This window comes from Streptomyces sp. NPDC050418 (genome assembly GCF_044458745.1).
Lineage (GTDB): Bacteria > Actinomycetota > Actinomycetes > Streptomycetales > Streptomycetaceae > Streptomyces.
The window spans coordinates 514,273-560,292 of sequence record NZ_JBITIG010000004.1 but is presented as its reverse complement, the minus strand read 5'-3'; the positions used below and the strand labels follow the sequence as shown (position 1 = coordinate 560,292).

Annotated in this window: 35 protein-coding genes (1 of these 35 only partly in view); 20 read left to right on the top strand and 15 right to left on the bottom strand. The window is 71.9% G+C overall.

All coding sequences use genetic code 11. From position 1 onward, the window contains the following. The first annotated feature begins 544 nt into the window (after positions 1 to 544). Both ACIBI4_RS12805 and ptsP read left to right on the top strand, forming a co-directional pair. Complete coding sequence (locus tag ACIBI4_RS12805) at positions 545 to 994, top strand: PTS glucose transporter subunit IIA (RefSeq protein WP_399203758.1); 450 nt, start codon at positions 545 to 547, stop codon at positions 992 to 994. 77 nt (positions 995 to 1,071) lie between these two features. Continuing rightward, positions 1,072 to 2,742: a phosphoenolpyruvate--protein phosphotransferase gene (gene ptsP / locus ACIBI4_RS12800; RefSeq protein WP_399203757.1), complete on the top strand. Its 1,671-nt coding sequence runs from the start codon at positions 1,072 to 1,074 to the stop codon at positions 2,740 to 2,742. Positions 2,743 to 2,807: 65 nt separating this feature from the next. Here the strand turns inward: ptsP and ACIBI4_RS12795 are convergent, their stop codons facing one another. Continuing rightward, positions 2,808 to 3,689, bottom strand: coding sequence for a hypothetical protein (locus ACIBI4_RS12795; RefSeq protein ID WP_399203756.1), 882 nt, complete (start codon positions 3,687 to 3,689; stop codon positions 2,808 to 2,810). A gap of 85 nt (positions 3,690 to 3,774) precedes the next feature. After that, positions 3,775 to 5,742, bottom strand: coding sequence for an acetoacetate--CoA ligase (locus ACIBI4_RS12790; protein ID WP_399203755.1), 1,968 nt, complete (start codon positions 5,740 to 5,742; stop codon positions 3,775 to 3,777). A 281-nt stretch (positions 5,743 to 6,023) separates the two neighbouring features. Here ACIBI4_RS12790 and ACIBI4_RS12785 point away from each other — a divergent pair, with 281 nt between their 5' ends. Then, the gene (locus ACIBI4_RS12785) at positions 6,024 to 8,381 is read left to right on the top strand and encodes a glycoside hydrolase family 31 protein (protein ID WP_399203754.1); all 2,358 of its coding nucleotides are present in this window, start codon (positions 6,024 to 6,026) and stop codon (positions 8,379 to 8,381) included. Positions 8,382 to 8,415: 34 nt separating this feature from the next. Here ACIBI4_RS12785 and ACIBI4_RS12780 read toward each other — a convergent pair whose 3' ends face one another. Next, the gene (locus tag ACIBI4_RS12780) at positions 8,416 to 8,958 is read right to left on the bottom strand and encodes an NUDIX domain-containing protein (protein ID WP_399203753.1); all 543 of its coding nucleotides are present in this window, start codon (positions 8,956 to 8,958) and stop codon (positions 8,416 to 8,418) included. A gap of 151 nt (positions 8,959 to 9,109) precedes the next feature. On the opposite strand from ACIBI4_RS12780, the gene ACIBI4_RS12775 reads away from it, so the two are divergent. Beyond that, positions 9,110 to 9,925 (top strand): M15 family metallopeptidase, encoded by an 816-nt coding sequence (locus ACIBI4_RS12775; RefSeq protein ID WP_399203752.1) that lies wholly within the window; start codon positions 9,110 to 9,112, stop codon positions 9,923 to 9,925. 66 nt (positions 9,926 to 9,991) lie between these two features. Here ACIBI4_RS12775 and ACIBI4_RS12770 read toward each other — a convergent pair whose 3' ends face one another. Continuing rightward, on the bottom strand, positions 9,992 to 10,819 hold the full coding sequence (locus ACIBI4_RS12770) for an arginase family protein (RefSeq protein WP_399203751.1): 828 nt from the start codon (positions 10,817 to 10,819) through the stop codon (positions 9,992 to 9,994). A 152-nt stretch (positions 10,820 to 10,971) separates the two neighbouring features. On the opposite strand from ACIBI4_RS12770, the gene ACIBI4_RS12765 reads away from it, so the two are divergent. Both ACIBI4_RS12765 and ACIBI4_RS12760 read left to right on the top strand, forming a co-directional pair. Next, complete coding sequence (locus ACIBI4_RS12765; protein ID WP_399203750.1) at positions 10,972 to 11,670, top strand: alpha/beta fold hydrolase; 699 nt, start codon at positions 10,972 to 10,974, stop codon at positions 11,668 to 11,670. A 99-nt stretch (positions 11,671 to 11,769) separates the two neighbouring features. Beyond that, positions 11,770 to 13,026, top strand: a complete 1,257-nt coding sequence (locus ACIBI4_RS12760) for a hypothetical protein (RefSeq protein WP_399203749.1) — start codon at positions 11,770 to 11,772, stop codon at positions 13,024 to 13,026. A gap of 3 nt (positions 13,027 to 13,029) precedes the next feature. Here the strand turns inward: ACIBI4_RS12760 and ACIBI4_RS12755 are convergent, their stop codons facing one another. Further along, positions 13,030 to 13,476, bottom strand: coding sequence for a hypothetical protein (locus ACIBI4_RS12755; RefSeq protein WP_399203748.1), 447 nt, complete (start codon positions 13,474 to 13,476; stop codon positions 13,030 to 13,032). Between the two features lie 244 nt (positions 13,477 to 13,720). Between ACIBI4_RS12755 and ACIBI4_RS12750 the strand changes: the two genes are divergently transcribed. The 4 genes from ACIBI4_RS12750 to glpK all read left to right on the top strand — a co-directional run bounded on the left by ACIBI4_RS12750 (position 13,721) and on the right by glpK (position 18,083). Further along, on the top strand, positions 13,721 to 14,164 hold the full coding sequence (locus ACIBI4_RS12750) for a Zn-ribbon domain-containing OB-fold protein (protein ID WP_399203747.1): 444 nt from the start codon (positions 13,721 to 13,723) through the stop codon (positions 14,162 to 14,164). Beyond that, the gene (locus ACIBI4_RS12745) at positions 14,161 to 15,351 is read left to right on the top strand and encodes a lipid-transfer protein (protein WP_399203790.1); all 1,191 of its coding nucleotides are present in this window, start codon (positions 14,161 to 14,163) and stop codon (positions 15,349 to 15,351) included. The genes ACIBI4_RS12750 and ACIBI4_RS12745 overlap by 4 nt, the downstream gene beginning before the upstream one ends. Positions 15,352 to 15,708: 357 nt before the next feature. Continuing rightward, positions 15,709 to 16,437, top strand: a complete 729-nt coding sequence (locus ACIBI4_RS12740) for an MIP/aquaporin family protein (RefSeq protein ID WP_399203746.1) — start codon at positions 15,709 to 15,711, stop codon at positions 16,435 to 16,437. 131 nt (positions 16,438 to 16,568) lie between these two features. Continuing rightward, positions 16,569 to 18,083 carry a glycerol kinase GlpK gene (glpK, locus tag ACIBI4_RS12735; protein ID WP_399203744.1) on the top strand — a complete coding sequence of 505 codons (1,515 nt, stop codon included), beginning with the start codon at positions 16,569 to 16,571 and terminating at the stop codon, positions 18,081 to 18,083. Positions 18,084 to 18,197: 114 nt separating this feature from the next. On the opposite strand, the gene ACIBI4_RS12730 is transcribed toward glpK, so the two are convergent. The 5 genes from ACIBI4_RS12730 to ACIBI4_RS12710 all read right to left on the bottom strand — a co-directional run bounded on the left by ACIBI4_RS12730 (position 18,198) and on the right by ACIBI4_RS12710 (position 26,368). Continuing rightward, positions 18,198 to 18,803, bottom strand: a complete 606-nt coding sequence (locus ACIBI4_RS12730; RefSeq protein WP_399203742.1) for a GTP-binding protein — start codon at positions 18,801 to 18,803, stop codon at positions 18,198 to 18,200. A 179-nt stretch (positions 18,804 to 18,982) separates the two neighbouring features. Then, positions 18,983 to 22,582, bottom strand: a complete 3,600-nt coding sequence (locus ACIBI4_RS12725) for a hydantoinase B/oxoprolinase family protein (RefSeq protein WP_399203741.1) — start codon at positions 22,580 to 22,582, stop codon at positions 18,983 to 18,985. A 64-nt stretch (positions 22,583 to 22,646) separates the two neighbouring features. Beyond that, positions 22,647 to 23,042 (bottom strand): DUF742 domain-containing protein, encoded by a 396-nt coding sequence (locus tag ACIBI4_RS12720; protein ID WP_399203739.1) that lies wholly within the window; start codon positions 23,040 to 23,042, stop codon positions 22,647 to 22,649. A gap of 9 nt (positions 23,043 to 23,051) precedes the next feature. Further along, positions 23,052 to 23,492 (bottom strand): roadblock/LC7 domain-containing protein, encoded by a 441-nt coding sequence (locus tag ACIBI4_RS12715; protein ID WP_399203738.1) that lies wholly within the window; start codon positions 23,490 to 23,492, stop codon positions 23,052 to 23,054. After that, complete coding sequence (locus ACIBI4_RS12710; RefSeq protein WP_399203737.1) at positions 23,489 to 26,368, bottom strand: nitrate- and nitrite sensing domain-containing protein; 2,880 nt, start codon at positions 26,366 to 26,368, stop codon at positions 23,489 to 23,491. The genes ACIBI4_RS12715 and ACIBI4_RS12710 overlap by 4 nt, the downstream gene beginning before the upstream one ends. A gap of 466 nt (positions 26,369 to 26,834) precedes the next feature. Between ACIBI4_RS12710 and ACIBI4_RS12705 the strand changes: the two genes are divergently transcribed. After that, complete coding sequence (locus ACIBI4_RS12705) at positions 26,835 to 27,284, top strand: hypothetical protein (RefSeq protein ID WP_399203736.1); 450 nt, start codon at positions 26,835 to 26,837, stop codon at positions 27,282 to 27,284. A gap of 79 nt (positions 27,285 to 27,363) precedes the next feature. Here the strand turns inward: ACIBI4_RS12705 and ACIBI4_RS12700 are convergent, their stop codons facing one another. After that, positions 27,364 to 27,684 carry a bifunctional 3-phenylpropionate/cinnamic acid dioxygenase ferredoxin subunit gene (locus ACIBI4_RS12700; protein WP_399203735.1) on the bottom strand — a complete coding sequence of 107 codons (321 nt, stop codon included), beginning with the start codon at positions 27,682 to 27,684 and terminating at the stop codon, positions 27,364 to 27,366. 319 nt (positions 27,685 to 28,003) lie between these two features. On the opposite strand from ACIBI4_RS12700, the gene ACIBI4_RS12695 reads away from it, so the two are divergent. From ACIBI4_RS12695 to ACIBI4_RS12670, 6 genes are all read left to right on the top strand, one after another. Beyond that, the gene (locus tag ACIBI4_RS12695) at positions 28,004 to 28,747 is read left to right on the top strand and encodes an IclR family transcriptional regulator (protein ID WP_399203734.1); all 744 of its coding nucleotides are present in this window, start codon (positions 28,004 to 28,006) and stop codon (positions 28,745 to 28,747) included. A gap of 182 nt (positions 28,748 to 28,929) precedes the next feature. After that, complete coding sequence (locus tag ACIBI4_RS12690; protein ID WP_399203733.1) at positions 28,930 to 30,015, top strand: S-(hydroxymethyl)mycothiol dehydrogenase; 1,086 nt, start codon at positions 28,930 to 28,932, stop codon at positions 30,013 to 30,015. Further along, positions 30,015 to 30,641 carry an MBL fold metallo-hydrolase gene (locus tag ACIBI4_RS12685; RefSeq protein ID WP_399203731.1) on the top strand — a complete coding sequence of 209 codons (627 nt, stop codon included), beginning with the start codon at positions 30,015 to 30,017 and terminating at the stop codon, positions 30,639 to 30,641. Before ACIBI4_RS12690 ends, ACIBI4_RS12685 begins: the two co-directional genes overlap by 1 nt. Before the next feature lie 95 nt (positions 30,642 to 30,736). Continuing rightward, on the top strand, positions 30,737 to 33,130 hold the full coding sequence (locus ACIBI4_RS12680) for an FAD-dependent oxidoreductase (RefSeq protein ID WP_399203730.1): 2,394 nt from the start codon (positions 30,737 to 30,739) through the stop codon (positions 33,128 to 33,130). A gap of 10 nt (positions 33,131 to 33,140) precedes the next feature. Continuing rightward, a complete protein-coding gene (gene solA / locus ACIBI4_RS12675; protein WP_399203729.1) occupies positions 33,141 to 34,298 on the top strand; it encodes an N-methyl-L-tryptophan oxidase in 1,158 nt (385 codons plus the stop codon). Between the two features lie 15 nt (positions 34,299 to 34,313). Further along, a complete protein-coding gene (locus ACIBI4_RS12670) occupies positions 34,314 to 35,429 on the top strand; it encodes an aromatic ring-hydroxylating dioxygenase subunit alpha (protein ID WP_399203728.1) in 1,116 nt (371 codons plus the stop codon). Between the two features lie 38 nt (positions 35,430 to 35,467). On the opposite strand, the gene ACIBI4_RS12665 is transcribed toward ACIBI4_RS12670, so the two are convergent. The 4 genes from ACIBI4_RS12665 to ACIBI4_RS12650 all read right to left on the bottom strand — a co-directional run bounded on the left by ACIBI4_RS12665 (position 35,468) and on the right by ACIBI4_RS12650 (position 43,530). Then, positions 35,468 to 40,180 (bottom strand): hypothetical protein, encoded by a 4,713-nt coding sequence (locus ACIBI4_RS12665; RefSeq protein ID WP_399203727.1) that lies wholly within the window; start codon positions 40,178 to 40,180, stop codon positions 35,468 to 35,470. 69 nt (positions 40,181 to 40,249) lie between these two features. Then, entirely contained in the window at positions 40,250 to 41,143 is an 894-nt protein-coding gene (locus ACIBI4_RS12660; protein ID WP_399203726.1) for a hypothetical protein, read from the bottom strand. Positions 41,144 to 41,249: 106 nt separating this feature from the next. After that, entirely contained in the window at positions 41,250 to 42,755 is a 1,506-nt protein-coding gene (locus ACIBI4_RS12655) for a hypothetical protein (protein WP_399203725.1), read from the bottom strand. Positions 42,756 to 42,831: 76 nt separating this feature from the next. Continuing rightward, positions 42,832 to 43,530, bottom strand: coding sequence for a GntR family transcriptional regulator (locus ACIBI4_RS12650; protein ID WP_399203724.1), 699 nt, complete (start codon positions 43,528 to 43,530; stop codon positions 42,832 to 42,834). A 165-nt stretch (positions 43,531 to 43,695) separates the two neighbouring features. On the opposite strand from ACIBI4_RS12650, the gene ACIBI4_RS12645 reads away from it, so the two are divergent. The 3 genes in view from ACIBI4_RS12645 to ACIBI4_RS12635 are tightly spaced (at most 44 nt apart) and all read left to right on the top strand, a layout consistent with a single transcriptional unit that may run on beyond the window. Continuing rightward, complete coding sequence (locus tag ACIBI4_RS12645) at positions 43,696 to 45,018, top strand: MFS transporter (RefSeq protein WP_399203723.1); 1,323 nt, start codon at positions 43,696 to 43,698, stop codon at positions 45,016 to 45,018. 11 nt (positions 45,019 to 45,029) lie between these two features. Beyond that, entirely contained in the window at positions 45,030 to 45,839 is an 810-nt protein-coding gene (locus ACIBI4_RS12640; protein WP_399203789.1) for a putative hydro-lyase, read from the top strand. Between the two features lie 44 nt (positions 45,840 to 45,883). Then, positions 45,884 to 46,020: the beginning of a LamB/YcsF family protein gene (locus ACIBI4_RS12635; RefSeq protein ID WP_399203722.1), read on the top strand. It continues 622 nt past the right edge of the window; 137 of the gene's 759 nt are visible here — the first part of the coding sequence; the start codon lies at positions 45,884 to 45,886; its stop codon lies beyond the right edge, outside the window.

Genomic DNA, 46,020 nt, shown 5'->3' with positions numbered 1-46,020 from the left:
TGAGCGGAACCGGAAGCGGAATAAGCTTCCAGTTCACAGCGTCCTCGCTGATGTGCCTTCCGTAGAAGGACTTTTCAAAGGAACCGCGTCCGACCATGACGGTCGAGACGGGGTTGTCAATCTGGCGTTGACTTTTGGCACGCTGTTGAGTTCTCAAGGAACGGACGCTTCCTTTGTACTCACCTCAGTATTCACTGAGGTTTTCCGCCGGGCGCTTCCCTTCGGTGTTCCAAACTCTATCAGGCATTTTCCGTCTCCCTGACCACCCCTCCTGCGAGCACGCAGGACTAGATGGAGAGATACGATCCAGCTTGATTGAGGCCGCCCGGTTCCGGCGCTTGAAGCGCGTCGTTGTCCCGGGCAGGAGTACGACAGTACATCTGGCTTCAGGCGGACGCAAATCGGCGCTGGTGGGCCCTAGGTCCTTTGAACCGGGACTAGTTGTGCGGAAGCGTGACTTCTTATGACTTACGCTTCTGAACAGTGCGCCGTCCAGGACAGGCAGTGACGGCGTGTACGACTCTCCACTCCTGGGAGGCTCCTCATGACGTCTGTGACGTCCCCCCTCGCCGGCCGGGCCATCGGGCTCGCTGCTGTCCCCGACCCGGTCTTCTCCGGTGCGATGGTCGGCCCCGGTACAGCCATCGACCCTGTGCGCGAAGCCGGTGCCGCCGTCGCGCCCGTCGACGGCGTTGTCGTATCTCTGCACCCGCACGCCTTCGTCGTCGTGGACAGCGAAGGACACGGTGTGCTGACGCACCTGGGCATCGACACCGTTCAGCTCAATGGCGAGGGCTTCGAACTCCTCGTGAACAAGGGCGACACCGTGCAGCGCGGCCAGGCGGTCGTGCGCTGGGACCCCGCGGCGGTCGAGGCCGCCGGGAAGTCGCCGATCTGTCCGATCGTGGCGCTCGAGGCCACGGCCGAGTCCCTGTCGAACGTCATCGAGGATGCTGACGTGAAGGCCGGCGACGCTCTCTTCAGCTGGAAGTGACGTCATCGCCGCCGAGGGCGGCAGGTACGACATCCACCGCGACGGCCCGTGCCGTCGCATCTATCGGAGACGGTGAAATGGAGACAACGCTGCGAGGCGTCGGCGTGAGCCACGGTGTGGCGATCGGCGAGGTTCGGCACATGGGCACGGCGGTACTCGAGCCGCCGGCCAAGCAGATTCCCGCGGAGGAGGCCGAGCGCGAACAGGGGCGCGCCCGGCAGGCGGTCGAGGCTGTGGCCGCCGATCTGAACGCGCGGGGCAATCTGGCCGGCGGCGAGGCGCAGGCGGTGCTCGAGGCGCAGGCCATGATCGCTCAGGACCCGGAGCTCATGGCCGACGTCGACCGTCGTATTGCTGTGGGCAGCACCGCCGAGCGCGGTATCTACGACGCGTTCTCGCACTATCGCGAGCTGCTCGCCGGTGCCGGTGAGTACATGGCCGGCCGGGTGGCCGACCTGGACGACGTGCGCAACCGCATCGTGGCGCGGCTGCTCGGTGTGCCGATGCCGGGTGTTCCGGACAGCGACAAGCCGTACGTGCTGATCGCCCGGGACCTGGCGCCGGCCGATACCGCGCTGCTCGACCCGGCCCTGGTGCTCGGGTTCGTGACCGAGGAAGGCGGGCCGACCAGCCACAGCGCCATCCTCGCCCGCGCGCTCGGTGTGCCCGCGGTCGTGGCGCTGCCCGGCGCGGGTGAGCTGGCCGAGGGCAAGGTCATCGCCGTCGACGGCAGCACCGGCGAGATCTTCGTCGAGCCGACCGCCGAGAAGCGTGCCGAGCTCGAGGCGTCCGCCGCGGAGCGCAAGGCCGCGCTGGCGGCTTCCTCGGGTCCGGGTGCCACGTCGGACGGGCACAAGGTGCCGCTGCTCGCCAACATCGGCGGTCCGGCCGATGTGCCGGCCGCGGTCGAGGCGGGCGCCGAGGGTGTGGGTCTGTTCCGCACCGAGTTCCTGTTCCTGGACGACAGCAAGAAGGCGCCGTCCGAGGAGAAGCAGGTCGAGTCGTACCGCAAGGTGCTCGAGGCCTTCCCCGAGGGCCGTGTGGTCGTGCGGGTCCTGGATGCCGGCGCCGACAAGCCGCTGGACTTCCTGACGCCGGCCGACGAGCCCAACCCGGCGCTCGGTGTGCGCGGTCTGCGCACGCTGCTCGAGCACCCCGAGGTGCTGCGCACGCAGCTGACCGCGCTGGCCAAGGCCTCCGAGGGCCTGCCCGTGTACCTCGAGGTCATGGCGCCGATGGTGGCCGACCGTGCGGACGCCAAGGCGTTCGCCGACGCGTGCCGTGAGGCCGGGCTGCAGGCGAAGTTCGGCGCGATGGTCGAGATTCCGTCGGCCGCGCTGCGGGCCCGTTCGGTGCTGCAGGAGGTCGAGTTCCTCTCGATCGGTACGAATGACCTCGCGCAGTACACGTTTGCCGCCGACCGTCAGGTCGGTGCGGTGTCGCGGCTGCAGGACCCGTGGCAGCCCGCGCTGCTCGACCTGGTGGCCCTGTCGGCCGAGTCCGCGAAGGCCGAGGGCAAGAGCTGTGGCGTGTGCGGTGAGGCGGCGTCGGATCCGCTGCTCGCCTGTGTGCTGACCGGTCTCGGTGTGACCTCCCTGTCCATGGGTGCGGCATCGATTCCTTACGTGCGCGCGACGCTCGCCAAGTACACGCTCGCCCAGTGCGAGCGGGCCGCGTCCGCCGCGCGGGCCGCGGAGTCCGCGGAGGAGGCCCGCGCCGCCGCGCAGGCCGTACTGTCCGGCGAGTGAGCCTCGGCTGAGTGCTGTTCCGAAGGGGCGTCCCACCGCCTGGTGGGGCGCCCCTTCGGCGTCCGTCAGTGCGGATGCCCCTCGAATGGCCCCAGGTCGGGCGCCGCGCAGTAGTCGACACCTGATTCCGGGGGCAGCGGGTCTCCGGAGAGGGCGTCGGTGCAGTACGCGTCGAAGACCTCGGAGGCGGTGAGCGGGACGAGCAACTCGCCCTGCAGGCGCCAGCCTTGGACCCGGTCGGGTACGGAGGACCGGCGGGTGCGCATGACCAGGCCGCCGGCCGATGCCGTGGCGATGGCGACCGCGAGGACCGAGGTGAATTCCATGGCTTCCTGCTCGTCCAGGTCGATACGGCCGTCCGGGTCGCCGGAGGTGTGCAGGGAGGCCGTGAGGTCGTGTGTGGGGAGCGGGGTGCTGCACACCAGGTGGTGGGCCCCGTGGGCGGCGGTTTCCAGGATGCGGGTCAGGAGCCGGGCGGCCTGGCCGAAAGCGGCGCGGCCGATGTCCTTGCCGCAGTCGGCGCAGTCGCCGATGCCTGCCAGGACGGAGCTCGCGTACTCCCATGTGGACTGGCGGACCGCTTCCTCGATGAGGGTGGGGACCAGGAGACCGAGTGGGCTGCCGTCATAGGGGACGGTGGCTCCCGTGGCGCCGAGCTCGGCGGTGAAGAGGGAGCGGCTTGCCGCACGGTCCGGGTCCAGGGCGGTGTCCGCGCAGAACTCCTCGTACTCCTCGGGGTCGAACAGGGCCAGTGTGGTGTGCCGGCCCTGCGCGGCCATGGATCTGAGCAGGCCCTCGACCTGCCGGAGATAGGTGTCGTGGTCGTCGAAGGCGAAGCTGCCGTAGTGGCGCATCGCCTCGAAGTCCTCTTCGTCGGCGAGCACCCCGATGGTGCCGGTGACCTCGCGGCGCAGTGCGCGCCGCATCGTGTCCTGTGTGTGCTGCATGCTTCCCCCTGAGCACAGTCGGTCAGTGCTTCATCACCGTATGTGGTGGCACTGACACTCCGGGCCGAGGGGGAAGCGGTGCAGGTCAGCGGCGTGTGCGGGCCAAGTCGGCGTAGAACTGGAGGAGTTCCAGGCTGTCGACCGAGCCGGGGTTGACCGCCTTGTCGAGCGGGGTGCCCTGCAGGAGGCGCTTGACGGGGACCTCGATGCGCTTGCCGGTGAGGGTGTGCGGGACGCCGGGGGCTTCGATGATCTCGTCGGGGACGTGGCGCGGGGAGCACTGTTCGCGGATGGTCCGCTTGATCGTCGTCCGCAGGTCGTCGTCGAGGACCGCGCCGGGGGCGAGATCGACGAAGAGGGGCATCCAGTAGCCGCCGTCGGGCTGTTCGATGCCGATGACCAGGGATTCGCGGATCTCCGGGAGGCGTTCGACGGCCTCGTAGATGTCGGCGGAGCCCATGCGGACTCCCCCGCGGTTGAGGGTGGAGTCGGAGCGGCCGTGGATGATCACCGAGCCGCGGTCGGTGAGGGTGATCCAGTCGCCGTGGCGCCAGACGCCGGGGTAGGTGTCGAAGTAGCTGTCGTGGTACCGGCTGCCGTCGGGGTCGTTCCAGAAGTGGATCGGCATGGACGGCATGGGGTTGGTGACGACGAGTTCGCCGACCTCGCCGGTCAGGGGCTTGCCCTGGGTGTCCCAGGACTGGAGGTCCGTACCCAGGCAGGGTGCCTGGAGTTCGCCGATGTGGACCGGGAGGGTCGGTACGGCGCCGGCGAAGCAGCTGCAGACGTCCGTGCCGCCGCTGACCGAGGCGATCCAGAGGTCGTCGCGTACTTCGTCGTGCAGCCAGCGGAAGCCGTCGGGCGGCAGCGGGGAGCCGGTGGTGGCGACGCACTGGACGCGTGAGAGGTCATGGTCGCGGCCGGGGTGGACGCCGGCCTTGCGGCAGGCCATGACGTACGCCGCGGAGGTGCCGAAGAGGGTGGCGCCGGTCTGTTCAGCGATGGCCCACTGGGCGCCCGTGTCGGGATAGCCGGGGCTGCCGTCGTAGAGGATCACGGTGGTGCCGGTGAGGAGGCCGGAGACGAGGAAGTTCCACATCATCCAGCCGGTGGAGGTGTACCAGAAGAAGCGGTCCTCGGGGCCGAGGTCGCAGTGCAGACCGAGCTGTTTGAAGTGCTCGACGAGGATGCCGCCCTGGGACTGGACGATGGCCTTGGGCAGGCCGGTCGTGCCGGAGGAGTAGAGCACCCACAGGGGGTGGTCGAAGGGAACCTGCTCGAAGACGGGCTCGGTGTCGGCGGAGGTCAGGGCCGACCATTCGAGGGCGCCTTCGGGTGCCTCGGTGCCGAGCAGCGGGATATGGACGACGGCGCGCAGGGTGGGCAGCTCGGCGCGGAGTTCGGCGACGGTGTCGCGGCGGTCGTGCTCCTTGCCGCCGTAGCGGTAGCCGTCGACGGTGAACAGGATGACGGGTTCGACCTGTTGGAAGCGGTCGAGGACGCTGCGGGCGCCGAAGTCAGGCGCGCAGGAGGTCCACACGGCGCCGACGGCGGCGCTCGCGAGGAGGGCGACGACGGCCTGCGGGATGTTGGGCAGATAGCCGCTGACGCGGTCGCCGGGCCGGACGCCGAGCGCGCGGAGCTCGGCGGCGAGGGAGCCGACCTGGCGGCGCAGCTCGGACCAGGACACCGGGCGCTGCTCGTGGGTCTCGTCCACGTAGAGGAGCGCCGGCTCGTCGGGGCGGTCCGCGGCGGTGCGCAGCGCGTGCTCCGCATAGTTGAGGGTGCCGCCGGGGAACCACTGGGCTCCGGGCATGGTGCGGTCGCCGAGGACGCGCTCGTACGGCGTGGAGAAGCGGATGTCGAACCACTCCACCACGGCGGTCCAGAACGCCTCCAGGTCGCGGACCGACCACTGGTGCAGGGCCTCGTAGCCGCCTTCGGCGGGTGCGCCGTGGTGGGCGGCGGCCCAGTTCTGGAACCGGGTGATCCGGGCGGCGGCGATCCGGGCCTCGTCGGGCTGCCAGAGAGGCTGCGGTGCGGCGGTGGACATGGTGCGGCTCCCAAGCGGTACGCGGTGTTGACGCGGTGGGCGTGGACCGTACCCGCACAGGGTCCCTGCGTGCGGAGTGCGGCTGACAGGGACGATGCCATGTGATCGACTTCCGCACCATAGTGGCCTCCCACACGTCCGGCAGGTATGGGGCGTGCGTGGGTGGTGGTGCGCCACAGCGGCCTTGGGGACGGCGCGGGCGTGAAGATGTGCTCCTGCCTCGGGTGAACGGCAGTTGAACGCACCTTGTGCGCTGCGCACGCGATGACAGGGTGAGCGGTATGAACAGTCACGATCTGGTGCGCTCCGTACGGGCGGTCGGCGTGGTCGGCACGGTGCAGGCGCTGCGCACGGTCCGGGCCGCCTGGCGCAGGCAGCGGGCCGACGCGGCCGGGCTGCCGCGGCGCGGCGAGGAGCGGGCCCGCGTCCCCGGTCCCGTCAGCGGCGTGGAGCCCGGGCCCGGCGGCGGTGTCGTGCGGTTCGCGCGGTCCGAGCTGCGGGTGTGTGTGACGGCGGGCGGGGCCGTGTTCTGGGGCTGGGACGGTGCGGAAGCGGAGTCCTCGTACGCGCTGTCGGGGCTGCGGCCCGAGCCGGATCCGCGGGCGTTCCTGGAGCCGGACAAGGACGGCGGCTGGCGGGTGGTCTCCGAACGGGTCACCGTCGTCGTGTCGCGGCACGGCACGGTCGAGGTGCAGACGCCGGGCGGTGTGGCGCTGCGCCGTGAGCTGCCGCCGCGCTGGTGGGAGCCGGTGGGCGGGGGTGGTGCGCGCTGGGTGCAGCGGTCCGAGGTGGCCGCCGACGCGCGGTTCTTCGGGCTCGGCGGGCGGTCGGCGGGGCCGCGGCTGCCGGACGGGACGTACCGGCTGTGGAACACGGATCCCGGCGGGTCGTTCGGGCCCGGGGACGATCCGCTGTATCTGACGATGCCCGTGCAGATGGTGGTGGCGGACGCGGGGACGCATCTCGTCTTCCATGACAACGCGTGGGACGGCACGGTCGCGCTGCGCGAGGGCGAGGAGGGTGCGGGCTCGGGGCACGACCGGCCGGGGACCAGCGAACTCCGGATGGAGGGCGGCCCGTTGCGGTGCTGGGTGGTCGTGGGACCGCCGTCCCGCGTGCTGCAGACCTGGGCCGCGCTGACCGGGGCGCCCGCGGTGCCGCCCACGTGGGCGCTGGGGTATCAGCACGCACGGTGGGGGTTCGGGTCGGCGGCCGAGGTGCGCCGCGTGGTGGCCGGGTACCGCGAACGGGGGCTTCCGCTCGACGCCGTACATCTGGACATCGATCATTACGACGGGCACCAGGTGTTCACCGTCGACCGTGAGCGCTTCCCCGATCTGCCGGGCCTGGCCGAGGAGTTGAGCGCCTCGGGGACGCGGCTCGTCTCGATCGTGGATCCGGCCGTGAAGGCCGAGGCCGGGAACGCGGTGTACGACTCCGGGGTGGCCGAGGACGCGTTCGTCGTGGACGGGAAGGGCCGGCCGGTCCGGGGCGTGGTGTGGCCCGGCGAGTCCGTGTATCCGGACTTCACGGCGGCCCGGGTGCGGGCGTGGTGGGGCCGGCAGTACGCGGAGCGGCTCGGGCAGGGCTTCGCCGGGTTCTGGCACGACATGAACGAGCCGGTGTCGTTCGTCGCGTTCGGCGATCCCTCGCTGCCGCGTTCCGCGCGGCATGATCTGGACGGGCAGAGCGGCGACCACCGCGCGGCGCACAACATCTACGGACTCTGCATGGCGCGCGCCGCGTACGAGGGGCTGTGCGAACTGCGGCCCGCTGAGCGGCCGTTCCTGTTCTCGCGCTCGGGCTGGGCGGGGCTGCAGCGGTACGGCGGTACGTGGTCGGGGGATGTGGAGACGAGCTGGGCCGGGCTGCGGGCCTCGCTCTCGCTGGTCATCGGGCTCGGGCTGTGCGGGGTGCCGTACTCGGGCCCGGACGTGGGCGGGTTCGACGGCACGCCGTCGCCCGAGCTGTATCTGCGGTGGTTCCAGCTCGGTTCGCTGCTGCCGCTGTTCCGTACGCACTCGGCGCTGCGGGCCGGGCGGCGTGAGCCCTGGGTATACGGGCCGGAGGTGCTCGAACACGCGGGTGCGGCTCTGGCGCAACGGAGGCGGTTGCAGCCGTACTTCGTGACGCTCGCCCAGCTCGCGCACCGCACCGGCGCCCCGTATGTGCGGCCGCTGTGGTGGACGGCGCCGGAGGACCGGGCGCTGCGGGACTGTGACGACGCGTTCCTGCTCGGGGACGCGTTGCTGGTGGCGCCGGTCTTCGAGCCGGGCGCGGACCGGCGTGCGGTGCGGCTGCCGCGCGGCCGCTGGTACGACACGGCCACCGGGAGCGCGTACGACGGCCCCGGTCAGGTCCTGCTCGACGCGCCCTCGTCCCGTATCCCCGTGCTGGCGCGGGCCGGCTCCGTGGTGCCGGTGCGCGGGGAGGACGGGCGGACGGAGCTGGAGGTCTGGGCGCCGGTACGGGGCCGCGCGGGCGGCGGGCTCGTCGTGCGTGATCCCGGGGACGGGTGGGAGCGGGCCGAGGTCGAGCGCTATGTGACGCGGTGGAAGAACGACCGGGTGACGGTGGTGCGGGAGACGGCTTCGGGCGCTGCGGAGGTGGTGGAGGGGGTGCGGGTGCGGGGCGTCTGAGGGCGCGTCGTCCGGTTCCGGCTCAGTGCCTGTACTACCCGTACCGGCCCTCGAACCATGCCTCCGCCGCCACTGTGTGCAGGGGGAAGCCGAGTTGGGCCGGGGTGCGCAGGATGCTTCGATCCGAGGTCTCGTCGGTCGCGGTGAACGGGGGGAGTTCTGCGGCCGGGCGTGGGGGCAGGACGCCGAAGAGGAGCAGGTGGGAGTCCGGGGAGCTGAGGGCGTCGGCGAGGCGGACGTCGCGTTCGTCGGCCTCGACGCCGGTCTCCTCGTACAACTCGCGTACCACCGCGTGCCGCCAGTCCTCGGCGTGGTCGACGAAGCCGCCGGGCAGAGCGAGTCGACCGAGGGCGGGCGGGATGGCGCGGGTGATGACGAGCAGGCCCATGCCCTCGGTGTCGTGGACGGGCTGCAGGGCCACGGCGACCGGGAGCGGGTTGCGGTACGCGAAGGCGCCGCAGACCGTGCAGGTGCGGGGCCAGGTCGTGCGGTCGGCGTACGGGGCGCCGCAGCTCGAACAGTGCGAGTACGGGGCGGACTTGGCGGGTCTCTCGGCGGAGGCTGCTGGCTCGGACACGGGCGGGACTGTAGCGGATGGGTGGGGTGGGGCTGAATGGGGCTCCCGTGGTGAGGGGCAGCGGCAGTGGCGGGTGAGGGCGTGGTGAGGGCGCGCCGGGTGTGACCCCACCCTTCCCACGCGCCCCATCCGGCTGGTAGACGGATGGGCCATGACTCGACTTTCGCGTACGCGCGCCGCGTGGCGTGCCGTTGCCGTCCTCGCCGCCGCGCTGCTCACCGTGACCGTCGCGCCCGCGGGCGCCGGTGCCGATCCTGAGCCCAAGGCGCCCGAGGAGTTCGTGGCGCTCGACCGGGTGGACCGGACGATCCTGCACGAGATGCGCTACACGACCCCGCACAACTTCGTCGGCGAGCGGATCGACGGCTACCGGCAGCCGGTCTGCATCCTCACAAAGCCCGCGGCGCTCGCCCTGCGCAAGGCGCAGCGCTCGCTGCTGCGGCAGGGGTACTCGCTCAAGGTGTACGACTGCTACCGGCCGCAGCGGGCCGTCGACCACTTCGTGCGCTGGGCGGAGGATCTGGGCGACGAGCGGATGAAGGCGGAGTTCTATCCGAAGGTCGACAAGTCGAGGTTGTTCGAGGACGGCTATATCGCCGCGAAGTCGGGGCACAGCCGCGGTTCGACGGTCGACCTGACGATCGTGAAGCTGCCGGCGCAGCCGACGCGTCCGTACGTGCCGGGCGAGAAGCTCGTGCCGTGCTACGCGCCGCAGGCCGAGCGCTTCCCGGACAGTTCGGTGGACATGGGGACGGGCTACGACTGCTTCGACACCCTGTCGCACACGGATGATCCGCGGATCGTGGGCGAGCAGCGGGCCAACCGGGATCTGCTGCGCTGGACGCTCAGCGATGTCGGGTTCGTGAACCTTCCCGAGGAGTGGTGGCACTTCACGTACAAGCCCGAGGCGTTCCCCGACACGTACTTCGACTTTCCGGTGAGCAGGAGGTCCGTGAGCGGGCGCTGACGCGTCCTGGGCGGGAGGTGTGGTGGACGCCTCCCGCCAGGGTCGTCGACCGGCCTCGTCGCGGTCCTATCCGAACAGCCCGTCGACGATCCGCCGCAGTACGGCCTCCTCCTGGCCGGTGTCTTCCGTCCGCTCGTACTCGGTGAGCGCGATACCGGCGAGCGTGAACTCCTCGGTCAGCAACCGCACCGCCGCGATGAGCTCATCGACGCCGAGGCCGCCTGGTTCGGGGGTGCCGACGGCCGGGAACACCAGCGGGTCGAGGACGTCGAGGTCGATGTGGACGTACACCGCGTCGGCCCCTGTGGCGCGTACGGCGGCCAGGAGCGGCCCGGGCTGTGCCAGTTGCCCGACGGCGAGGTGCCGGATGCCGCGGCTCTCGACGAGGTCACGCTCCCCCGGGTCGAGCGACCGCGCGCCCGCCAGCACCACGCGCTCGGCCGGCAGGGTACGCAGGGGCCGCAGGCCCTTCGGCCCGTCCCCGATGAGCGCGCGCAGCACCATGCCGTGGAAGGCTCCCGACGGTGAGGAATCGGGGCTGTTGAGGTCGGCGTGGGCGTCGAACCACACCACTGCCAGCCGGTCGCCGAAGGCGGAGAGAGCCGTCTCGACCGGGGCGAGATCGACCGCACAGTCGCCGCCGATGGTCACGGTCAGGTCGCCCGCCGGCACCTCGGCCAACACCGCACGCACTGCTTGCAGTTGACGCTCCAGCACGTCGGCGTTCTCGACCCCGTCCCGCGACGTCCCGGCACCGGCCTCGATCGCGACGGTGTACCGCGGCCCCTCGGGCAGCAACTCGGCGAGCCGGGCCGCACCACTGCGCAGCCTCAGGGCCGTGCCGGCCCCCGATCCCTGCCACTGCCCCACTTCGACGACGACCTGACCGGCCATGAGCCCTCCCCCTCCAGAATGATCAACACAGCTTATGCCGCCGCTTCGGCGATGCCGCGCCTGCGTCGGTCGCGGTCATCCCGGGCGGGCGCCTTGCCTCCGGGACTGCGGTCCCGGGACGGGTGTTCGGGCCGCTCGGTTACGGTGCAGCCATGGCGAACTACGTACTGGTTGCAGGCGCGCGGCTCGGCGCGTGGGCGTGGGACGAGGTGGCACCGCATCTGCGGGCGGCGGGCCACGGCGCCCACCCGTTGACGCTGTCCGGTCTTGCCGAGAAGCAAGGTGTGCCCGCCGGGCAGCAGACCCACGTCCAGGACATTGTCGACGAGGTCGAACGTCACGATCTGCATGATGTCGTCCTGGTGGGCCACAGCTACTCGGGCATCCCGGTCGGTCAGGCCGCCGAGCGGATCGGAGACCGGCTGGCCCGCGTGGTCTTCGTCGACTCCAATGTGCCGGCGGAGGGCGAGTCGTTCGTCTCCGCCTGGCCGGAGGGCCGGGCGACGGTCGAGGCATCGATCGCCGGGAACGGAGGCTTCTGGCCGGTCGTGGCCGCAGCCCACTACGAAGGCGAAGGCCTCACCGAGGAGCAGATCACACGGATCGTGGACGGCTCGACGCCGCACCCGGGCGCCACGCTGACCGAGCCCGCCGTGCTGGCTCGGCCTCTCGGCGAACTCCCGTCGACGTACATCCAATGCCTGCTCGACGATGCCGCGGTCGACGACGATGTGGCCGAGCTGCTGACCAGCGAACACTGGCGGCTTGTGAAGATGCGCACCGGCCACTGGCCGATGTTCTCCCAGCCGCGCGAACTGGCGCGGATCCTCCTCGCCGAGGCCGGGGAGTGACGGCAAGTCCGGCGCGGCTCCGGCATCCCGTGGTGCGCCGGGAGCGGCGGGCGGATAAGGCGTGGCGGTGGACCGTCCCCTCGGGCAAGGTGCCATGTGATGACCGGGGACGAGAGACGCTACGCCCACCACGAGACCCTGGAAGGGCTGCTGCAGCGCGGACGCGGCCTCGGGTCCGTACGAGCCCGTAACGACCCTGCGGCGGCAGTGTCGTTGGTGGACGACGGGATCCGACGGGACTGGACCTGGGAGGGCTTCGTCGACGAGCGTGCGCTGTATCAGGCGCAGCTGGTCCTGGAACTGCGGATGCCCCAGGGCCCGCTCGTGGAGCAGTTGCACGGCTCCGAGGAGGAGTGCGCCAGGGCCGCCGACGTGCTGGTGCTGCTGGCGCCGGCCGGTTCGGACGAAGCCCGTGACGGGCTGCGGACCTACCTTCGGGACGGCGTGCACTGGATCGAGGTGCTGGAGTCCCTCGCTCTCAAATGGCCGGAGGCCTGGTGGGCGGACCTGGGCGGCCTCGCACGGTCCCGCATCAGCCGGGAACCGGAGCACCCGTGGCTCACAGAACCGTGGACGCGCTTCGGGATCGAACCGCGACAGCCCGCCCCGCGGCCGGCCCGGCAGGGTCTGAGCGGGCATACGATCGCCGAGCTGCTCGGACTGCTGACCGGGAGCACCTCGCCGTCGGGCCGGCCGGGAGCACCGGCCGAAGGCCAGGTCCGGACCGACGCCCTGCGTGAACTGTGCCGCCGCGAGCCGGCCGAGGGACTCATTCCGCTCGTTCCCGGGCTCAGCACCGCGGACGACCGCCACTGCACTGTCGGCCTCCAGAGGGCAGTCGACCACCTGGGCGCCCTGGCGGTTCCCGCCGCACGCGTTTGGGCGAACTCCCCGACGCCGTGGCTCGCCCGGCTCGGCCGGGGTGTCCTGGCCGACCAGCTCGTTCCCGAGGCGCTTCCCGTGCTGCTGTCCGAACTCGCCGGCCGGCGGCGGTCGGGCAGCTGGTGCGGCCCGGCGGTCACGGCCGAGCGGCTGGCCCGCTTCGGGCGGGAGGCCGCCCCGGCGGCGGGTGTCCTGCGTTGGCTCTGGACGCGCACACCCCACTCCTACGAACGGCCCGCCTATCTGAAGGCGCTCGCGGCCATCGACCCGTCGGGCCTGGATTTCGCGTACACCGAGTCCCTGTGGGACTGCCAGGAACAGGCGCGTCTCCTCGGCATCGCGCACGCGCCACGTAACCCCGCGACACGCGAGCGCATCGAGGCGATGCGCGACGACCCGATGGAGAGCTCCGACGTGCGGTCAGCGGCGGCGGCCGCCCTGGAGCCCGGCGCTCATGGGCCTCCTGAAGACTGACCCTCAGCACCCCGGTTCCCCCGGCTCCCCCAAATCCCCTGGTTCTCCCGACTCGTATGCGGACACGACCTCGTGTGCATACCCGTAGTCGGAAGCCATCCCGTCCACCACCGCTCTCGCTTGCCCAACCCGCCCCGCCTTGCAGAGCATCCGCACGAGGACGTTCAGAGCGTCGCGGTCCCCCGCCTCGGCCCGGGCCCGAAGCGGCGTCTCCAGTCCCCGGTCGCGCAGAGCCCTGTTGAGCCGCCGCCGCGCGTGCGCGTCCTTAGGAGCAAGGGCTTCCAGTTCCGCCAAGCGATCCGCCAGGACCAGCAGATCCATGTGCCACAAGTGGTGAGAGTGCTCGTAGTGGTCGGCGGAGAAGCAGACGGCGTGGGCGCTGACCAGCGTGATGGCTGTCTCCCAGTCGGCCCGGCGCTCCGCCTCTTGTGCGTCCTCGTACCAGGTCACAACGCGAAGTATCACGCAGGAGGCGGCCAGGACCACCCCCGTGGATCCTGGCCGCCCGCCGCGGTGAGGGGCGGGGCCGTGGCCTCGCGTCGCTCACCTCATTCGAGACGCAGGCGGGGCGGGTTCGGTTCTCCAGGGGCAGGGGTGAGGAGTGATCCGGTCCATGGTGTGCGGCGGGTGACGGGCCCGTGGTCGGCGTGGCACACTTCTGACGTTCCGTCAGATTCGGTGTCGGGGAGGGGTCTTGTCTCGTACACGTACACCTGTGGTGGCCGGGTGGTTCACGGGTGAGGGAGGGGATTTCCGGCTGCTCGGCACGCGGTGCGGCGCGTGCAGTGCGGTCTTCTTCCCCCGTGAGGACAGTTTCTGCCGCAATCCCGGCTGCGGGGGCGGTGAGCTCACCGAGGTGCCGCTGTCGCGGCGCGGGCGGATCTGGTCCTACACCGACGGGCGGTACCGGCCACCGCTGCCGTACGTGTCCGATCCGGACGCCGCCTGGGAGCCGTACACGCTGCTCGCCGTGGAGCTGGAGGCCGAGCGCATGGTCGTGCTCGGGCAGGCGCCACCCGGGGTGACCACGGATCAGCTCGAAGTCGGCATGGAGGTGGAGATCGTGCCCGGAGTCCTCAACGAGGATGCCGAGACCGTGTGGACCACGTGGCACTTCAGGCCGGTGAGCGCGCGATGAGCCGTGATGTGGCGGTGCTCGGCGCCGGGATGCACGCGTGGGGCAAGTGGGGTCGCAGCTTCATCGAGTACGGGACGGCCGCCGCGCGGGCCGCGCTGCAGGACGCCGGGGTCGACTGGCGTGACGTGCAGTCGATCGTCGGGGCCGACACGGTGCGAGGCGGCTATCCGGGATACGTCGCCGGCGCCACGTTCGCGAAGGCGCTGGGCTGGCAGGGTGCGCGGGTCACCAGCGTGTACGCCGCGTGCGCCTCGGGCGCTCAGGCGATCAACACCGCGCGGACGCAGATCCTCTCGGGCCTCGCGGACGTGGTGCTCGTGGTGGGCGCGGACGCCGCGCCCAAGGGGTTCTTCCGGCCCGCGGGCGGCGACCGGCAGGACGATCCGGACTGGCTGCGCTTCCGGGTGCTCGGGGCCACCAACCCTGCGTACTTCGCGCTGTACGCCCGGCGGCGCATGGCCGTCCACGGTGACACGCTGGAGGACTTCGCGCAGGTCAAGGTGAAGAACGCGGCCTCGGGCGCGCTCAACCCGTATGCCCGCTACCGCAAGACGGTGACGGCCGAGGAGGTCGCCGCGTCCGCGATCGTGGCCGATCCACTGCGACTGCTCGACATCTGCGCCACGTCGGACGGTGCCGCGGCGCTGGTGCTGTCCAGCATGGAGTTCGCCCGGCGGCACGGGAAGACCGATCCCGTACGCATCAAGGCGGTGTCGACCGTGACGCCGCAGTATCCGCAGACCGTGCTCGATCTGCCGGACATCGCCACCGACTCGGCGGCGGTCGTGGAGCCGCCCGGACAGAGCTTCCGCGCCTCGATCGCGCACGCCGCGTACGAGGAGGCGGGGATCGGGCCCGAGGAGTTGTCGCTGGCAGAGGTCTACGACCTGTCGACCGCCCTCGAACTGCAGTGGTACGAGGATCTGGGGCTGTGCGGCGAGGGCGAGGGCGCCAAGCTGCTGCGCGAGGGCGCGACCTCGCCCGGCGGCCGGGTGCCGGTGAACTCCAGCGGCGGGCTCGCCTCCTTCGGCGAGGCAGTGCCGGCGCAGGCCATCGCCCAGGTCTGCGAGCTGACCTGGCAGCTGCGCGGGACAGCCGGTGAGCGGCAGGTTCCGGGCGCGCGGGTCGGCATCACCGCGAACCAGGGGCTGTTCGGGCACGGCTCGGCGGTGGTCGCGGCGCGGTGATGCGGTGACAGGCGGGGCGGGGAGGCAGTGACACACGGGGCGGGTGGGGGCGCGCGCGAACGGCGGGCCCGCCGCCCGCCCCGCCCCTTTGCCGAATGGTGTCCGCGACCTTGACGCTCCCCCGGCGTCGGTGAACACTTCCGGGTGTCAGTCGGCATCGCCGCACAAGATGTCACGCTGCCTTGGGGCTTCTGCCTGGTCAAAAGGCTCTCCCCCACGGGCGATTCGGCTGCTACGGCACGCTCGTCACGGACGCCGAGCGGGGCGGACTCCCCCTGCCTTGGCGCAGTAGTGGGAACCGCACCCTGCACGGAGGACCGGGGCGCCAGGCCCCGGGTTAGGGCCAAGGGAGCCGCCATGTATTCGAATGGGGACGTCTTCGTCGGTGAGATCATCGGCACCGCGATCCTGATTCTGTTCGGCGCCGGTGTGTGCGCCGCCGTCACGCTCAACCACTCCAAGGCGAAGGCCGCGGGATGGGTCGTCATCGCCTTCGGGTGGGGCTTCGGGGTTATGGCGGGCGCGTACACGTCCGCGCCGCTGTCCGGAGGACACCTCAACCCCGCGGTGACGCTGGGTATCGCGATCGACACCGGTGACTGGGACCAGGTCCACCTGTACGTGCTGGGACAGATGATCGGCGCGATTCTCGGCGCCGTGCTGTGCTGGCTTGTCTACTACGCACAGTTCCAGGCCAACGCGGACGAGAAGAACGCCCAGCCCACGCTCGGCATCTTCTCCACCGCCCCCGAGATCCGTAACCCGGTGGCCAACATGGTCACCGAAATCATCGCAACCATCGGTCTGGTGCTGCCGATCCTCGCCTTCGGCATGACGAAGGGCCTCGGCGAGTCCGGCACGGGCATCCTGATCGTCTCCTTCCTGGTCGTCGGCATCGGCCTCTCCCTCGGTGGCCCCACGGGCTACGCCATCAACCCCGCCCGCGACCTGGGCCCCCGGATCGCCCACCACTTCCTGCCGATCCCCAACAAGGGCGGCTCCGACTGGAGCTACTCCTGGGTGCCGGTGGCCGGCCCGCTGATCGGCGGTCTGCTGTCGGGGCTCATCTTCAACGTGGCCTTCTGAGCCGCCGTCGGCCGGGAGAGCCCGCGTGGCTCCCCGGCCGACGCCGCTCCCCCGGCCACCTCCTGACGCAGCATCAGGGCAGCTCGCCGCGGAGGCGAGGCTGCCGAGCAGCCATCTGACAAGGGGAACCCATGCCGGATCCTAAGTACGTGGCAGCGATCGACCAGGGCACCACCTCAAGCCGCTGCATCATCTTCGACCAGGACGGCGCGATCGTCGCCGTCGACCAGCGTGAACACCGCCAGATCTTCCCGAAGCCCGGCTGGGTGGAGCACGACGCGACGGAGATCTGGTCCAAGGTGCAGGCCGTCGTGGCCGGCGCCCTCGCCAAGGCCGGTCTGCGCGCGAGTGATCTGAGCGCGCTCGGCATCACCAACCAGCGCGAGACGACGGTCCTGTGGGACCGCGCCACGGGCAAGCCCGTGCACAACGCGATCGTGTGGCAGGACACCCGTACCTCCGCGCTGTGCAACGAACTCGGCGGCACGGACGGCCAGGACCGCTTCCGCGACGCCACCGGTCTGCCGCTCGCCAGCTACTTCTCCGGGCCCAAGGCGGCCTGGCTGCTCGACAACGTGCCGGGCCTCAGGGCCCGCGCCGAGCGCGGCGAGATCGCCTTCGGCACGATCGACTCGTGGCTGATCTGGAACCTCACGGGCGGCACGGACGGCGGGGTGCACGTCACCGACGTCACGAACGCCGGCCGCACCATGCTGATGAACCTGGAGACCCTGCAGTGGGACGCGTCGATCCTGTCGGCGATGAACGTCCCCGAGGCCGTGCTCCCGGAGATCAGGTCCTCGGCCGAGGTGTACGGCAGGGCGGTCGGGCAGCTCGCCGGGGTGCCCGTCGCGTCCGCGCTCGGCGACCAGCAGGCGGCCATCTTCGGACAGGCCTGCTACGACACGGGTACGGCGAAGAACACGTACGGCACGGGCAGCTTCCTGCTCCTCAACACCGGTAACCGGCCGGTGCCTTCGAAGAACGGGCTGCTCACCACCATGGGCTACCAGATCGGCGGCGAGGCGCCGGTCTACTGCCTGGAGGGCTCGATCGCGATCACCGGCGCGCTCGTGCAGTGGCTGCGCGACCAGCTCGGGATCATCCGCAGCGCGGACGAGATCGAGGCGCTCGCGGCGAGCGTGGACGACAACGGCGGCGCGTACATCGTGCCCGCGTTCTCGGGTCTGTTCGCGCCGTACTGGCGCTCGGACGCCCGCGGTGTCATCACCGGTCTGACGCGGTACGTCACCAAGGCGCACCTGGCCCGCGCGGTCCTGGAGGCGACCAGCTGGCAGACCCGCGAGGTCGTGGACGCGATGTACCAGGACTCGGGCGTCAACATCACGACGCTCAAGGTCGACGGCGGCATGACCAAGAACAACCTCCTGATGCAGCACCAGGCGGATGTGCTCGGTGTGCCCGTCGTACGCCCGAGGGTCTCGGAGACGACCTGTCTGGGCGCGGCCTACGCGGCCGGTCTGGCGACCGGGGTGTGGAACGACCTGGACGAGCTCAAGGCGCACTGGCAGAAGGACGCCGAGTGGACGCCGAAGATGGCCGCCGAGGCGCGCGAGAAGGAGTACCACAACTGGCGCAAGGCCGTGGAGCGCAGCTTCGGCTGGCATGAGGACGGCGAAGGCTGAGGAGAACGGCGAAGGCTGAGACCGGCGGGTCTCTTCGAACGGCGGCTCGCACCCCTGTCGGCGGGGGTGCGGGCCGTCGGCCTGTACGGGCGCGTCTCGTTGCGCCCCAGTACGTCAGGTCGCGGCGGGCTCGCGGGCCTGGGAGGCCTTCGTCATGGCGTGCTCGACCAGGCTGATGAGGACGGTCTTGGCGGATTCGCGCTTGCGGGCGTCGCAGAGCACGACCGGGACCTCCTCATCAAGGTCGAGGGCCTGGCGGACCATGTCCGCGGGGTAACGCGTGGCGCCCTCGAAGCAGTTGACGGCCATCATGAACGGTATGCCGCGCCGCTCGAAGTAGTCGACGGCCGCGAAGCAGTCCTCCAGGCGCCGGGTGTCGGCGAGGACCACGGCGCCGAGCGCGCCCTGTGCCAGCTCGTCCCAGAGGAACCAGAAGCGGTCCTGGCCGGGGGTGCCGAAGAGATAGAGCACCAGGTCCTCGCGGAGCGTGATGCGTCCGAAGTCCATGGCCACGGTGGTGGTGACCTTGCGCTCGACACCCTGCAGATCGTCGATCGGACGGCCGGCCTCGCTGAGCAGCTCCTCGGTGCGCAGCGGACGGATCTCGCTGACGGCCCCGACGAGCGTCGTCTTGCCCACGCCGAAGCCGCCGGCCACGAGGATCTTGAGGGTGACCGGTTCGACCGGGGGCTGTCGCTGCCCTGTTCGCCCGAGGGACATCTTCTCCACTCCTGATCGCCGCCGTGGCCGGAACGACCTTTGCGGACAAGGGAGTTCCGTACCCCAGACTCTATCGGCGACGGACGCCGGGTTCACCGCGGGTGGGTGATCCTGTCCGCAACGGTTACACCGGCGATCGGTTCGCGGACGGTTACCGGCCGTTCGGCGGCCGGGAGCGGTCACGATGTCGTCTTGTCGACGATTCCGTAGCCACCGCCGCCCGGGGTTTCCACGATCAGTACGTCACCGGGCGCGAGATCGGCCGAGTCGCTTCCGGCGAGGTTCTCCACGGTGCCGTCGGCGCGCTCCACACGGTTCGCACCGAGCGCTCCGGGCGCGCCGCCCGCCATGCCGTACGGGGGAACGCGGCGGTGACCCGAGAGCGTGGAGACGGTCATCGCCTCGCGGAAGCGGATCCGGCGCAGCGCCCCGTCGCCGCCGCGCCACCGTCCCTCGCCCCCGCTCCCCTGCCGTACGGAGAACTCCTCCAGGAGCACGGGCAGGCGCCATTCGAGGATCTCGGGGTCGGTGAGACGCGAGTTGGTCATGTGCGTCTGGACGACACCGGCGCCGTCGAAGCCGTCGCCCGCGCCGGAACCGGAGGCCACGGTCTCGTAGTACTGGTGGCGCTCGTTGCCGAACGTCACGTTGTTCATCGTCCCCGAGCCCTCGGCCTGCACGCCGAGCGCCGCGTACAGCGCGCCCGTGATCGCCTGCGAGGTCTCGACGTTGCCCGCGACGACCGCGGCGGGCGGGCGCGGCGCGAGCATCGAGCCCTCGGGGACGATGATCCGCAGCGGGCGCAGACAGCCGTCGTTGAGCGGGATGTCGTCGGCCACCAGGGTGCGGAACACGTACAGGACGGCGGCGTTCACGACGGCGTACGGGGCGTTGAAGTTTCCCGTGAGCTGGGGCGAGGTGCCGGTGAAGTCGAGGGTGGCGGTGCGCTGTTCGCGGTCCACGCGCACGGCGACGCGGATCGTGGCGCCCAGGTCCGTCTCGTAGGCGTACGCGCCGTCGTCGAGGGTGGCGATGACCCGGCGGACGGCGTCCTCGGCGTTGTCCTGGACGTGCCGCATATAGGCCTGGACGACGTCGAGCCCGAAGTCCTCGATCATCTGCGTGACCTCCTCGACGCCCTTGGCGTTGGCGGCGATCTGGGCGCGCAGGTCGGCGAGGTTGGTGGCCGGATTGCGGGACGGGTGCGGGGCCTTGGTGAGCAGGTCGAGGGTCTCCTGCTCGCGGAAGCGGCCGTCCTGGGCGAGCAGCCAGTTGTCGAAGAGGATGCCCTCCTCGTCGATGGTGCGGCTGTGGGCGGGCATCGAGCCGGGGGCGATGCCGCCGATCTCCGCGTGGTGGCCGCGCGAGGCCACGTAGAAGAGCAGTTCGTCGTGGTCTCCGCCGAAGACGGGGGTGATGACCGTGACGTCCGGCAGGTGGGTGCCGCCGTGGTACGGGTCGTTGACCGCGTATGCGTCGCCGGGGCGCATCGCGGGGCCTCGGCGGCGGATCACCTCCTTGACCGAGGTGCCCATCGAGCCCAGGTGGACGGGGATGTGCGGGGCGTTGGCGACGAGGTTGCCGTCCGGGTCGAAGAGCGCGCAGGAGAAGTCGAGGCGCTCCTTGATGTTGACCGACTGGGCGGTGGATTCGAGGCGGGCGCCCATCTGCTCGGCGATGGACATGAAGAGGTTGTTGAAGACTTCGAGCAGGACGGGGTCGGCGGAGGTGTCCGCCGTGAAGCCCTCGCTCTCGGCCGTGCGGCGCATGACGAGGTGCCCGTCCTCGCCGAGCGCGGCCTCCCAGCCTTCGTCCACGACAGTGGTGGCGCCGGCCTCGGTGATGATCGCGGGCCCGGTCACAGGGCTGCCGCCGCCGAGTTCCTCGCGGCGGTGCAAGGGGACGTCGCGCCAGGCGCCCGCGGTGTGCAGGCGCACCTGCTGCGGTGTGCCGGTGCCGGCCGGTGCGAGGCCGCGCAGGTCGGGGGCGTCGGTCAGGCCGGTCGCCTCGACGGAGAGCGCCTCGACGACGAGGGGTCGCTGCAGCGTGAAGGAGTACGTGGCCCGGTGCCGTGCCTCGAACTCCTCGCGCATCGCGTCGGGTTCGGCGAGGGCGACCGTCAGCGCGGTGTCGGTGCCGTCGTAGCGGAGCTGGGCGCGGCAGGTGACGCGGATGCGGTCCGCGGGCACGCCCTCGGCGCTCAGCTCACCGCGTGCGGCCGTCTCCAGCGCGCCCGCCGTCTCCCGTACGCGTTCCATCGCCGCGTCGTCGAGGGGCGCCTCCAGGGACTGCTCGCGCATCGCCGTCGTATCGGCGAGGCCGATGCCGAGGGCGGACAGGACGCCGGCCATCGGCGGGACGAGGACGGTGCGGATGCCGAGCGAGTCGGCGACTGCGCAGGCGTGCTGGCCGCCCGCGCCGCCGAACGTCGTCAGTGCGTAGCGCGTGACGTCGTGGCCCTGCTGGACGGAGATCCGTTTCACGGCGCCCGCGATGTTGTTCACGGCGATCCGCAGATAGCCCTCGGCGACCTGCTCGGGGGTGCGCTCGTCGCCGGTCCGTTCGCGGATGCGGGCGGCGAGCTCGGTGAAGCGTTCCCGTACGAGCCCGGCATCCAGCGGCTGGTCGCCGTCCGGGCCGAACACCCGCGGGAAATGTGCGGGCGGGATGCGGCCGAGCATCACGTTGGCGTCGGTGACGGTGAGCGGGCCGCCGCGCCGGTAGCAGGCAGGGCCCGGATCGGCGCCCGCCGAGTCGGGGCCCACGCGGTAGCGGCTGCCGTCGAAGTGCAGGACCGAGCCGCCGCCGGCGGCGACCGTGTGGATGTCGAGCATGGGCGCGCGCAGCCGGACCCCCGCGATCTGCGTGGTGAAGACCCGCTCGTACGCGCCCGCGTAGTGCGAGACATCGGTGGAGGTGCCGCCCATGTCGAAGCCGATCACCCGCCGGAAGCCCGCGAGTTCGGACATCCGGGCCATGCCGACGATCCCGCCGGCGGGTCCGGAGAGGATCGCGTCCTTGCCGCGGAAGTGGCCGGCCTCGGTGAGGCCGCCGTTGGACTGCATGAACAGCAGCCGCACGCCCGGGAGTTGGTCGGCGACCTGCTGGACGTAGCGGCGCAGGACCGGCGAGAGGTACGCGTCCACGACGGCGGTGTCGCCGCGCGGTACGAGCTTCATCAGCGGGCTGACCTCACTGGAGAGCGAGATCTGCGGGAAGCCGATACGGCGGGCCAGCTCGCCGATGGCCTGTTCGTGCGCGGGGTGCAGATGGCTGTGCAGGCTGACGACGGCGACCGCGTGGATGCCGTCCTCGTACGCCGCACGCAACGGCCCTTCGAGGGAGGCCAGGTCGGGCGGGGTGAGGACGGTGCCGTCGGCGGTCAGGCGCTCGTCGGCCTCGATGACGCGCTCGTACAGGAGCTCAGGCAGGACGATCTCGCGGGCGAAGATGCGCGGCCGGTTCTGGTAGGCGATGCGCAGCGCGTCGCGGAAACCCTTGGTGATGACGAGGACGGTGCGGGCGCCCTTGCGTTCGAGGAGGGCGTTGGTGGCGACGGTGGTGCCCATGCGCACCGTGTCGACGGCGGTCAGATCGCCCTCGGCGCCCAGGAGTTCGCGGATGCCCGCGACCGCGGGGTCGGCGTAGCGGTCCGGATTCTCCGAGAGGAGCTTGTGGCTGACGAGGCTGCCGTCGGGGCGGCGGGCGACGACATCGGTGAAGGTGCCGCCGCGGTCGACCCAGAACTGCCAGCCGGGACCGTGCGCCTCGTCTGCCACGTGGGTCTCCTCCGCGGGATCGCTGCCGCGGTCCGGGCCCGTACGACCGAGACGTCCGTACGGGTCAGAGCGCGCGCAGTCCGGTGATCACGTCTCGGAGAATACTCTCGTCCGGCAGCTCGGCCGGGGGTACGGGCCGGGTGACATGGACCAGTTCGTCCTCCACGAGGTCACCTATCAGGACCCGTACGACACCGATCGGCAGATCCAGCGAGGAGGCCAGCTCCGCCACGGATTGCGGGGCCTCCTGGCAGAGCTGGATGATGTCGACGTGCTCGGGCGAAAGGGTCTGGTCCGCCTCGGCGTCGTCGGCGTGCGGCTCGGGGACCACCAGGGCGATCAGGTCGAGGCGGTGCCGCGCCGCGCCGGCGGTGCGGCCCCGCGTCATCGCGTAGGGGCGCACCACCGGACCGGCGTCGTCGTCGTACCAGTGCGGGTTCGCGCTGCCGTCGTCGCTCATGCCCTCCTACTACCCTCCCGTGGGCGCATCGGTGCGCGGCGCTGTGCCCAGATGCACGCCGACCCGCTTCACCAGGAGGGTCATCTCGTAGGCGACCTGGCCGACGTCGGAGTCCGCGTCGGACAGCACCGCGAGCGCGCTGCCGTCACCGGCGGCGGTCACGAACAGGAACGCGTCGTCCAGCTCCACCACGGTCTGGCGGACCCGCCCGGCCTCGAAGTGCCGGCCCACGCCCTTGGCGAGACTGTGGAAGCCGGAGGCGACGGCGGCGAGGTGCTCGCTGTCCTCGCGGGTGAGGTTCTGCGAGACGCCGGTCGGCAGGCCGTCGCTGGAGAGCACGAGCGCCTTGTGGATGCTGGCGACCCGGTCGACCAGATCGTCAAGGAGCCAGTTCAGCTCGCCGGACGAACGGAAGCCTGCGTGCTGCGCTCCGGTCCTCGGTGTGGTCATCGGCCGTTCCCCTCGGGTGTGGTGCTGGGTGCGGCGTCTTCGACCGCGGGCGGTTCGTCCGCCGGGGCCGCGGCCCCGGCGGTGTGCTGATCGGCCGGATCCGGGACGGTGCGGTCCGGGCGGCCCGGGTCTGGTGCGTCCTGTGCTTGCGACGCCAGGTGTACGAAGGCGGGGGCCTCGTCGCGTTCGGGTGCCGGGTCCGGGACAAGCACGGGGGTCTCGTCCAGCTCGCCCGTCTCCACGCGGCCGCGCTGCCAGCCGCGCTGGAGGGAGGCCATCCGGCTGCGCACCTCGTCGGCGTCGCGGTCGGCGGCGGGTGCGGCGGGCTCGGTGCGCGGGGTGGAGCCGGTCTTCAACTGCGGTGCGAGGCTGGCCTGGCGGACGCGGCGCGGCAGGATCTGCGTCGGGGTGTCGACGCCGCGCGCACGGCGCTCGTCCGCGGGCTCGGCCGTCGAGGGCTCGGCGGGCCGGCTCCCGTCGCTGTCGGCGGACCGGCTCCCGTTGCCGCGGGACGCGGGCTGCTCGGCGTCGGAGGGTGCGGACTCCGGCGCCTCGGGCCGGTCGGTGAGCGTGCGGCCGTGCGAGCTGACCAGCTTGGGCGTACGACGCCGGGGCAGCGGCACCAGACCGTCCACGCCACGGGGGCCGGGGCCCTCGGGCCGTACCGCTTCCCCGCCGGGCTCACGGGCCTGTTGGTGCTGCACGCCGTTCGCGTCGCTGAGGTGGCGGCGCGGGCGGAACAGGCCGCCGCGCTCGCTGTCCTCGTCGTCCAGGTCGAGTGCGCCGCCCAGCACGCCGCGGGAGGGACGGTTCTCCAGGTCCTCCAGGCCCAGCGGGGCCTCCAGCTCCACCGGTCCGTCGAGCAGCCCGTCGTCCAACGGGGTCGGCGGCAGCGGCAGTTGGGCGAGGCGCGCCTTGCGGTCGGCGTCGCGCTCCATGGCCTCCAGGTCGACCCGCAGACCCGCGCCGTCGGTGTCCGACGGCTCGGTGAGCAGCGCCTCCGGCATGAAGACGACCGCGGTGGTGCCGCCGTACGGTGACTTGGCCAGCGATACCCGTACGCCTTGGCGCTGGGCGAGACGGCTGACCACGAACAGGCCCAGGCGGTCGGTGTCCGACAGTTCGAACTCGGGTGTCTCGGCGAGCCGGAGGTTCGCCTCGAGCAGCGCGTCCGCCGTCATGCCGAGACCTCGGTCGTGGATCTCCAGGGTGAAGCCGCTGCCCACGCGTTCGCCGACGACCTGCACGGCGGTGTGCGGCGGCGAGAACACCGTGGCGTTCTCCAGGAGTTCGGCGATCAGGTGCGTGAGGTCGGCGACGGCCGCGCCCTGGGCGGCGATCCGCGGCAGCCGGCGAACCTCGATGCGCTCGTAGTCCTCGACCTCGGCGACGGCGGCGCGGACCACGTCCATCAGCTGCACCGGCTTGCGCCACTGCCGTGAGGGCGCGGCGCCGGAGAGGATCACCAGGCCTTCCGCGTGGCGGCGCATACGGGTCGTGAGGTGGTCGAGGCGGAACAGGTCCTCGAGTTCCTCGGTGTCCTCGGTCCTGCGCTCCATGGTGTCGAGCAGGGTGAGCTGCTTGTGCAGCAGGACCTGGCTGCGGCGGGCGAGGTTGACGAACACCTCGGAGACGCCGCGGCGCATCGCGGCCTGCTTCACGGCGGCGTCGACGGCCGCGCGCTGCAGGGTGTTGAGGGCCTGGCCGACCTGGCCCATCTCGTCCTTGTCGTGCTCCAGGAGCGGCGCCTCGGTCGCGGCGTCCACGGCCTCGCCGGCGGCGAGGCGGCGCAGCACGCCCGGCAGCCGCACGCCGGCGGCGTCGTGGGCGTCATCGCGCAGATGCGTCAGGTCGCGGACGAGTCCGCGGCCGATGCGGATCGACATGACGACGGCGAAGACGAGGGCGAGCAGACCGAAGAAGCCGACCAGGACCGCCTTGACGAGGACGCCGATGGCGACCGGTTCGACCCGCTCCTTGTAGCGGTCGCCCGCGGACTTGGTGAGGTCGCCGACGTCGTCGAGCGCCCGGCCCGCCGCGGCGTCCCAGGTCTGTGCGTTCAGGGCGCGCGGACCCGGGCGGGTGTCGCCTGCGGCGACCACGGCCTTCTCGGCGTCGAGGAGCGGTGACGCGGAGGCACTGTCCCAGAAGCGCTCGAAGCGCGCCTGCTCCTCCTCCGGCAGCGACTCGAGACCGCTCTCGTAGTGGATCTGGCGCTGCGCGAGCAGTGCGGCGGCCTGGTGCCAGGCGTCCTTGTCGTAGCTGTTCGCGCGCAGCGCCCCGGCCATCACCGCGTCCTCGCGGGACAGCAGTTCGCGGCCGCGGGCCAGGACGATCAGGGAGCGGGCCTGACGGTCCATCTCCAGGTTGTCCATGGCGTGCGTGGCCATCAGGAAGTTGAAGCAGGGGTCGATCAGACGCGTGTACTGGCTGAGCGCGCCCGCACGGCTCGTCTGCCCGTCGTCGACGGAGCGCCGCAGCGAGTCGAGCGTGTCGAACGCCTCGATGATCGCGTCGAGCCGGTGGATGGAGCCGTCGTCCATGACGTCACGGACGTCCTCGTCATCGGACGCGGAGCGGATGCGCTCCACCATCTTGTCGGTGACGGACCGCTTGTCGTCCAGCTTGTCGCGGTCCTGTGCGTTGCCCCGGTCCGCGAGGTGGACCAGGGTCTGGCGGCGTTCTTCCTGGATGACCCGGATCGTGTCGTCCAGGGGGTAGCCGATCTCGTCCACGATGGTGGCCACATCGAGGAGTTGCACCGCTTCCCGGCCCGTGATGTACGTGCCGTATCCCCAGACGACGGTCAGCGACAGCAGCGGCACCAGGAGCAACGCCACGATCTTCCGGCGGATGGACTTCCCGCGAAAGCGCATGGCCTCCCCCATAACGGCCCCCAGGCAGGAGGCGCGACGTCAGAAACGGCGCGAGCCTACTACTGCCACTCGAACAACTCGAAGGGGTGTCCGACACCCATTCACCTTCGACTCACGGCGGGCCGTACCGAGTTGTCCGGCCTTACCGCCACATCGGCACCCGAACCGTGTCCGACACCACCCGTCAACTTCTCGCCACAACGGACTTGCTCTTGGCCGGAATTACTCGGTCACGAGGCGGTCGCCGAACGCGGGCCCGGTTTCCGCCGGGAGTCTTCCGGGCGGTTCACCGGGAATCTTCCGGGTGGCTCATTCGTCCTAGAATTCAGAGCGAGGGGGCACACGTGCAGGACGATGCTCCGCGGCACAGCGGAGTGAACCGGGTCAAAACCGGGCAGCCACCGAGGAGTCGGACCCGGCGAGGAGCGGTTGCGTCCGGCTGTGGGGAACGGGGAGTGACGTACTGATGGGGACGGCTGAGCGTCGGCGGGCGGGTCGCGAGCTGTGGGTCGAGGATCCGGTGGGCAAGCGCCGGCTGCCCGATCCGGTGCGCACCGCTGCGGTGCGGGCCGTGATTCTGGTGTCGCTGACGATGATCTCGACGATGGTGGCGTTCTTCTGCACCGTCGCCGGATCGTCCCTGGCCTTCCCGATGGTCCTCGGGAGCGTGGGCGGCACCGTGGTGTCGACGTGGGGGGTCCTTGACGTCTGGGTCACGCGCCAGGTCTGGAATCAGCGCAACGGCGTCGTGTCCACACCGCGCAGCACCGCGCGCCGGCTGCGCAAGGAGCGCCGCCAGGCCCGCAAGCAGGCGCGACGCACCGGACGGCAGCCGGCTCGGGCGCGGCCAGGTGAGCACCGTCCCGGGTCCACACGGCCCGAGACGCAGGGGGATGTCGCGGGTGTGCGGGTGTGAGGACGAGCTTGCGGGTGTGAGGCGGGGCTTGCGCGTATGAGGCCGTGAGTTCCGGGGGGCTCCCGGGGCTCACCGGCGCTCAGGCCACGCCTTCGTGTTCGGCCGGTGGTTCCACATGGATCACACCGTCGATCACGACCACGCGGTGCGTACGGACGGGGCGGCGCGCCGGCAGACAGGTGGGCTCACCGGTCCGCAGGTCGAACGAGGCGGCGTGCAGCGGGCATTCGACGCGGCAGTCCTCGATCCAGCCGTCGGACAGCGAGGCGTCCTGGTGTGTACAGGTGTCGTCGAGCGCGAAGAGCTCGCCGTCGCTGTGGAACACGGCGATCGGTGGTGCGGTGTCGATTCGGACGGCGTCGCCGTCGGGGAGGTCGTCGACGTGGCAGACGGGAATCATCAGCCCCCCTCGGTGCGTAACGGGTGCGGTGGACGGGTGGTACCGCGTGTACGACCCTTCGGTAACATCGTGTTGCGCACGGCGCGTTGAAGCGCGCTCTGCGCAACAGAATCCGCGCGGGAAGCGCGTCACGTCAAGCACTTCCCGCAGAAGCGGCCGGCACCGGCCGCCCGGGGGTGACCAGCGAGCGATGGGCAGCAGGCGGGACCGACCCACAGGCGAAGGTGCGGACGCGAACCCGCGCGAGGATTCGGCCAGGCGTACCCGTACGGAAAAGGCGGCGAAGGCCGTCAAGTCGGCGCGGTCGCAAGCGAGTTCGGTGCAGTCCGTGGAGCGCGCCGTGAGCGTCCTGGAGATCCTCGCCGTGCAGGGCGAGGCGGGCGTCTCGGAGATCGCGGACGCGCTCGACGTGCACCGCTCGACGGCGTTCCGGCTGCTCGGCGTCCTGGAGAACCGAGGTCTCGTCGCCCAGACCCAGGACCGCGGCAAGTACTTCCTCGGCGCGGGCGTGCTGCGCCTGGCGGGCGCGGCGGCCGTACGGCTCGACATCTCGCAGGAAGGCGCGCCGCTCTGCCGCGAACTCGCGGACGAGCTGGGCGAGACGGTCAACATCGCGGTCCTCGACGAGGACGCGGCCGTGAACATCATGCAGGCCCGCGGCTCGGCCTCGGTCACGGCGCAGAACTGGCTGGGCCGCCGCACCCCGCTGCACGCCACGTCCAGCGGCAAGGTGCTCCTCGCCCACCAGCCGCACACGCTGCGCGAGGGTCTGCTCGCCCGGACGCTGCCGCGGTTCACGGACCGTACGGTGACGGGCACGGTCGCGCTCCGCGACGAGCTGCGGACGATCGAGGAGCGCGGATTCGCGCTGGCGATGGAGGAGCTGGAGATCGGTCTGACCGCGGTGGCGGCGCCGGTCCGCGCCCACGACGGCAAGGTCATCGGGGCGCTGAGCATCTCGGGCCCGGTGTACCGGCTGACCGAGACACGGCTGCGCGAGCTGGCCGGACGCGCCGTGGACCGGGCGGACGAGCTGTCGCGGCGGATGGGGTGTGCGCTGTAGACGGCGCCGGGACACGGGCGGCCACCGCGCCTTCGGCACAGCGACCCGGCCGCCGCAAGCGGCCCTCCGGCCAACTCCCCGTGCGTCCGTCGGCGTTGCCCTCTTGACGGTTTCCTCACGCGGTTCCCAGTATGTCTCTCATCGCGCAACACTCCGTGCAGAGCGCAACAGGTGGGTGAGTCATGTCGTACGAGGTCCGTGCCGTCGTCGCCATGAAAGCCGGTGCGCCGGTCGAAGTGCAGACGATCAGGGTGCCCGACCCGGGGCCCGGCGAGGTCCTGGTGTCCGTGCAGGCCTGCGGGGTCTGCCACACCGATCTGCACTACCGCGAGGGTGCGATCAACGACGAGTTCCCGTTCCTGCTCGGTCATGAGGCGGCGGGGACCATCGACGCGGTCGGCGACGGCGTCACCGATCTCGCCCCCGGCGACTACGTGGTGCTCGCCTGGCGTGCGCCGTGCGGCAGTTGCCGCTCGTGCCGCCGCGGCCGCCCGTGGTACTGCTTCGATTCACGCAACGCCACACAACCGATGACGCTGCTCGACGGCACTCCGCTCAGCCCGGCCCTGGGCATCGGTGCTTTCGCCGAGAAGACCCTGGTCGCCGCCGGTCAGGCCGTGAAGATCGACCCTGCGGCGCGGCCCGAGGCGGCCGGTCTGATCGGCTGCGGCATCATGGCCGGCTACGGCGCCGCGGTGAACACGGGCGGGGTCACGCGCGGCGACACCGTCGCGGTGATCGGCTGCGGCGGCGTCGGCAGCGCGGCCGTCGCCGGTGCCGCGCTCGCGGGCGCCCGCCGGGTGATCGCGGTCGACCTCGACGACCGCAAGCTGGACGGCGCGACCCGCTTCGGCGCCACGCACACCGTCAACGCGAGGGGCACGGACCCCGTCGAGGCGGTCCGTGAACTCACCGACGGCTTCGGCGTCGATGTCGCCATCGACGCGGTCGGCCGCCCCGAAACCTTCCGGCAGGCGTTCTACATGCGCGATCACGCCGGGACCGTCGTCCAGGTGGGCGTCCCCGAGCCGGACATGAAGCTGGAACTGCCGCTGATCGACGTGTTCTCACGCGGCGGCGCGGTCAAGTCGTCCTGGTACGGCGACTGTCTGCCCACGCGCGACTTCCCCATCCTCATCGACCAGTTCCTCTCCGGGAAGCTCGATCTGAACGGATTCGTCTCCGAGACCATCGCCCTGGAACAGGTCGAGGCGGCGTTCACGAAGATGCACCGCGGCGAGGTGCTGCGCTCGGTGGTGGTTCTCTGATGACCGCGAACGGTCCGGTGCGCACCGAGCGGGTCGTCACGTCGGGGACGTTCAGCCTCGACGGGGAGACCTTCGACGTCGACAACAACGTCTGGCTGATCGGCGACGACGCCGAGGTCCTGATCGTCGACGCCGCGCATGACGCCGCGGCCGTGGCGTCGGCGGCCGGCGGGCGCCGGGTCACCGCGATCGTCTGCACCCACGGCCACGACGACCACATCGGCGCGGCCGCCGAACTCGCCGGTCTGACGGGCGCACCGGTCCTGCTGCACCCTGCCGACCGCGAGCTGTGGTCGGCGGTGCACCCGGACCGCAAGCCGGACGGCGACCTCGGCGACGGACTGGTGCTCGACGTGGCGGGCGTCTCGGTCCGCGTGGTGCACACGCCCGGGCACACCTGGGGCAGCTGCTCGCTCCATGTGCCGTTCCTGGACGCGGTGTTCACCGGGGACACGCTCTTCCACGGCGGTCCCGGCGCGACGGGCCGCTCGTACTCGCACCGCCCGACGATCGAGTCGTCGATACGGGAGCGGCTGCTCGTGCTCCCGGCCGGCACCGTCGTCCATACCGGGCACGGCCCGGACACCACGATCGGCGCCGAGCGGGCGAACGTGCCGCACGCGTAGCCGCACGCCGCTCACCACGCGCCACGTACGTCCGCAAGAGCCCGGTCACGCACCACCGCTCCGACACAGCCCACCGCTCCCACGCGAGGAGGGTCATGTCCGGCACGCTTCGCACGCCACGCAAAGTGATCATCATCGGTGCCGGCATCGTCGGCTGCTCCCTCGCAGACGAGCTCACGGCCCGCGGCGGCCACGACGTCACGGTTCTCGACCAGGGCCCACTCCCGGCCGCGGGCGGCTCCACCTCGCACGCGCCCGGCCTGGTCTTCCGGATCAACCCGTCGAGGACGATGACCGCGCTCGCCTCGTACACCGTCGAGAAGTTCACCGAGCTCGGCGCGTTCGACGCGGTCGGCGGTCTGGAGCTGGCCACGACGCCCGGCCGCTGGGCCGATCTCCACCGCCGCGCCGGTCTCGCCGCCTCGTGGGGCGTACGGGCCGAGCTGATCGGACCGGCCCGGTGCGCGGAGCTATGGCCGATGCTCGACGAATCCGCCCTGTGCGGCGGCCTGTTCACCCCCGACGACGGACTCGCCCGCGCCGTGGACGCCTGCTCGGCCCAGATCATGAGGGCGACCGCACGCGGTGCGCGCTTCCTCGGCCGTCACACGGTGACCGGCATCGACAGGGCGGACGGCCGGGTCACGGGAGTCGTCACGGACCGCGGCACGTTCCCCGCCGATCTGGTGGTGTCGGCCGCCGGATTCTGGGGGCCACTCATCGGACGGCTCGCAGGTGTCGACGTACCGCTGCTGCCGCTCGCGCACCAGTACGTGACGACGGATCCCTGCGGGGCTCCGCCGGACGCCCCGATCCTGCGGCACCAGGGCCGTGATCTGTACTTCCGCACGCACGGCGACCGCCTCGGCGTGGGCTCGTACGCCCATCGCCCGCTGCCCGTGGATCCGGCCGCGCTCCCCTCGTACGACGACGCCGAGATCATGCCGTCGTCGCTGGCCTTCACGCCCGAGGACTTCGCGCCGAGCTGGGAGGACTGCCGGGCGCTGATGCCGGGGCTGCGGGAGACCGAGGTCGCGGAGGGGTTCAACGGGGTGTTCTCCTTCACGCCCGACGGGTTCCCGGTGCTCGGTGAGAGTCCGCGCCTGGCCGGGTTCTGGCTGGCCGAGGCGGTCTGGGTGACGCACTCGGCCGGGGTGGCCCGGGCGGTTGCGGAGTGGATGACCACCGGGCATCCGGGCCTCGACCTGCACGAGTGCGAGGTGAGCCGCTTCGAGGACGCCCAGCGCTCCCCCGCGTACATCGCCGAGCGCGGCGCGCAGCAGTTCGTCGAGGTGTACGACGTGGTGCATCCCCTGCAGCCGTTGGAGCAGCCTCGGCCGCTGCGCGTGAGCCCCTTTCACGCCCGGCAGTCGGAGCTCGGCGCGTACTGCCTGGAGGGCGGCGGCTGGGAGCGTCCGCACTGGTACGAGGCGAACGCCCCATGGGTCGAGGAGGTGCCGCCGCGTGATGCGTGGTCGGCGCGGTACTGGTCGCCGATCGCGGCGGCCGAGGCGCGGGTCACGCGCGAGAAGGTCGCGCTGTACGACATGACGCCGCTGCGCCGGCTTGAGGTGGCGGGTCCGGGTTCACTGGAATTCCTGCAGCGGATGACGACCAACAACCTCGCCAAGCGGCCGGGTGCGGTGACGTACACGCTGCTGCTCGATGAGCGAGGGGGCATACGGTCCGATCTCACCGTGGCCCGGCTCGCGCCCGAACGCTTCCAGATCGGCGCCAACTCCCCGGCCGACCTGGAGTGGCTGACCCGGCACGCGCCGGACGGTGTGACGCTGCGGGACATCACCGCGGGCACCTGCTGCATCGGCGTCTGGGGTCCGCTCGCCCGTGAGCTGGTGCAGCCGCTGACCCGCGACGACTTCTCGCACGAGGCCTTCGGCTACTTCCGCGCGAAGGAGACGTACATCGGCCATGTGCCGGTCACCGCCCTGCGGCTGAGCTATGTCGGCGAGCTGGGCTGGGAGCTGTACACCACCGCCGACCTGGGGCTGCGGCTCTGGGACACGCTGTGGGAGGCCGGGCAGGGGCTCGGGGTGATCGCGGCGGGGCGCTCTGCGTTCAACAGCCTGCGGCTGGAGAAGGGGTACCGGGCCTGGGGTCAGGACATGACGTGCGAGCACGATCCGTTCGAGGCGGGCCTCGGCTTCGCCGTGCGGATGGACCGGGAGTTCATGGGGCGCGCGGCGCTCGACCCGCGGCGGCCGCTCACCCGGTCGCTCACCGCGCTCACCCTCGACGACCCGTCCGCCGTCGTCCTCGGCAAGGAGCCGGTGCGGGTCGACGGCGCCGTGGCGGGCTATGTGACCAGCGCGTCGTACGGCTACACGCTGGGCCGCTGTGTCGCGTACGCGTGGCTGCCGCCGCTGCCCGCCGGAACCGGGGTGCAGATCGAGTACTTCGGCGAGAAGGTGCCCGCGACGGTCCGCGAGGAGCCGCTGTTCGACCCGGAGATGAGCCGGATCCGCCGCTGAGGAGGCCTGGGTGTCCCGCACGTATGACGTGATCGTTCTCGGACTCGGCGGCATGGGCAGCTCCGCCGTCTGGCATCTCGCCGAGCGCGGGGTCCGGGTGCTCGGCCTGGAGAAGTTCGGCCCGGCGCACAACCGGGGCTCCAGCCACGGCGGTTCACGCATCACCCGGCAGTCGTACTTCGAGGGCGCCGAATACGTACCGCTGCTGCTGCGCGCGTACGAGCTCTACGAGCGGCTGGAACGCGACACCGGTCTCGGCATCGCCACACTCTGCGGCGGGCTGATGGCGGGGCGGCCCGACTGCCGAACGGTCGCAGGGTCGCTGGAGTCGGCGCGGACCTGGGATCTGCCGCACGAGCTCCTCGACGCCCGCGCGATCCGCCGCCGTTTCCCCACCCTCGCGCCACGCGACGACGAGGTCGCTCTGTACGAGGCGCGGGCGGGGCTGCTGCGGCCCGAGACGACGGTGACGGCGCAGCTCCGGCTGGCCGAACGCGCGGGCGCCGAGCTGCGCTTCGAGGAGCCTGTCACGCACTGGTCGGCAGAGGGCGGCGGCGTGCGCGTCGAGACCGCCCAAGGTGCCTACACCGCCGGTCAGTTGGTGATCTGTCCGGGCGCCTGGGCGCCGCAGATCCTCGCTCGGATGGGACTGCCGATCACCATCGAGCGGCAGATCATGTACTGGTTCCAGCCGACGGGCGGTACCGCGCCGTACGAGCCCGGGCGGCATCCCGTCTACATCTGGGAGGACGCGGCGGACGTCCAGATCTACGGCTTCCCGGCGATCGACGGCCCCGACGGCGGTGCCAAGGTCGCCTTCTTCCGCAAGAACGGCGCGCCCTGCACGCCCGAGACCATCGACCGCACGGTGTACGAGCACGAGATCGACGCGATGGCCGCCCAGGCGCGCCGCCATCTGCCGACGCTGCCGGGCAAGTTCCTGCGCGCGGCCACCTGTATGTACTCCACGACGGACGATGAGCACTTCGTGCTCGCCCGGCACCCGGACCATCCGGACGCGGTGACCGTGGCCTGCGGATTCTCCGGGCACGGCTTCAAGTTCGTGCCCGTCGTCGGCGAGATCCTGGCCGATCTCGCGCTGCGGGGTGCGACCGAGCACCCCATCTCACTTTTCGACCCGCGACGGTTCACGCCGCCGCCCGTGTGAGAGGCACCACCGCCCATGACGACCGCGCCCGCCTCCAGCCTGCACGCGACCCTGCCCGGGTCCTACTACACCGATCCGCAGGTCTTCCTGCGCGAACAGGAGCACGTCCTCGAATCGCTGTGGATGTGCGCCGTCCGCTCGGCCGATCTGCCGCGCCCCGGTGCGTACCGGACCGTCCGCATCGGCCGGGAATCCGTCCTCGTCACGCGCAACCGGCACGGCGCGCTGCGGGCGTTCCTCAACGTGTGCCGGCATCGCGGCGCCCGGCTGTGCACCGAGGAGTCGGGGCAGGTGCGGCGCAACCTCCAATGCCCGTACCACGCCTGGACGTACGACCTCGACGGCAAACTTGTCGCGGCGCCGAACCTGTCGAAGATGCCGGACGTCGGGCGGGACGCCTACGGTCTGCGTCCCGTGGCCCTGCGTGAGTGGCTGGGCTACGCGTGGGTGTGTCTCGCCGACGACCCGCCGTCCTTCGAGGACTCGGTGATCGGCGCCGCCACCGAACGGCTCGGCGACGCGGCAGCCGTCGAGCGCTACCGGGTGCACGAGCTGACGCTCGGCCGCCGGATCACCTATGACGTGGCGGCCAACTGGAAGCTGATCGTCGAGAACTTCATGGAGTGCTACCACTGCGCCACGATCCACCCCGAACTCACCGAGGTCCTGCCCGAGTTCGCGGACGGGCTCGCGGCGCAGTACTTCGTCGGGCACGGCGCGCGGTTCGGCGAGGAGGTGAAGGGCTTCACGGTCGACGGCAGCGCGGGCTTCGCGCGGCTGTCAGGGCTCGCGGAGGAGCAGGACCGGCGCTACTACGCGGTCACCGTGCGGCCCACGGTGTTCCTGAACCTCGTGCCCGACCATGTGATCCTGCACCGGATGTACCCGCTGTCCGTGGACCGCACGGTCGTCGAGTGCGACTGGCTGTACGCACCCGAGGTGGTGGCGTCGGGTGCGGACGTGAGCGCTTCCGTCGAACTCTTCCACCGTGTGAACGCCCAGGACTTCGCGGCCTGTGAGCGCACCCAGCCGGCCATGAGCTCGAGGGCCTACCGGGACGGCGGGGTCCTGGTGCCCTCCGAGCATCACATCGGCGGCTTTCATGCGTGGGTGCGCTCGCTGGTCGGCTGAGGCGCCCGGCACGCCCCGCGCGCCCGAGGTCGTCCGGTTCAGCTCGTCGTCGTGGCCGGTTCCGCCGGGCGCTTGAACATCCGCGTGGCCGTGATCTCGCCGTGCACCGTCTCGCCCTGCGGGTCCTGCTGCGGAAGACCGGGCCGCAGATGCTCCTCGACGCTGATGTACTTCAGGCCCGCCCTCAGGTCCGCGTCGTTGCGCAGCCGGATGACCAGCGGGAACTCGGCCAGTGCGGTCGTGTCGAACAGGCCGGTCGTGTACAGGAGCTGGACGCCCAGCGCGTCGGAGACGGCGCGCTGCAACTCCAGGAGGTACGTGGCGTTGGCGCGGCCGATGGGGTTGTCCAGGAACAGCGTGCCGGCGTGCCGGTGCTTGTCGCGTCCCCGGTCGTTGCTGCGCAGCGCGGCCATCGTGCAATAGAGAGCGATGGCCGCGGTGAGCAGCTGGCCGCCGGAGAAGACATCGCCCATCTGCCCGACGGGCACACGCTCGGCGCGCAGCACCGCGTCCGGCTTGAGGATCTCGACGGCGATCCCGCGCGGCTGCAGCGCCGCCTGAACTCCCCTGAGCAGCAAGGACATTCCGTCCCTGCTCAGGTCGGAGTTCTTCCTGACGGCGGCCCGCGTCGCCTCGTCCACGACCTCGCCGAGCCGCTCGGTGAGCGTGGCCTGGTCGGGCTCCTCGAAGCGGATCCGCAGGAACTCCTGGCCGGACCACTCGCCGAGCCCTTCGGGCAGCTGCGAGAGGCGCTGCGCCGAGCGGAGCGTGGCGAGCGCCGACTCGACCAGACCGCGCAGCCGGTCGACGATACTGTCGCGGTTGCGCTCCAGCTGCGCCAGTTCGTCGGTGAGCACGCGCAGCCGGGGCGCGAACGCGTCGGCCCATTTCTTCGCGTGCTCGGGCAGTACGGCGGCGGGCAGTTCACGGATCTGCTGGCGCGCGGGGGTGCGCACCTGCTCGTAGCGCGTGGCGTTCGCATGCCGTACGAGGACATCGCTCGCCTCGCGTACGGCGGCCTCCGCGGCCGACAGGTCGGTGGCGCAGCCGCGCAGTGAACGGCGGGTCTCGCCCGCCGCGTGCCGGGCCTCTTCGAGGGTGCCGGGGTAGGGCTCGGGTTCGGCGTCGTCTTCGTCGGTGTGGTGGTCGCGCAGGAGGTCACGGAGCAGCGCGGCGGTCTCGTCGAAGCCGCCCGCTCCGTCCTCGGCGGCGCGGTGCGCGCCGAGGAGCTCGGCGTGGTGGTCGCGGGCGGTGGTCAACGCGTCAGTGCACGCCGCCAGTTCACCGGTCGCCGTGCGCAGCAGCGCCTGGGCCTGCTCGGCGTCCTTCGGGGTGCGGTCATCGGGCAGTTCGGTGTGCGCCGCGCCGTCCTCCGGCGCGTGCCGTTCGGCCTCTCCGCGCAGCCGTCCGAGCTGCTCACTGGCGCTGGACGCGCGGGTCTCCAGCATCTGCACCAGGGACTCGGCGCGGGCGGCGGCGGCCTGCCGCGAGGGCCCGTCGGCGCCGTCGGGTCCTTCGAGGAGCTGGGCTGCGCGGGTGCGGACCTTGTTGCTGAGCCGGTCGAGTTCGGCGAGCGCCGCGGACTCGTCGGACTCGGCGCGGGCCTGCTCGGCGCGCAGATCGGCGCCGACGCCGACCTTCTCGTACAGCTGCGACGCGGCACGGTAGGACTCGCGCAGGGCGGCGAGCGGCGCCTTGGGTGCCTCGGCGTCCAGGGGGACGTCATCGGGTGCGCCCGCGATCTCGGAGCGCTCGGCGCGCAGGGCACGCGCGGTGCGGCGGGCGTCGTCGGCGGCGCGCTGGGCGGCACGGCGGTCCTCGTCGGCGGCGCGGGCCCGGTCCAGGCAGCTCTGGGCCTTGGTCTCCGACTCGGCTGCCTCGTCGGCGAGTTCGCGCAGCTTGACCTGCCAGCCGGCCCTCTCGCGCAGCCGGAACGCCAGTCCGGCGAGTGCGTCGGCGGCCCGGCGGGCGCGCTGGGCGGCGTCCTGTTTCTCGTCGCGGACGCGCGCGGCGTCGGCCGCCGCCTCCTCGGCCTCGGCGCGTGCGGTGCGCGCCTCGCTCAGCTCGGCCTCCGCCTCCTCGGCGAAGGTGCGGGCGGCGGCCGCGGCCGTCTCCAGCTCGGCGAGCCGCCCGGTGGGGCAGCCCGCGCGCCAGGACGCGAGGCGGGCGGCCAGCTCGCGGTCCTTGCCGAGGCGGGCGGCGAGGGTCCTGATCTCCTCGTCACGCGAGCCGGCGCGGGCGCGCAGCGTCTGCCGCTCCTCGTCGGCGGCCTGCTCGTCGTGCATCGCCGGGTTCGGCGGTACGAGGAAGACGCCTTCCGCGCCCGGCGAGGCGGGCGGCGGAGCAAGCAGTGCGGCGGCGGTACCGACCGCGACGGCGGAGCGCGGCAACAGGGCCGCGGCGCCCAGGACTTCGCGGGCGCGGGCGTGCGTGTCCGGGTCGGTGATCACCACGCCGTCGACCAGCTCGGGCCGTGCGGCGAGCACACGGGCGTGGTCGGCGGGCGCGACGGCCTGCGCGAGGTAGCGCCAGCCGGGCAGGGCCGGGATGCCGTGCTCGCCGAGGTACTCGACGGTGGCCAGGACGTCGGGGCCGGGCGGCAGCAGCCCGCCGTCGCCGAGCGCGCCGAGGATCCGGGAGTCGTCGGCCGCGGCGGTGCGCAGCTCGAACAGCTGGCGCTCGGCGGCGGCCACCCCTGTGTCGAGCAGTTCCCGCAGGTCGTCGGCGTAGTTGTCCAGCTCTGGGGCGGAGAGCAGCGTGGTGTGGCCCTGGTCGACGGGGTCGCTCTGCCCGGTCTCGCCGTCGGCGCGCGGCCCGGGGACTCCCCCTCGTCCGCCGTCGGCCGTCCGGTCGCTCCCGGGCGCCTCACCGGCCGCGCCGGATTCCTCCGCCTCGTGTCCGCGCCCCGCGGGCAGCCCGAGCAGCTCGCCGAGCCGCTCCTCTGCGGCCAGCGCTCCGGCGGCGCGCAGTTCGCTCTCGTACGCGTTGCCCGCCGCCTGGGCCGCGTCCGCCGCGCGGGCCGCGGTCAGTTCGGCGCGGGCCTCGGCGGAGGCGGCCTCCTTGGCCTGGTCGCCGGTCGTGCGGGCCGCCTCGCGGGCGGTGTCCCAGGCGGCGACGGCGCTCTTCTCGGCGTCGCTCGCGGCGAGCGCGGCCCGTGCGGGATCGGCGTCGGGCGCCGAGTCGTCGAGCCAGCCGGCCCGTACGGCCTCGGCGGTCTCCTGCTCGACCTCGCCGAGGCGCTGCCGCAGATGTCCGATCTCGCTGCGGGCGCGCTGGGCGTCCGTGGCGGCGACGGTCGCGGCGCGGTGCGCCGCCTCGCCGGCCTCCTGGAGCCCGGCTGAGCGCTCCTCCTCCTCGTTCGCGAGGTGTTCGGCGCCTTCCGCGGCGGTGTGCAGCGCGCGGACGAGGTCGGCGGCGGCCTTGGCGCGGGCGGCGAGCGCGGGCGCGGCATCGCGCTCGGCCTCGCGGATCGCGACGGCGACGCGGGCCGAACGGTCGGCGGCGGCGCGGGAGCGCAGTACGGCCTCGGCGGCCTGCCACGCGGAGTGCAGGGTCCGGGCGTCGGCCAGCTCGCGCTTCTGCGCGGCGGCGGCCTTCTCGGCGGCGGAGAGCGCCAACGAGGCGTGCCGGTACGACAGTTCGGCCGCGATCAGGGCGCTCGCGCCGCGCCTGCCCTCGGCCTCGGTGACCGCGTGCGCGGCGGTGGTGACCTCCTGGGCCAGCTCGGCGGCGCGGGCCCGCTCCTGCAGCGCCCGCGCGGAGAGCCGGCGGGCGAGCGTACGGGTGCGGCGCTCCGCGCCCGCGTGCACCTCGCGGGCGCGGGCGCGGGTCCCGGTGGCTTCGGTGATGCGGCCGAGGACGTCGACGGAACCTGCCGTGAAGTCGCGTTCGGCGATCAGTTCGGCGCGCCGCCCCAGCTTGTTGCCGAAGCCGCTGACCAGGTCCGCGAGGCCGTCCGTGTCCCGGGTGTCGGTGACCGCGCGCAGCAGCAGATCGGTGAAGTCGGAGTCCTTCTTGACCGCGAAGAGACCGGCGGCCTCACCCTCGTCCGCGTTCATCTCCCGCTGGTAGCGGAAGAGTTCGGGGTCGAGGCCGAGATCGCCCAGATGCTCGTTCCAGCGGTCGTGGATCTCCTCCCAGTGCACTTCGAGATGCGGATACGCCTTGCCCGCCTCGGTCAGCGCATCACGGAAGCCCTTCATCGTGCGCCGCCGCCCCTGCGCGCCCGAGGCGCCCTCGGCGACGGGCCGTACGGCAGTGGACTCGGCGACCGGGAGGTTGTCGAGGCTGAGGCCGGGTCCTGGCCGGAACGAGTACCAGGCCTCGGCGAACTTCCGCGGGTCGTTGGAGACCTGGCGGCCGCGCCACTCGCTGACCTTGCCGACGACCACGCACTCGCCGGTCAGGGTGTGCTGCCACTCCAGGGCCACATGCCCGCAGTCGTCGGCGAGCAGGAACTTGCGCAGCACACCGGAGCTGGCGCCGCCGAGGGTGTTGCGGTGGCCCGGCAGCATCACCGAGAAGATCAGCTTGAGCAGGACGGACTTCCCGCCGCCGTTCTCCAGGAAGAGCACACCGGCCGGTGCCGGGCGCAGCGGCGGCCCGGTCGGCTCCTCCGCGAAGAACTCCGCCTGCTGCGGCGCGGGATCGGGCACGGGCGCGCCCACACCGCGCAGGTCAAGGACCGTGTCGGCATAGCGCGCACCGGCGGGACCGATGGAGTAGAGGCGGACCCGGGACAGCTCGTACATGGCGGACTCTCGTGAGCGTGGGCAGGTGGGCGGGTGGTCTGCGGGGAGGGCGGCAGGCAGGGGCCGCGGTCAGGGGCTGTCGGCGTGGAAGGGCAGTCCCGCCCCGTCCACCAGCTCCAGGTCCTCGTCCGCGGTAGGCACGGTCAGGCTCGCGGAGCCGTCGCTCACCGGGACGACCCCGAGGTCGAGCAGTTCGGCCATGGCGGCGGAGCCGGCCATGTCGCGCACCTGCAGCTGATAGCGCGGCGTGGTGCGGTACGTGCCCCCGGAGTCGTCCCCGGTGCGCTGCAGGAACCCGGAGTCGGTGAGGAACGCGGCGGCCTTGGAGACGATGCCGGTGGTCGAACCGGCCAGCCGGCGGGCGTCCTTGGTGGCCCCGGTCGCGCTGCGCCGCGCCCAGATCCGCCAGGCGGATTCGAGGCCCGGTGCGTCGGAGGCGGGGTCGGTGTTCTCGCCGGCCTCCTCGGCGCGCTCCTCCAGGCGCTGACAGGCCTGCCGTACGAAGGCGTCGACGCCGTTGACCGTGATACGTCCGATGTACCCGTCGTCCGCGAGGTCCTCGGGGCGCGGGAAGGCGAGCGCGGCAAGGGCCAGGTGGGCGAGGCCGTGCAGGAAGCGGTCACCCGCGTCGGAGTTCGCGCGCCGCGCGTAGTCGCCCATGCGTACCGCGAACAGTGAGTCCTCGGCTGCGGTCACCGCCATGCCCGCGCGCGGCGACACCTCGAGGACGACCAGGCCGAGACCGCTGGCCACGGCGTCGGCGAGGCGGGCGAACGGCGGGTCCTCGCGATAGCGGCGGAGCAGCTCGGCGTACTCCGCGTCGCGCGCGGGCAGCAGCTTCGGCTGCAGGCCGAAGGAGACGAGCCGCGCGGCGTCGGCCACGTCGGCGGGGGTGACCGGTGCGGGCGCGGGGCGTGCCTCGGGCTCGCCCCAGGCGCCGGTCTCGACGTCCTTGTCGGTCACGGGCGGGGCTCCTTGTCGCGAGCGGTGGTGAACGTGAGGTGGGATCGGGCGGTGGTGAACGCACGACGGGATCGGGCGGTGGTGAACGGAAGTCGGGGCACGGCGGTCACGCGGCCTCCGTCCGGTCGGCGGCCATCCCGACGGCGTCGAGCAGCGCGGTGCCGACGACGAGGTCGGCGCCGCCGAACTCCGGGTCGTCGAGCTCGGTTCCGTCGTCGACGGCGAAGAGCAGCTTCTGCTCGCCCTGCCGGTAGGCCGTACCGACGGGCGGACTCGCCGCGTGCACCGCCAACAAGGCGACCAGATAGGGCAGTTCGGGGTCGATGCGGCGCGCCTCGGCCAGCAGACCGGAGAGGCGGCGCGGCGCTTCGTGCTCCAGATCGAGCAGCTCCATGGCGCGCGCCAGCTGCTCCTCGGTGAAGCGGCTGTCGTCGGGCGTGGCGATCAGATCCGGCTCGGGCATCTCGGCGCCCAGGTGCTCGCGCTCCAACGGCGGCGTGAGCAGTATGTCGACGAGATCCCCGACCCGTACGGACGTGGGGGTGCGCAGCCCGGTGCCGCGGGCGAAGAACGCGTCGGTCACCCGCAGTGCGTCCGCGACCGGCAGCGGCAGGAGCGGCGCCACGAGCTGCCCGTAGAGATCGAGGCCCACGCGCCCGGACGGCGGCGCGAACGCCTGCCGGTCCTGCTCGGCACGGAACAGCGGCCCCGCTTCGAGGAGCCGGGACTGCAGCTGCGTATGGCGGCGGATGCAGTCCTTGACGATGTCGACGAGCTCGGCGGCGCGGCGCTTGTGCTCAGGGTCCTCGGCCTCGTCCCGCGCCTTGCGGATGTTGGTCAGGATCGCGTTCTCATGGCGGTAGCGGTCGGCGACGTGGTCGAGCGCCTCCGCGATCATGTCGGGCACGGCCTCGAGCCAGTCGACCGCGCGCACATTGCGCCGGGTCGCGTCCAGGGCACGCCGCAGCGTCTCCGAATACTGCACGGTGCGATAGCGGGCCTGCTCGGCGGCGAGCTGGGCGTCGGCGAGCCGCCCGCGGCTGATCAGGACCTCCAGCTTCACCTCGGCGGCGATCTGCGCGCTCGTGACGTCGGTGTCGAGGGCGCCGACCAGCACATTGACGGCTTCGTCGGTCGTCCGGAGGTAGACACCGCCCCCGTACCCCGGCACCTCCTCGATCAGCTTGAAGTCGTAATCGCGGCGGACATAACTGCCATCCGGGGCGAACGTGCCGTACACGGCACGGAACCCGCGGTCCACGCTGCCGACGTTGATCAGGTTCTCCAGGACCCAGCGCGCCACCCGCTCGTGCTCGGCGGCCGGGCGCCGCGGGGCCTGGGCGGCGATCCGCGGGACGAGGCGGGCCACGATCTGCTCGTGGTCGGCGCCCGTGTCGAAGTCCATGTTGAGCGTGACGAGGTCGATCGCCGAGAGCGCCACCTCGGCCATCGCATAGACGGTGTACTCGCCGGCGAGGTTGGCCTTGCGCACATCCAGGTCATGCAGCGGGGCGGTGCACGCGAGCGCGCGCAGGCGCCGCGCCAGGCCCTCGTCGGCGGCCGGGCCCGGTGCCGGAGACGGATGGATCTTCGCCGGGGCAGGAGCAGTCACGACGTAGACATTAGGCGCTCACACTGACAACGACCGAAACGAGGCAGTTCGGCCCGCTTGCCCGATGTGCCGCGCCTCACATCCCGGCGTCGCCGTCGTCCCCGCCGAGCCGCTTCGCGTACGCCGCCACGACGCGCTTGCGCGAGTCGTCGAGATAGCCCGCGAGCAGCTTCTCGGCGGCCGCACGTCCGCCGCTCTCGAGCGTCTCCAGGAGCTCGGCGTTGCGGGCGAGATACGGCTCGTGCAGCCGGTGCGGGTCGTCCACCAGGTGGAAGGCGAGCCGGAGTTCGGCGAAGACGCTGAGCATCAGTTCGTCGGTGCGCTTGCTGCCGGCGAGGGCGACGAGTTCGCCGTGGAAGCGGATGTTGGCCGTTCCGACGCCCGCCCAGTCCTCCTCCGCCGCGGCCCGCCGTCCGTCGTCGACGGCGCCGCGCAGTCCGTCGAGCCGGTACGGCGGCTTGCCGAGGCCGCGTACCACCGCGCATTCGACGAGCTGCCGGGTGCGGTAGATGTCCTCGACGTCCTCGACGGTCAGCACCCGTACGAAGACACCGCGGTTGAGCTCGTGGACCAACAGCCGTTCGTGCGTGAGCAGCCGGAATGCCTCGCGCAGGGTGTTGCGCGAGACCTTGAGCGCCGCGCCGATCGCCTCCTCGGAGAGCCGTTCGCCGGGCGGGAAGTAGCCGTCCGCGATCCGGCCTCGCAGGATGCCGGCGACCCGCTCCGCGGTGCTGGTACGGCTCAACAGCGCACGGTCGTCCACGAGTCCGTTCATGGTCAGGATTCAACCGCAGAATCCCGGAACCTCCAACATTCGACCGGGAGGATCCAAGAACCTTTCTACATGGGTATTGAGGGATCGTTGAACAATCCTCTACGGTGACGACTACCGCACAGGCAGCAGCCCACCTCCTCCCTTCACCGACAGCGAGGTGCACGGATGACCGCGACCCCACCATCCCGCGACCTGACGACCGCACCGGCGACCGCTCCCCGGACGCCCGCGGACCCGGACCACCAACTCCCCGAGGACCAGGGTCCGTTCGCCTGGCTCAAGGCGCTCGGCCCGCGCGGCCGCAGGGCCTTCGGCGGGGCGTTCGGCGGCTACGCCCTGGACAGTTACGACTACTTCACGCTGCCGCTGAGCATGGTCGCGATCGCGGCGTACTTCGGCCTCGACAACGGCCAGACCGGCCTGCTCACCACCGTCACCCTCGTCGTCTCGGCGGTCGGCGGCGCGCTCGCCGGAGTGCTCGCGGACCGCATCGGACGCGTCCAGGCCCTGATCGTCACGGTGGCCACGTACGCCGTCTTCACCGTGGCCTGCGGCTTCGCGCCCAACTACGAGACGCTGATGGTCTTCCGCGCGCTGCAGGGCCTCGGCTTCGGCGGTGAATGGGCGGTCGGCGCGATCCTCGTCGCCGAGTACGCGAGCGCCAAGCACCGCGGCCGCACCCTGGGCGCGATCCAGAGCGCCTGGGCGGTCGGCTGGGGTCTGGCCGTCGTCGTCTACACGCTGGTGTTCCAGTTCCTGGACGCCGACACCGCGTGGCGCGTCATGTTCTTCACCGGCGCCCTGCCCGCCCTGCTCGTGCTCTACGTCCGGCGCAATGTGCAGGACGCCCCCGAGGCCGCCGAGGCGCGCAGGAAGAACCCCGACCGGGGCAGCTTCACGGCCGTCTTCAAGCCCGGCCTGCTGCGTACCACCCTCTTCGCCGGACTGCTCTCGACCGGTGTGCAGGGCGGCTACTACACCCTCGCCACCTGGGTGCCGACCTTCCTCAAGAACGAGCGCGGTCTCACCGTCGTCGGCACCGGCGGCTATCTGGCGGTGCTGATCTCGGGTGCGTTCATCGGCTACCTGACCGGCGGCTACCTCACCGACGTCCTCGGCCGCAAGTGCAACATCGCCCTCTTCGCCGTCCTGTCCGCGGCGTGCATCCTGGCGTTCGGCGCGATCCCCGAGGGCTCCAACGGGCTGCTGCTCGTGGTGAGTTTCCCGCTCGGCTTCTGCATGTCAGCGATCTTCAGCGGCTTCGGTTCCTTCCTCGCCGAGCTCTACCCGACGGCCGTCCGCGGCACCGGTCAGGGCTTCACGTACAACACGGGACGCGGCGTGGGCGCCGTCTTCCCGACCCTCGTCGGCTTCATGTCGGACAGCTGGGGTGTCGGCGGCGCGCTCGTCTTCGGCGCGCTGGCGTACGGGATCGCCGTGATCGCCCTGTTCGGACTGCCGGAGACCCGCGGCCGGGAGCTGCTGTGACACGGCACGCGATGGGGCGCGCGGGCGAGACGGACCTGCCGGCCACGCACCGCCGCAAGCCCCGTGCCGCCCGCGCACATTTCCGTGCGGGCGCGGACGAGCCGACGGCGGGCTGGGCGCCCGGCCACACCCAGGCCAACCTGATCGCGGTGCCCGCGGACTGGGCGTACGACATGCTCCTGTTCTGCCAGCGCAACCCGAAGCCGTGCCCGGTGCTCGACGTCACCGACGCGGGCGTGTGGCGCACCCGTCTCGCGCCCGGCGCGGATCTGCGCACCGATCTGCCGCGCTACCGGGTGTGGCAGGACGGCGTGCTGACCGACGAGCCGGGCGAGGTGACCGGGTGGTGGCGGGACGATCTGGTGACGTTTCTGATCGGCTGCAGCTTCACCTTCGAGGGGGCGCTCACCGCCGCCGGTATCCCGATGCGCCACATCGAGCAGGGCCGGAACGTCCCGATGTACCTCACCGACCGGCCGTGCCGCGGTGCGGGCCGGCTGCACGGCCGCATGGTCGTCTCGATGCGGCCCATCGCGCCGGAGCAGCTCGCCGCGGCGATCCGCGAGACGGCCCTGCTGCCCGCGGTGCACGGCAGCCCCGTGCACTGCGGGGACCCGTCGGTCCTCGGCATCGCGGACCTCGGGCGGCCAGACTTCGGCGATCCGGTGGACGTGCACCCGCACGAGATCCCGGTGTTCTGGGGCTGCGGTGTGACCCCGCAGGCGGCGGTCATGGCCTCACGGCCGCCGTTCGCGATCACGCACGCTCCCGGCCGGATGCTCATCACCGACACCCGTGACGACACGTACCGCGTCATCTGACACCCGCCACGGCCGACCCACGCACCGAAAGCACCCACGCACCCATGAGTCCTGTGATCGACCTCAACGCCGACCTCGGCGAAGGCTTCGGGCGCTGGCGGCTGACCGAGGACGAGCAGTTGCTCACGGTTGTCACCAGCGCCAACATCGCCTGCGGCTTCCACGCGGGCGACGCGGCCAC

What these genes read in the sequence shown, in the direction of transcription:
- ACIBI4_RS12680 (WP_399203730.1), top strand. Translation starts at nt 30,737, where the DNA reads ATGTCCGGCACGCTTCGCACGCCACGCAAAGTGATCATCATCGGTGCC.
- ACIBI4_RS12685 (WP_399203731.1), top strand. Translation starts at nt 30,015, where the DNA reads ATGACCGCGAACGGTCCGGTGCGCACCGAGCGGGTCGTCACGTCGGGG.
- ACIBI4_RS12760 (WP_399203749.1), top strand. Translation starts at nt 11,770, where the DNA reads ATGACCGGGGACGAGAGACGCTACGCCCACCACGAGACCCTGGAAGGG.
- ACIBI4_RS12775 (WP_399203752.1), top strand. Translation starts at nt 9,110, where the DNA reads ATGACTCGACTTTCGCGTACGCGCGCCGCGTGGCGTGCCGTTGCCGTC.
- ACIBI4_RS12640 (WP_399203789.1), top strand. Translation starts at nt 45,030, where the DNA reads ATGGGGCGCGCGGGCGAGACGGACCTGCCGGCCACGCACCGCCGCAAG.
- ACIBI4_RS12730 (WP_399203742.1), bottom strand. Translation starts at nt 18,803, where the DNA reads ATGTCCCTCGGGCGAACAGGGCAGCGACAGCCCCCGGTCGAACCGGTC.
- ACIBI4_RS12785 (WP_399203754.1), top strand. Translation starts at nt 6,024, where the DNA reads ATGAACAGTCACGATCTGGTGCGCTCCGTACGGGCGGTCGGCGTGGTC.
- ACIBI4_RS12650 (WP_399203724.1), bottom strand. Translation starts at nt 43,530, where the DNA reads ATGAACGGACTCGTGGACGACCGTGCGCTGTTGAGCCGTACCAGCACC.
- ACIBI4_RS12700 (WP_399203735.1), bottom strand. Translation starts at nt 27,684, where the DNA reads ATGATTCCCGTCTGCCACGTCGACGACCTCCCCGACGGCGACGCCGTC.
- ACIBI4_RS12745 (WP_399203790.1), top strand. Translation starts at nt 14,161, where the DNA reads ATGAGCCGTGATGTGGCGGTGCTCGGCGCCGGGATGCACGCGTGGGGC.
- ACIBI4_RS12710 (WP_399203737.1), bottom strand. Translation starts at nt 26,368, where the DNA reads ATGCGCTTTCGCGGGAAGTCCATCCGCCGGAAGATCGTGGCGTTGCTC.
- ACIBI4_RS12715 (WP_399203738.1), bottom strand. Translation starts at nt 23,492, where the DNA reads ATGACCACACCGAGGACCGGAGCGCAGCACGCAGGCTTCCGTTCGTCC.
- ACIBI4_RS12805 (WP_399203758.1), top strand. Translation starts at nt 545, where the DNA reads ATGACGTCTGTGACGTCCCCCCTCGCCGGCCGGGCCATCGGGCTCGCT.
- ptsP (WP_399203757.1), top strand. Translation starts at nt 1,072, where the DNA reads ATGGAGACAACGCTGCGAGGCGTCGGCGTGAGCCACGGTGTGGCGATC.
- glpK (WP_399203744.1), top strand. Translation starts at nt 16,569, where the DNA reads ATGCCGGATCCTAAGTACGTGGCAGCGATCGACCAGGGCACCACCTCA.
- ACIBI4_RS12770 (WP_399203751.1), bottom strand. Translation starts at nt 10,819, where the DNA reads ATGGCCGGTCAGGTCGTCGTCGAAGTGGGGCAGTGGCAGGGATCGGGG.
- ACIBI4_RS12765 (WP_399203750.1), top strand. Translation starts at nt 10,972, where the DNA reads ATGGCGAACTACGTACTGGTTGCAGGCGCGCGGCTCGGCGCGTGGGCG.
- ACIBI4_RS12795 (WP_399203756.1), bottom strand. Translation starts at nt 3,689, where the DNA reads ATGCAGCACACACAGGACACGATGCGGCGCGCACTGCGCCGCGAGGTC.
- ACIBI4_RS12740 (WP_399203746.1), top strand. Translation starts at nt 15,709, where the DNA reads ATGTATTCGAATGGGGACGTCTTCGTCGGTGAGATCATCGGCACCGCG.
- ACIBI4_RS12670 (WP_399203728.1), top strand. Translation starts at nt 34,314, where the DNA reads ATGACGACCGCGCCCGCCTCCAGCCTGCACGCGACCCTGCCCGGGTCC.
- ACIBI4_RS12690 (WP_399203733.1), top strand. Translation starts at nt 28,930, where the DNA reads ATGTCGTACGAGGTCCGTGCCGTCGTCGCCATGAAAGCCGGTGCGCCG.
- ACIBI4_RS12720 (WP_399203739.1), bottom strand. Translation starts at nt 23,042, where the DNA reads ATGAGCGACGACGGCAGCGCGAACCCGCACTGGTACGACGACGACGCC.
- ACIBI4_RS12705 (WP_399203736.1), top strand. Translation starts at nt 26,835, where the DNA reads ATGGGGACGGCTGAGCGTCGGCGGGCGGGTCGCGAGCTGTGGGTCGAG.
- ACIBI4_RS12665 (WP_399203727.1), bottom strand. Translation starts at nt 40,180, where the DNA reads ATGTACGAGCTGTCCCGGGTCCGCCTCTACTCCATCGGTCCCGCCGGT.
- ACIBI4_RS12790 (WP_399203755.1), bottom strand. Translation starts at nt 5,742, where the DNA reads ATGTCCACCGCCGCACCGCAGCCTCTCTGGCAGCCCGACGAGGCCCGG.
- ACIBI4_RS12645 (WP_399203723.1), top strand. Translation starts at nt 43,696, where the DNA reads ATGACCGCGACCCCACCATCCCGCGACCTGACGACCGCACCGGCGACC.